The sequence below is a fragment of the Cupriavidus sp. HMR-1 genome (assembly GCF_000319775.1).
Lineage (GTDB): Bacteria > Pseudomonadota > Gammaproteobacteria > Burkholderiales > Burkholderiaceae > Cupriavidus > Cupriavidus metallidurans.
The window spans coordinates 1-45,093 of sequence record NZ_ANKP01000023.1; the positions used below are offsets into that span (position 1 = coordinate 1).

The window sequence follows — 45,093 nt, forward strand, 5'->3', positions numbered from 1 at the left end:
CACCCGCGCCCAAGGCCGCCGCCCCTGCGGCCCCCGCCACTGCCACCGAGAAAAAGACCACCGCCGCCGCCCCGGGCGGAGGCCCTGGCCAGGTCTGGGTCAACTCGTCGACCAAGGTCTACCACTGCCCGTCCGATCGCTACTACGGCAAGACCAAGAGCGGCGCGTACATGTCAGAGGCCGACGCCAAGGCCAAGGGCTACAAGCCCGATCACGGCAAGGCCTGTTCCTGAGCGGGAACTGACGCGGGACCCAGGGCTCCGTGCCCAGACAGTCCAGAGGTATCCCGGGCAACCGCGACGCCTCTGGAGATGTCATGCCCCGATCATTTGATCAATCCAGACAGCAAGCCGATCCGAAAGATCTTGCTCTTGCGCCGCTACAATGCCGGCTGCCCACTTTCCATGAACGATCATGCTCAAGCGCACTGCGTTGGCCATTCTTGGCTTGGCGCTCATCACGTCCACTGCCGTAGCCGCTGATATCCAGGGCGCGGGCTCGACGGCGGCCGCGCCGGTCTATCGCGTCTGGTCGACAGGCTATGCCGCGGCCACCGGCACCCGGCTCAATTACGCGGCGGTTGGATCGGGCGAAGGTATTCGTCGTATCCGGGAAGGGCAGGTCGATTTCGGCGCGTCGGATGTGCCGCTGTCTCCCCAGGAAGCAAGCAAGTCCGGGCTGGTCTGTGTGCCGACCGTCGTTACCGCTGCGGTTCCGGTGATCAACCTGCCTTCCGTCCCGAAGGGCCAGTTGAAGCTGACCGGCGATTTGCTGGCGAAGATTTTCCTGGGCAAGGTCGATAGCTGGGATGCGCCGGAGATCCGTGCCGTGAATCCGGGGCTCGCCCTGCCGAACCTGAAGATCCACCCCGTGGTGCGTGCCGACGGTTCGGGCACCACCTATCACTTCAGCGCCTATCTGAGCGAGGTGAGTGCCGATTGGAAGTCGACGTATGGCACCAAGTCCGCGTTCTCATGGCCGGCCGGCTACACCGGTGCCAAAGGCAGTGGCGAGGTCGTGAAGGCGGTCCAGAGCAACCGTGGCGCTATCGGCTACATCGACTACAACTACGTGCTGGATGAAGGTCTGAATCCGGTGCAACTGCGCAATGCAGATGGCAACTTCGTCAGCGCCACGGTGGGCGGATTCCGCGATGCGGTGGTGCACAGCAACTGGAACCGGAAGGGCGATTTCACGGCCAGCCTGGTCAATCAGGCGGGCGCCGACGCATGGCCGATCACCATGGGGACGTTCGTCGTCGTGCCGGCCGTCAGCCGCGCCGGTGAGCGCACGCTCGAGGCCATGAAGTTCGTCACCTGGGGCTATCTCCACGGCGACCAGCTCGCCCGCGAAGCGAAGTTCGTGCCGCTGCCCGGACAGGTGCAGGCGAACGCGTATCGGGAACTGGCGCGCGTGACGGATGCCAGCGGCAAGGCCATCGGCCTGCAAAGCATGGCATCGCCCGCAGGCAAGGCTCAGTAATGTCTCGCAATGGGGTACCCGGGCCGGATGGCAGGGCGTCCCCGCTGCTTCAATCGACGATGAACAACGTGGCACCCGTCGCGGTACGGGACTGATGGGCCTCGGCGTCGTCGCCGACCTGATAGCTCATGCCCGGCCGCAGCATGAATTGACGGCCGTCTGCGAGCGTCGTTTCCAGTTCGCCCTGCAGGCAGAACAGGACGTGCCCCTTCTTGCACCAGTGGTCCGCGAGGTATCCCGGCGAGTATTCGACCATGCGCACACGCACCCGGCGGTCGCCGTCGCCGAAGTACTGCGTGCGCCAGTAAGCCGCTCCGGTTTCTCCCTTGTGCTCGGTGCGTTCAATCTGCGACCAGTCGGTCGTGCCAAAGGGAAAGGCGTCCATCTTCATGCTAAGTTTCCAGGGGCGATTGAAGGCCGGGATTCTACACCTGCCAGCTTTCAGGCTTTCCCCGTATCGACTATGACCCGCACGTTTCGCACCATCCACCTCGCGCACATCCACTGCGTGTTCCGCTGCCTGGCCGTCACTGGTCTCCTGGCTTTCGGCAACGCGCATGCCACCGACATCGACTGCGATCCGTCCGTCGTGTCTGCCCGACCGGTGCCGGCGCATCGCATGATCTGCGAGTCCGCGCTGTTCTCGATGGGCTACCAGCGCATCTTTGCTGATCAGCAGCGGCAACTCAAGGCTGGATCCATCACCGAGTCGGAAATCGCGGCGTTCCGCAAGAAGCGGGACGCCTGTGATTCGGCGGCGTGCCTGGATACGGTCTTCCGGGAGTGGAAGGCGTTCGCAGCCCAGGCCACCACCCGTCGCAAGCCATAACGAAAATCCCCCAATATCGAATATCGGCTGGATGGCCGATTTCTTTACCGTACCTTGGTAGGGGACATGGCTCGGGCTCCGGGGCAGTTTGACCTTAATCAAGGTTTCGCAGCCCTCCCGTCGCTACGCTGCCGGCATTTTCATGCAAGGCAGAAGCGTTTTCGGGGAGAGAAATGCCACAACACACGCTGGATCTTGAAATCGATCACCTGATATCGAGATCCATCCTGGAGTGCGGCCCGCGCACCAGTGTCAGCGAAGTTGTCGCGATGATGGCGCAGCGCAGTTGCAGCTCGATCGTCGTGGTGGACCAGGGGCAGGTCGTCGGCATCTGGACCGAGCGGGACGCGCTGGCGCTCGGCGAGATGAGTGATGCGCTGTCGCGCCCCATCGCCGAGTTGATGAGTCATCCCGTACTGGCGCTGGACTGCCGCACCAGGCTCGGCGATGCCGCGCTGTACTTCAAGAGCAAGAGCATCCGCCATTGCCTGGTGGTGGATGACAGTGGGCGTCCGCTCGGCATGTTGTCGCAGACCGACCTCGTCATGAATCAGGGCGCCGAGTATTTTCTGCGCCTTCGCCCGATTCACTCGGTCAAGGTTCCGCCGCCGGTCATCGTCGACCCGGAAGAGAAACTGGCTGCAGTCATGCGTGTCATGCGTTCGGGCGGACTGAGCGCCGTAGTCGTCCGCTTTCCCGACGACGAGTACGGCATCCTGACGGAGCGCGACGTCGTGCGGCTGGCTGCCGCCAACGCGCTCGACGGCATCGTGTCGGATCATGCCAGTCGTCGCCTGCATTCGCTGGCGCATTCCAACAGCTTGTATTCGGCCCGGAAGTTTCTTTCGGACCATCGCTTGCGTCACGTTGGCGTGCTCGACGATCAAGGCGAGCTGACGGGTCTGCTAAGCCTGTCGGACATCCTGTGCGGTATCGAACACGAGTACGTGCATGAGCTACGGACGGCGCTGCACGAGCGCGACGAGGCACTGCGGCGATCCAACTACCATCTGCGGCTGGCCGATCGCGTATTCGAATCGACGCTCGACGGCGTGATGGTGACCGATCTGAACGGCGTGATCGAGCAGGTGAATCCAGCCTTCACGCAACTGACCGGCTACACGCTCGACGAGGCCATCGGCCGGACGCCGCGGATGCTGAGTTCGGGGCGCCAGGGTCCATCCTTTTACCAGGAAATGTGGAGCCAGTTGCGCGCGCAAGGTCACTGGAAGGGCGAGATCTGGAATCGCCGAAAGAACGGCGAGCTGTACCTCGAGCATCTGTCCGTCTCCAGCATCTGCAATCAGGCCGGCGAATGCACGCATTACGCGGCGATCTTCTCGGACATCACGCATCGCCGTATCGCGGAAGAGCGCCTGAACCATCTGGCCATGCACGATCCGCTGACGGACCTGCCGAACCGCACGCTGTTCAGCGAGCGGCTCAAGCAGGCCATCATTCGCGCCCGGCGCGCGTCCAGACGTGTGGCCGTGTTGTTCCTCGATCTCGATCGCTTCAAGATGATCAACGATACGATGGGGCACGGCACTGGAGACGACGCGCTCAGGATCATTGCCATGCGGCTCAAGCATGCCGTGCGCGAGAGCGACACGGTGGCCCGGCTTGGCGGGGACGAGTTCACGATCGTTGTCGAGGAGATCGAGGACATCCGTCATGTCGCGCATATCGCGCAGGTGCTGCTGGAGGTGGTTGGTCAGCCAATCGATGCGGCCGGGCGCAGCGTGTTCGTGACGCCGAGCATCGGAATCAGCATTTATCCGGACGACGGCACGGATCAGCAGCAACTGTTGATGCAGGCCGACCGCGCCATGTACGAAGCCAAGCAGGAAGGCAAGAACACCTTCCGCTTCTTCGCCACGCAGATGACTTCGTCCGCGAAGGAAAGCATGGCGCTCGAGAGCGAACTACGTCGCGCGCTGACGCGCCGCGAGTTTCGCCTCCACTATCAACCGATCTACGACCTGGGCTCGGGAAGGATCGTCAGCGTCGAAGCGCTGCTGCGCTGGCAGCATCCGACGCGCGGGCTGCTGTCACCCGGTGCCTTCATCGATGTGGCCGAGGAATCGGCCCTGGTCGTGCCGATTGGCGCCTGGGTGTTGCGCGAGGCGTGCCGGCAGGGTGCGGCCTGGCTCCGGTCGGGCTTCGAATTCGGCCGCATGTCGGTCAACCTGTCTGCCAGGCAGATCCGCCACGAGCATTTCCTGCATGACGTCTCCGATGTGCTGAGCGACGCCGGCATGCAGCCGGAGCATCTGCAGCTTGAACTGGTGGAGAGCATGGCCATGACCGGAAACGGCGTGACCGAGCTGGTGCTTGGCGAACTGGCGCGCCGCGGTGTCGGTCTGGCCATCGACGACTTCGGAACGGGCTATTCCTCGTTTACCTATCTGCAGACGCTGCCGGTCAATACCGTCAAGGTGGATCGCTCTTTCCTGACCGCTGTGATCGAGCGGGAGCGCGACGGTGCGATTCTTCGCGCGATCGTTGCCATGGCCCGTGCGCTTGGCCTGACCGTGGTGGCCGAGGGCGTGGAGAACATCGCCCAACTGCAGTTTCTGCGCGAGATCGGTTGCGACCGCGCGCAGGGTTTTCTGCTTGCCAGGCCCGGACCGGCCGAGGTCCTGACCGCCCTGGGCAATGCCGCGCATCCGTTGATCGCCTCGGGGGCCTGACTCGCAGCGCCGCCGCGTCGCCCGTCGATCTGCCGGGGACGCGCGGCCGAACGGAAGAACGGACGCACGCACTGGAGGCACCCACTAAGGTGGGGGACCGGTCGTGCAGCACCGGTCCCGTTCGTTGTTTCATGGCATGATTGAGCGATCAAGGTCTCCGACTTATCTGCCATGACAGCGGCCCTACTCGTCATCGATGTCCAGCAAGGCCTGTGCGAAGGCGATGAGGCCCCGCTCGCCCACCGCGACGTCATCGACCGCATCAACGATGTTGCCAGCAAGGCGCGCACCGCGCGCGTGCCCGTCATATTTGTCCAGCATGAATCGGTGGACGACTACCTGCCGTATGGCTCCGCGCGCTGGCAGCTCGCAAATGGGCTGACTGCGCTGGAGAGCGACCTGCGCATCCGCAAGACCACGCCGGATTCTTTCTTCGGGACGACACTCGAGGCGACGCTGAAGGAGCACGGGGTGACGCACCTGGTAATCTGCGGCATGCATACCGAGTACTGCGTCGATACCACCACGCGGCGTGCGCTGGCGCTGGGCTATCCGGTGAGGCTGATCGAAGATGGTCACACCACTGTTTCGAATGCGGCCTTGTCTGCAGGGCAGATCATTCACCATCACAACCTCACGCTGACGGGTATCAGCAGTTTCGGCCCGCGCGTATGTGCGGTGCTTGCGGCGGACATCACGTTCTGATTCGTCAGAGCCATTGTCAGCCGCTCTCACAGAAGCCCTTGCGCCCCCGTGTCGTTCTGCAACCAACTATCCCTGATCAACCCTGCGGTCTCGCTGATCTTCGCTGGCTGCTTCCTGGTGGTCTGGCGGCAGCTCCGCAGCCAGCACCTGCTGGCGTTCGGGGTGTCCTTTGCGCTTTATGCCGTGGCGGTGGCCATTCAGGTCCTGTCTCCGCCGAGCGATTCCGTCTGGACGACGCTCGTCGCCGCGCCGTTCTACATCGGCAGCACGATGCTGATCGCGTGCGGATTGCTGTGGCGCGCTCATGTCGAATCCACCACCGCACTGGCCGCCTGTTCGGGGGTGGCCATCGTCGAGTTCTCGCTGCTCGCGTACTTCCATTTCGCGGTACCTGACCTGACGGCGCGGATATATGTACACAACGTTGGCGCCGCGCTGATCTTCGGCATTGCGCTGGCTCAGCTTGGCGGCTTGCGGCGGGGCAGCGTGGCGGATCGAGCGATCTACTGGGTTTTCGTCGCCTTTACGGTGAACCTCGGCGTGCGGCTGCTGCTGAGCACGAGCGCACCTCCGCACACCGACGAATGCGGCAGGGCATTTTCGAGCTATTGGACGTATTTCCAGGTAGGCCAGACGCTCTTCAATGTCTTCTTCAGCCTGGTGCTGCTGGGCTCCGAGATTCACGCGCTGATCGAACGGATCCAGCACGAGCGGGATACGGATGCGCTGACGCGGCTTCACAACCGGAGAAGCTTCGAGGAACTCGCGCGCGCGACGATTTCGCGGGCCAATGGTGGGGTGCCCGGCCTGATCCTGGTGGACCTTGATTTCTTCAAGCTCATCAACGACAACCACGGTCACGCCAGTGGCGACGCGATACTCGTGGAGTTCGCGCGGATCGTCAGGCGCGTGGTGGGCGCGCGGGGAATCGCCGGCCGGCTTGGGGGCGAGGAGTTCGCGGTGCTATTGCCGCGGACGACCGGGGAGGAAGCGATCCATATCGCCGAAGAGATTCGGGAGACCCTCGAGCGCGCGCGTTTCGAGACGCTGCCGGATAGCCCGCGTGTGACGGCCAGCTTTGGTGTGGCGGTGTGGCAACCGCTGGAATCGCTCGATGCGCTGATGTCTCGTGCCGACGGGCTGCTCTATACCGCAAAGCGCAGCGGTCGCAATCGCGTGCACCACGCGCACGAACAGACGCCGATGCAGGAAGTGGGCAGCGAACGGCTGCCCTGATACCAGTGCGCGGCGGCTGCGCGTTCAGCCGAACTTGCGCAGCGCGTCCAGCGCGAGTCCCGCGCCGATGCTCCGGCATCGGGCGAGTCGCTTATCCGGCGATCGCGATAACACCGGGCGTAAAGCCGTCGACCCGTACTTCCCCTTCGGTCTACGAGTTAACGATCCATTACAACAGAATGAAAACAAATTCAATTCGGACTTAGCAATCCCACCGTACCATCTTGCCTCGTCCAATTGAGTGGCACACCGTTTCCGACGGATGCCCCGACATGTACGCAATCCTGCCTTCTTTCGTTTCGGCGATTTTCCTTGGTTACGGCTTATATGTTCTATCGAGCCAGGGCGTGACGCGCGTGTCGACCTCATTCTTCTTGCTGTGCGCGATGACGTTCGCCTGGCAAGGCTCATGGGCGTTCCTGTTCGGGACCGAGACTCCAGACGGAGCCATGCAGGTGGCGCGGTTCGGCTATCTGTTTATCCTGTTCCTGCCCACGACGTTCTATCACTTTGTCTGCGAGGTGACAGAATCTCGCAAGGAATGGCCCCTTCTGATCGCCGCCTACGGCGTGAGTCTGGTGCTTTCGGTACTGTTGATGAGTAGCGATCTGGTCGTGTCGGGTTACTACACGCTCTACTTCGGCAAGTATCCGAAAGCAGGGTTACTGCATCCCATACACATCATGCAGACCGTGGCGCTGGCCCTGCGCTGCGCATGGCTGCTGCTCAAGGCGCGCGCAAACGCGACCGCCGAGCGCCGACGCCGCTTCGGCCTGTGCCTGCTTGCGTTGGGACTGTTCTCTCTCGCCGCGGTTGACTATGCCGTGAACTTCGGGGCCAGGTTCTATCCGCCGGGCGTGTTCTTCATTGTGCTGAGCCTCGGCGTTATCGCGTTCAGCGTTGTACGTTACGACCTCATGCGGCCGTACTCTCTCGCCGCGACCGTCGCGCATGAAGTGCGCACACCGTTAGCGACTATTCGCATGCAATTGCAGGAAGTCGAGAATGCGTGGCCGCACCTGCACCAGGGCTACATCGCCGCGGTGGAGAACGGCATCCTCGAAGACAGAATGCGCCCTGGGCAAATCGAGCGGACGAAGCAGTTGATCGGCGGGATGTCACGAGAGGTTGACGGCACCAGTGCCGTGATCGACATGACATTGGCATCGCTGACGCTCGAGCGACTCGACCGCAGCACCTTTGCGCCCCACGGGCTCGCCGAGTGCGTGGCTGCGGCTATTGAGCGCTATCCGCTCATGCCAGAGGAGCGTGCGCGTGTGCACATCCGCGGTTTCGCCGACGACTGGAAGTTCGTTGGCTCCGACACGCTTCTGATCTACGTATTGTTTAACCTGCTGAAGAACAGCCTGTATGCGATTCACTCGCATGGCAGCGGCAATATTGAAATCTCTGGCGAGATCGAGGGCAATTACTACCTGATGCGGTTTCACGATACTGGCCCAGGGATTCCAGCGAGTATTCTGCCTCGTCTCTTCGAGCCATTCTTCTCAACCAAGGCACATGGCCGCGGTCACGGGCTGGGATTGTCCTTCTGTCGCCGCGTCATGGAAGCGTTCGGCGGACGCATCGAATGCGCGTCTCAGCTTGGCGCGTACACGACCTTTACCCTGCGTCTGCCGCGCTTCAGGCCGTGCGACTCGGGCCTGGATCAACCACTCCAGACCCGAGTCGCGGGCTGACTTCAGACTGCGACTACGATGCCCACCTAGTTGGCAAATGGCGAAGCAATCAGTTCATATTCCTTGACCCGTTCGATGATCTCGCGCGGAAAGCGGGTGATCCGCTTGTCCTTGCCCGCGAATACGATCTGCTGGTAGCCCAGCGACACAGGACGGCCCTCGACGCTGAAACGAAACAGCAGATAAGCCGAGCACTGGCGAACCTGGAACGTGTTGAGGTGGCAATCGACACGCTGGAACGGAAACGTTTCTTCGACATATTCCTGATGGGCGCGTTTGGTCACGAATGTGCCACCGGCCGCGAGCAGGTTGCCATGGATGCATTCATGGAACCAGCGCTCCCGGCAGATGCCCTGCCATTCGAAATAGCGCGCGAAGTACGTGTTCATGAAGGCATTTGAATCCTTCAGATAGATGTCGATGACATGATGGAACGTCTTTTGCGAACTGCCCTGCATGGCGCCCTGCTCGAACATGGCAGTGCCACGGGTCAGCATTTGGGGAATCACGTCACGCGTAATCATGAATTGCTCCTGAATGGTAGCTGCTAGGCGGCAGCCGGCGCGTGCCCCGCGAACGATATGGGACACGGCACATTCTGGCCCGATGTGCGGTTCACGCTCTACAGGCTTGCGTGCTGCGTTCACGCCGCAACACCTGTCGGCAGACCTTGATCCAACTCCGCCCCGCCTCGGAATAGAGGCGAATGATTTCAGACGTTTCGGAGATCTTTGCGGGGGTTTCGGTGCCAGGAAGCTGTTGGGGAATGCATCCGTGCCGCGTTTGCGCGGGCGCGGTCGGCGAGGTTCGGAACTGCAGTCCCGGGCTACCGTGGATGATTTGCGGCTTGCGCAGAGGACATCCACGCTTTCAGCGAATGACCAAACGGCACCATGGCGTACGAGCGTCCTTTGAGTCGTGCCGTATTGATCGGGTGCTCCGGATGGCCGGATGTCACCGCCGAGAACTATGCCGACGCGTTCCTGTTTGAGCTTCAGGAATCAGCACTCACCAGGCATATTTGATCCCGGCGCGCAGCGTGTACTGGTAGAAGCTCTGCGCCCCCCAGGCGCCCGACACGTTGGACCATGCTGTCCAGCGTTTGCCCAGATCCGCGTTCACACCGAGCTTCACCTCGTAGCGGTTGCTCGGATACATGCTGCCCAGCGGCAGGTCGTTGAACGAGATGCTGCTGGACACACTGGTGTGCCACCAGTTCAGCGTCAGGTATGGCTGAATCTTGCGGTCGTCAGCGCGCAAGAACGTACGATGAAAGCGCGCGCCAAGCCGGGTGATCCAGCCGTGCGAGTTGGCGCCGGTGACGTTGGTACCGTTGGGTTCGGTGATGTCGGATTCGTTGTAGCCGACATAGATCAACTGGCCTTGCGGCTCGATGACCCAGTCATTGCGCAGCGGCACCGCATAGCCGGTCTCGCCAGACGCGGCCCAGCCTTGCGCGTTGTAGCGCACCGATGGCAGGTACTGCCCATCGACGTGGTTGGTGAACCAGCCGTACTGCAGCCAGGTGTCGACGTAGGCCCCGAGTTTCTTCTCGTCGTTCTGATACCACGTGGCGTAGCCACCCACGCTCCAGCCCTCGACGGTGCCCTTGGCGCTGAACGGGTTGTTCTGTGCGTTGGCGTTGGTGTTGGCGTAGCCGTAGCTGCCCATCAGGCCGAGGTGGCCGCGGTCGGCGCCGTTGCCGAAGATCTTCCACTTGGCCAGTTCGGCGCCGCCCTGCATCATGAAGGTGTTGGTGCGGGCGGTGAAAATGCCGTTTGCGCTCTTGCTGCCCAGCCAGTTGCCCACCGCGCGCAGCCATCCCGAACGGGGCTTGTCCTGATCGGGATTGAAACCTTGGCCCTCGACGTACTGAGGCTCGCCCAAGCGGTCATGCAGGCTGTGTACGAACATCTCGCCCACCAGCCGCTGGTTGGCCAGATAGGCTGCGATTTCGGGGCGATAGAGCGGTTCGGGGGGAGAGGGGGGCGTCGGCGGTGCCGGCGGTACCGGGTTTGCCTCGGAGCGCAGGTACCAGGCGTCGGTATTGGTACCGTCGGCGTTGCCACGGAACAGGCGGTACTCGTAGGCACCAGCCACGGCGCGGCCGTCGAGTGAGAATGCGCCAGGCAGTGTGGTCGCGCCATTGACCGTGTCAACGACCAGGATGCCGTCCGCCTGGGTCAACTGCCCTGGTCCGCCGGCGTTGGCAATACGCAGCCGCGTTGTGCCTGTCGCCGAGCCGCCGTCGATCACGAGCCGGTCTGACGGCGATCCATCGGTACCTAGGTACGTATTCAGGCCAATCAAGCCGTTTGCCCCGGTGTAGCTGTTTGCAGTCAACGTCTTGAAGACGCCAGCCGTCGACGCTCCGAACAGGATTTGGCTCGCGTCGTTGGTGAGCGTGGTCACGTTGGAATTTGCGGTCAGATTCCAGACGGTCCCTTGGATCAGTGACACCTTAGACGTGGTGCCGGCCTCGGTCAGTGCTGCACCGTTCAGCACCGCGCCAGACGCGATGATATTGGCGGTGGTGACCGAACTGCTGATGGGTGCCACGGGGCTACTTAGCGTCTGCAGCACGCCGGCCCCAGGGATGGCGGTCGGCGATGTGTTCACGACGAGCGTGGGGTTATCCGGGGCGAGAAGCGAACCTGCGGAAAGGGTCGTCGTACCTAAAACATGCAGCCAGTTCGGAGCGCCGGTAACCGTCGTGCCATTCAGCGCGACCTGCGCGGTTCCGCCACTGACCGCAATGGCATCCGATTGGGCGCTGCTCAAGGTTCCGCCATTCCATGTGGCAGTTGCCGTGAAGCCGGTATCGCTGCTGAGGACAAGGCCCGCAGCGTCCGTACCCATTGCCTGTACAGTGGCGTTGGTAGCGTTTAGCGTACCGTTATTCACGCGGGCGGCAATGGCTGACGGTCCCGTAGTCGTGACTGACGTGCCGTCAATGTCGATGCGCGCCCCCGCGCCGCGCGCATACAAGCCGTATGAGCCATTGCCTTCGGTCTGCACGGAGCCGCCGGTCAGGCTGACACGCACGACGTCTGTGTTTGTCGTGCCCCACGCGGTAACGCCAGGCGCGTTGGTATTCGTCGACGTAACGATGACATTCTTGCCCGTGACGAGCGAGTTGGGGCCATAACTCAGCAGACTATAGCCGCTGGTTCCGGTCGTCTTGAAGCTCGAATCTTGCAAGGTGATGGTAGACCCAGAATTCGCATAGACTGCATACGCAGAGGGTCCTGTTGCCGTTACGGTCAGCCCAGTGCCGGAGATCGTGGAGCCGGTAATCGCAAAGATACCGTAGGCGTTGCTGCCGCTGGTATTGACCGTGACGTTGGCCGCGGAAATGTCCGAGCCAATAGCAAACAAGCCGTAGGCAGTACCGCCAGCGGTGAGAATGCTGCCCCCATTCATCGAGACCGATCCACGGATGCCGTTGAGCACGTTGGAGATGACTCCGTAAGCGCCGTAGGTGCCGGTTGCATCCGAATAGAGTCCGCCACGCGTTTCGATGGTGACGCTATTCAGCGTGATGCGACTGCCGTACGCGTATGCGCCCGACGCACCCAAACCTTCGGTAAGAATCGAAGCATTTGTCAGCGAGATGCTGCTGTTATGGCTTGCCACTGCGCCGTAAGAGCCAACTGGTACGCCGCTCACATTGCCATATCCGCCGGTCGTATGGATACTCAGGCCCCCAGTTGAGGTTGCCGAAGTGTTGGTGTTCTGCGTCCACAACGCGGCGGACGCGCCGCCCGTCGTTGACAGTGATATGCCGCCCGTTCCGAGGTTGACGGTTCCGCCAGTCGCATAGATGGCAAACGCGTTGAACGCGGTGGCGGAGAGGACCACCGGGCCAGGAGAAGGCCCTGCGCTGGGATCCACAACGAGGGTCCCGCCAGTAACGCGCGCAGCCGTGCCACCGGGTGTCACCGATGTACCACCCACGATTGTGGTCGTACCGCTACCGACGTTGACCGTGGAGGTCACGGTCCCGGGGCCAATGGTTTGCGCCAGCGTCTGCGGAACGACGCCATAGAGGATGGATATCGCAGTACCCAGTGGCCAGAGCCGACGTGTGCGCGGTTGCCGCTGACGAATAGCGCATCGGGATAAGTGCAGCGTATTGTCCAGCATAGGAATACCTCCCAGCCCAAGGCGTAACCTTGCGGGTTTGTATCGCAACCGCGCATTGTGCTGGTATCCAGAGAATGGATGCCAGAATTCCTACACTAGTGCATCCGCCAGCTCTTGCGCTAGATGATTAAAGAAACATTAAGATCACCACATTAAATTATTCGTGGCATCTCAAGTCTTGAAGGACTTTATCGACCGGCACCGAGGGATACGCGGGGTCGAGCCAATATGCAGGTCTACCGTGCCGACAAGGTGTGGCGTCGACTCCAGTGCGGGGACGTCCCCGTGGATCGTTGTACCGTGGAGCGCCTGATGTGGCGCTACGGCTAGCGCGGAAAAGTGGTTTGCACCACGGTCGGCGATGCCAAGTAATCCAGCCTGCTGGACGTGGACACGCAAGTATCGAAAGCAATCGATCTCGCCCAATCCCGGCAGGCGTGTACTTCATCGTGTGCGGCGAACACGCGCTCAGCCGAACTTGCGCAGCGCGTCCAGCGCGAGTCCCGAACCGATACCGCCGAACAGGTCGCCTTCCACGCGGCGCGCGCCCGGCAGCAATTGCGCGAGCTGCTCGCGCAGCAGCGGCACGCTGCTGGAGCCCCCTGTGAACAGGATCGTGTCGACGGCCTCGGCCTTGACGCCAGCCGTCTTGAGCATGCCCTGCACCGTCGTGGCGGTCTTGTCGACCAGTTTGGCGATGGACTCGTCGAAGGTCTCGCGAGTGATGGCGAGCGTGGTGTCCGGCGCGATACGGGCCAAGTCGACCACGGTCTGCGCTTCCGCAGACAGCGCGATCTTGGCGGCTTCCACCTGGATTGCCAGCCAGTGGCCCGCGCGCTCGCGGATCAGCCGGATCAGGCGATCGAGCTTCACGGTGTCGGCGGCATCGCGGTAGTTGTCCATCACGATCGACCAGGCCTTGCGTGTGTAAACCAGGTTGATGGTGTGCCAGCTCGCCAGGTCAAAGTACTGGCCCGAAGGCATGGCCTTGCCGTTGCGAAGCTCACTGCCCAGGCCCAGCATCGGCATCACGCTGGCGAGGCTCAGAGCGCGGTCGAAATCGGTCCCCCCGATATGCACACCACCATTGGCGAGGATGTCGTCGCGGCGGTCAATGTGGCGGGCGCGCTCCGGAGACAGGCGAACGAGCGAGAAGTCGGACGTGCCGCCGCCGATGTCGGCCACCAGCACGAGTTCTTCACCGCCGATGCCGGCCTCGTAGTCGAAGGCTGCGGCAATCGGCTCGTACTGGAACGCGATATCGCGGAAGCCCGCGTCGCGGGCGATCTCGGCCAGCGTGTCCTCGGCAAGCTGGTCGGCGGCGGGATCCTCGTCGATGAAATGCACCGGTCGGCCCAGTACGGCCGAGGTGAACTCGCGGCCGGCGGCGCGTTCGGCGCGGCCCTTGAGTTCGCCGATGAAGTGCGCCAGCAGCTTGCGGAAAGGCATGGCCTGGCCCATCACTTCGGTGCTGTCATCCATCATCGACGTGCCCAGCAGGCTCTTGAGCGAACGCATCATGCGCCCCTCGTAGCCGGCCAGATAGTCGGCCAGTGCCGCGCGGCCATAGCTGACCAGCGGGTCTTCCGCATGGAAGAAGATCACGGAGGGCAGGGTCGCCTTGTCGTCCTCGAGCGACAGGAGCGTCGATGCGCCCGGGCGAACCCAGCCCACGGTCGAGTTGGACGTGCCGAAGTCGACACCACATGCGTTTGCGATCATGAAATTCCGGATGAGGGCAGAGGTGCAAGGAGAGGCGGAGCCAGGGGCGTCCGCCGCGCGGGGCGCTATTGTATTGGTTTTCCTTGCGGTGGGTATGAATGCGGGCGCGATGCGATTGCGCGGCCCATTTCATGTGGCGTATGCCGCAATGAGCGGAAAAAAATGACTTGGTTTTGTGAAATCAAGTCATTTTATGAATTCATGAGATGGGGCTACTCTGTCACCTGGGTTGACACCAGACATCCTGAAGCCCGACGGAGACATCGCCCCTCCGTGCCACGACTGCATCGCCCCTGATTGACAGAGCCCGATCGGCAGCCCGGCAAGAATCCGGCGAAGCCAGCCTTGCCGCGGACTGCCATCCGGGGCAAGGTCAAGATCCCTATCATGACCACGAAGAACAACACCGTCTCCCTGCTTACCGCAGCGCTTCTGCTCGCCCCCGCACTGGCATGGAGCGCCCCCGCCCCGGTTCCTGCCGACAGCACCGCAGCCCCCGCCGTCCTTTCCCCCGTCCTTTCCCATGACAGCGCGCTGTTCGGCTCCCGGGCTGCCCTTGATACGGTGACCCGCACCATCGATGTGGTGCCTGGCATGAAGCGTCTGACCGTTGCATCGGGCGAGTCGGTGGCGATTCGCGCGGGTGGACGTACCGTCGGCTGGACGTTCCTGCAATCCATCAACGGCAGCGCCATGAACCTCGCGGTGCTGATGCCCGGCGTGCCGCAGGCGCGGGATGTCTACGTCTTCATCGAACCCAGCGAGATCTATCGCGCGGGTTGAGCCGCGCCCAGATCAACGTCCCATGCGCCGGTCATAGCTCTGCGAGATGCGGTGCACCAGGTCTGGGTCGCGGGAGTCGTTGGCGTTGAATTGCACTCTTACGCTCCCGTCCGGCTGTTGGCGCACCCAGGCCGAGACCGGAACGCCGCCGCGGTCGCCGGAAATCTCGCCGCTGACCTGGTTTTGCACCGCGATCGCCACGCCCTGATCGCGCATGGCATCGGCGGCGGCGAAGAACGAGCGGTCGTAGCTGGCGGGCACCGTGCCGGGAGGGTAGCCGTAGTAGGTGCAGCCGGCCAGCGCCAGGCCAAGGCAGAGCGTCCAGATCGAAAGCAGGCGTGTCATGGCGTTCCCTCCCAGTTTCCATGGCCGGTGTGAACCTATTCTAGGTGGCCCCGGCGGGAAAATGTGCCGATTTCGACTGGCTTGTTACGCCCCCCGGGGCGTTACTGCGCTGGTGCCTTCGGTGCTGCGCTGAACGTTTTGTTCGCGATCTTCCAGACGCCGTCGATCTGCAGCAGGTTCATGTAGTCGGTGAACGTTACCTCGGGGTACTGCAGCACGACCTTGGCGGTGGCGGCATTGCCGACCACGTCAAAGCTGGCGATAAAGCGCCGGCGCTGCGCTTCGTCTGCGGCGGGCTCGCCCTGGAAGCGGGCCGAGAATTCTTCCACGGTCAGCGAATGCAGGGTGCCGTCACGGAACGAGATGATGCGGGCATCGGCATGAAAGGCCTTGCGGACGTACTCGGCGCGGCCGGTGCGGTGCGCTTCCAGATAGTGCTGGATCGGTTCGAGGGCGGCCAGGTATTCGGCCGGGATTGCTTGGTTCGTCATGCTGTGTCCTCCAGTGCGTATTGCGTATTGCGTAGTGCGTATTCGGAAACGCCTCGCTGTTGGTCCGCGGGCGGTTTTCATTGTATCCGTAAATTGCATACAAAACGGAGTTGGGCAGCCCAAAAGAGAAAGCGGCCGGATGCCCTGAAGGCATCCGGCCGCATCAGTTACTGCGAACCCGATGGGCTGGCTTACTCGTTGACCGCCAGTTCCGATTCCAGCACCTGGATGGCCGTCTTCTTCGGCCCGCGATTGCGCCAGGCCGACCACGTCACGCCAGCCAGCAGCAGCGCCGAGATCACCACGAACGTGCAGCTGATCGGGCGCTCCACGAACACGGCCAGGTCGCCACGCGACAGCAGCAGGGCGCGGCGGAAGTTCTCTTCCACCATCGGTCCGAGCACGAAGCCGAGCAGGATCGGCGCGACCGAGAACTCCAGGTACATCAGCAGGGCGCCGATCAGGCCGAAGGCCAGCACTTCCCAGATCTGGAACAGACTGCTCTGCGTGCTGAATACGCCCACTGCGATGAAGAACATCGCCGAGGGGAACAGGTAGCGGTAAGGTACCTGCAGCAGCTTGACCCACACGCCGATCATCGGCACGTTCAGGATCATCAGAATCACGTTGCCGATCCAGAAGCTGGCGATCAGGCCCCAGAAGATGTCCGGGTGGTCGCTGATGAGCTGCGGACCCGGGGCGATGCCCTGGATCATCAGCGCGCCAAGAATCAGCGCCATCACGGCGTCGCCCGGAATGCCCAGGCTCATCGTCGGGATGAAGTCCACCTGCGTCTTCGAGTGCGAGGACGCTTCCGGCGCTGCCACGCCAGCGATCATGCCGGTACCGAACTTCTCGGGCGTCTTGGAGATCTTGCGTTCGAGTGCGTAGGCCACGAACGTCGTGATCGTCGGGCCCGTGCCCGGCATCGCGCCGAACAGCGTGCCTACGCCAGTGCCGCGCACCATCGGCCAGAAGGCCTCTTTCAGCTCGGCCAGGCTCGGACGCATGTCGCGAATGCGAAGCTTGGCGTTGGAGGTCACCGCGGTCATGCGGTTCACGTTCAGGATGAAGTCAGCCACCCCGAACAGGCCCATTGCGATGGCCACGAGTTCCAGACCATCGCTCAGTTCCGGAATGCCCAGCGCGAAGCGGAACGTGCCGGTGTTGACGTCGGTGCCGACCACGCCGCAGAGCAGGCCGAACAGCGTCATGGCCACGCCCTTCAGCGGAGAGCCGCGCGACATCGTCGAACCGGCAAGCAGACCCAGCAGCATGATCGAGAAGATCTCGGCGGGACCGAACTTGAAGGCGATGGTCGTCAGCAGCGGCGACGCGAAGATCATCACGAGAATGCCCACCGACGCGGCGAAGAACGAGCAGATCATCGTGATGCCCAGCGCCGTGCCCCCTTTGCCAGCCTTGGTCATCGGGTACCCGTCGATACAGGTCACCGCGTGTGGCGGGTGCGAAGGCAGGTTCAGCAGAATGGCGCCGATCGCCCCACCGTACTGCGAGCCGTAGAAGATACCGGCCAGCATCAGGATGGCGGGCACCGGGTGCATGACGTAGGTGAGCGGCAGCAGGATCGAGATTGCCGAAAGCGCGCCCATGCCTGGCAGCACGCCGATCAGGTTACCGACCAGCACGCCGAAGAACGACCACATCAGGTTGCTGCCCTGGAACGCTACCCCAAAGCCGAACCAGAGATCATGTAATGCATTCGAAACCATGGTACTCACGCCCCCCACGTAAACATCGGAAGCTGCAGCTGCAGCGCCCACGAGAACACCACTGCCGCAATAACGCACATGGCAATGGAGAGCAGGAACGCCTGCTTGATGCTGTTGCTGCGATCACCGAGCGCGGAAATGAAGACGATGGCGAACGTGGCCGGAATCATGCCGCCGTACTTGCCGAACAGCAGGAATGCCAGCGTGCCCAGCACGATGCAAACCGTGCCGCGCAGGTCCGGCGCAGCGTGGCTGTGTCCGTGACCGGAAGGCTTGTCTTCCTTGGGCTCGTCGTTGCGGGCGGAAACGGCGATGAGGACGCCGACGAATGCCAGCAGCGCGCCCACTGCTACCGGGAAGAAACCGGGGCCCATGTGGCTGAGCGAGCCGGTGTGATACTGCAGACCGGCCATTACGGCAGCGAGTCCGACCAGTGCCATCAGCGTGCCGCCGTAGTAGTCCTTCTTGAATCCTTTGGCGTGGCTCATCGGGTGGCCCCGCTCTGGTTGCGCCACACGGGCTGTCCTTCGGCTCTGTCCGCTTCCACTGCGCGGACGCCGCTGCATCGACTGGTCATGCTCTCCTCCTACCTTTCAGAATGCCAACGGCCGCGAACCCTGGTGGCAGGAACCGGCGGCTCGTTGGATCTGGGGGAATCTATAAGGAGCGTCTTCCAATCGCCTTTCGTTAGCCTTGCGCGAACCTTTCGGGAAACATCATCTTGTGATGTATAAGAGTCTTTTACGCCGAACTCAGTGAAATCCCTAGGGGGCTTTCCGTATTGTCGGAAAAAGGGAAGTCAGGCAGTGACGGGTTGGGTTGTATCTGCGACAAGTCAATTTGAATTGACTGAAAAACGGCAAAAAAAACGCCCGCGAAATCGGGGGATCGCGGGCGAGATGCTTGCATCGTGGGGTCAATTCACGATGGGGTCATTTAGCCATGCACCAGTACCCGTTGTCTCCCCTTCGGCAGGTGGCTTGCGGGCACAGACGTATTCGGTGTAGATCACTCCGCCGGTTGGGCTTCCGGGAACTTGTAGGGCTGAGGGGGTACGCGTTGGCCGGGCTTCTACTGGAAGTAGCCTTCGGCGTTGTAGACACTGACTGACCAGAAACGATCGGCCGGCACGTTCTTCATCGCAAGGCGACAAGGCGTGTTGCCCGAAGCCTTATCGCGGGCAAGACATTCTTAATGCGATGGATTAATTGAGATTTGGAGCCCGTGATGCGGGATCCAGGGGTTGCGTGATACGGAAAGGTCTACCTGCGTCGATGCGCCCCTGGCCGGAACGCATCGATCTTTCACACTGCCTTCAGTGGTGTTTCTTGCTCTTCTGAGGTTGGGTGGACGTCGTTGTCGCCTGTGTTGGCGGGACGAGGAACGATGCCTGCGACAGTGGTGCCGCCGGTCCGGTCACGGCTTGGCCGGGCGGCGATGGCGAGGTGGTGGTCTGGCCGTTCTCGTAGCCGGTGGAGACGGCTTCGAGATAGCCGGGCGGGAACTTCTGCTCCGGTGTGGCCGTGGGTTGGGCGTAAGCGGCAGCGCCTGCAATCAGCGCGATGGCGCCGACAGCCAGCGGTTGCCCCAAAGTGATGGGCAGGTAGGCTCTGGGATGCATCAGCAGCTCCTTCTTCACGACGTATTGCGACGACCTGCCGCAGCGATTGCTGCAGCAATGCACGGATGGGACGGCGCCTTCCACGGATACCGGCCTGCGCGACGCGGACGTGACGGCTGCTTCGACTGAACACGCTTCGAGCCATCCACAAAAGGATGGCCGGCAGTCAGCGCCAGCATCGACTGTGTGTCAGGGATGGGGGTGGGCGGAACGTACAGGTTCCGCGCGAGGGAGGGAGCTCGGCCTTCCTCACAATCTGCCACGGAGGCCGCGAAGTCAAACCGATTTACACATCAGGCGAGAGACCGCCCGCGGCGGTGTACGCGAAGGCACGGCCGTGCGTTCGATGTTGCCGCGGCAGTGACTGACGCGACAGGATAGCAGCGGCGTTCATGGCGATTGCGCGGGCTAGACTACAGGGCATCGAGCAACTAGGCCAACGCTGATCCTGGAGGCCATCAATGCATAAATCTGCAGACGACGCTGAAGATGCCGTTAGCCGCCCCAAACCGCAGATGGTGCCGGCCGGCTATCGCCAGGGCATTATCACGGCCATTACCGTGCTGCTGGGTTTTTCGCTGGCCTTCTGGCGTTTCTGGGGCTTCGAGAGCCCCGGGAAGTGGAGCGTCCGAGCGTTGTTCGCCGCGTTTTGCCTCGTCTCCGCCGTGGCACTGCAGATTCTGTCGCTGTTCCGCGCGTTGCGCATTGAGGACGACGAGGTGTCCGAGTATCGCAGGACCGTACGCTGGTTTATCGCGTCTGCCATTGCACTGCTGCTTGGACTGACCGCCGCCATGTTCGACGCCGCGCTTGCCGAGGCAGTGGATTGAGGCCGGGTCTGGCAGGCACCTATAGCTTCAGTGTTGAAAGCAGGATGCTGGTCTCAGTATTGGCAATGCCAGGGATCAGGCGGATGGCACTGAGAATGCGGTCGAATGCCTCCAGCGTATCCGCGCGCAGTTCGGCCATCAGGTCCCAGCGGCCATTGGTGGTGTGCAGCGCCACGACGTTCGGGTGACCGCGTAATTCACGCCGCACGTCCTCGCTGTGGTTGCCCTCGATCTCGATGCTCATGATGGCGCGGATACGGAACGCCTCGGCCTCGGGGCGCAACCGGATCGTGTAGCCGACGATCGTCCCCTCGCTCTCCAGTTTTGCCAGACGGTTCTGCACCGTGGCTCGCGCCACGCGCAGCTTCCTGGCAAGCGTCACCACGGGCATACGAGCGTCATCCCGCAGCAAGGCAATGAGTTGTCGGTCGGTATCGTCCATGGGTCTGGCTTATTGCCTCATTGATTGGGCAAAGTGTAATGCGAGAACCAATTTCTGCCCATCGTCCGCATGCAATTTGGCTCGGCCACGGCGGGTGAGCGTACCGGGAGGGACGAGGTCGGCCAGCGCGGGAAAATTTTTACGGGCTTTTTACTGCGGGCCGCAATCCTTTGATCCGATATCTATAAGCACATGCTTACCCTTGAGTCAGGGATATGGATGGACCGAGGAGATCATGATCAAGATACTAGTGCCGGTGAATGGCTCGGAATGCGCGCTCGACGCGGTGCGCCATGCGGCGTTCCTGTATCGAGAGAGCGGCGTGGCCGAGGTGGTGCTGCTGAACGTGCAGCCGCCGCTGGAGCATTCGCGGGCCAGCGCCTTTCACTCGCTTGCGGCATTGCGCGAGCAGGAATCGCAGGATGGTGAGTGCGCGCTGGAGCAGGCGAGCAATATCCTCGACGATTCCGGCGTGCGCTATACCGCGATGATTGGCGTCGGCAGCCCGGCGCAAGCGGTGGCTAGCGCGGCGACGGCTTTGAACTGCGATGGCATCGTGATCGGCGTGAACCTGTGGTCGAGAATCAAGGCATGCTTCGGCGCCGGACTTGCCTCGGGCATCATGCGCAAGACTTCCGTGCCAGTGACGGTGGTGAAGTCGGCTGGAGCAAGCGGCGCGCTCACCAGCCAACCCTTGCCGCCCGTTCTGCCGGCTTCGCATCGTCACGCCAGGCCGACGCTGGTCGTGTATCCGTAGACGCATGACATGCATGTCATCGTTTGAGCGGTAACGGTAACGGGTGTCATGGATCGGACGAGACGGTCGCCAGTGCGGCGCCCTTCTCGCGCGCCATGAAGACCGCCTCCGACTTGTTCTTGGCCGCGAGTCGCCGATAGAGCTGCAACGTATGGCTTTTCACGGTCGGGACGGAGATACGTAGTTGTCTGCTGATGGACTTGACCGAGAGTCCTCGCGACAGCAGCACGAGCACCTCGTACTGGCGCAGGGTCAGCCTGAGCAGCCGCGCTTCGCAAATGTATGCCGGCACCCGCGTGCTGCCGTGCACGCCTACCGGTGTTGGCACGGCAATCGGGGTAGCCGGCGCAATCGGCAGAGTTGGCGCCAGCGCGTGAATGCCGGCCTGCGCGCAGGCGATCAAGGCGCGTAGCGCACATTCGATCTCAACGGCACTCGCGTGCTCGGGCAGCCACGACAATAGCGGCGCGAACGGGTTGGGCGGCATCCATTGGACTTCGCCGCCATGCGCCAGGAATAGCACGCAGCGCACGGCCGATGCGGTTTCCAGTAACTGGTGCATGTCGATATTGGCGCCGCGCGGCAAGGCGCCAAGTACCAGCAACTCGGTACCGTGCAGAGAACACGGGGTCTCTGGCCGTGGCGTGATGACGCTGCTGTCGTCCACGTCTGCAATGCGATTGAGAATCCGCTGGATGCCAAGCCCGACCAGCGGGCGAAATTCGACCACGGTTGCCCTCATGATTGCTCCCCTTTGTTTCTGTAGTTATTTGACTGCGAGCAATCAGACCGCAAGAAGCATTCCATATGCGCGGGCACGCAAAAGCCGCGCCGGCACGCCAAAAGAAACCCCGGGCGTGTTACGTGTCACGTAACACGCCCGGGGCAGGCTTGTGGAACTGGCGGGTTTGGCAGGCAGGGGGCCTGCCGGGCGTCAAGGCGTGATGGCTACCTTGAGCACGCCGTCGCGCTGGTGTCCGAAGAGGTCGTAGGCGGCCTCGATATCGGCGAGCTTGAAGCGGTGCGTGACCAGCGGGCCGAGGTCGATCCGCTGCGTTTCGATCACGTTCATGAGCCGGCGCATCCTTTCCTTGCCCCCCGGGCACAGCGACGTAATGATGCGGTGATCGCCCAGACCGGCCGCGAAGGCGTCCAGGGGAATCTTCAGGTCGCTGGAATAGACGCCAAGACTCGACAGCGTGCCGCCGGGCTTAAGCACGCGCAGGGCCGATTCGAAGGTGGACTGCGTGCCGAGTGCTTCGATCGACGCGTCGACGCCACGGCCGCCCGTAATGCGCAGGATCTCCTGCACTACGTCGGTATTGCGGAAGTTCAGCGTGACATCGGCACCCATCTGACGAGCGATGTTCAGGCGGTCATCGATCCCATCCACGGCGATGATCAGCGACGCGCCACGCAGGCGGGCGCCAGCCGTCGCGCACAGTCCGATCGGACCCTGCGCGAACACGGCAACGATATCGCCGATCTTGATATTGGCGTGCTCCGCGCCGGAGAAGCCCGTGGACATGATGTCGGGACACATCAATACCTGCTCGTCGGTCAGCCCGTCGGGGATGGGCGCGAGGTTTGCCTGCGCGTCCGGCACGAGCACGTATTCGGCCTGGGTGCCGTCGATCGTATTGCCGAAGCGCCAGCCGCCCATGGGCTTGTAGCCGTGCGAGTGGGCTTGTCCGTCCTGCGACGCGCAACCGTCCTGGCACGCGTAGGAGTAGAAACTGGGGCAGATCGCGCCCGCGATGACGCGCTGACCCTCGCGATAACCGGTCACGCCACTGCCGAGTTTCTCGATGATGCCCACCGGCTCGTGACCGATCGTCAGACCCCGCTCTACCGGATACTCGCCTTTGAGAATGTGGATATCGGTGCCACAGATCGTGGTGGTGGTGATGCGGATCAGTGCGTCGGTGGGGCCGACGGCCGGGATCGGCTTTTCCTGTAGCACGATCTTGCCGGGCCCCTGAAAAACCGCAGCTTGCATGCCTGCCATGTCGAGACTCCTTCTGGTTGGCCTGAAAGGCCGCCCGCAGCCTCGCGGGCGGTGATCCAGTCAGTCTAGGCCAGGCAGGTGCGGCAGAGAATTGACACTCGTCAAAGTCGGGGAATGTGCGGTCAGCGGCCTTCGCCGAATCCTTCCTTGACGTCTGGGCACTCGCCACCGATACTTCTCAAACTATTCACTGTTTAGTTATGGGGGCGCGCATGGAAGATAGCTTGTCCAAAGTGGAAGGTGCAGCGGGTGACATGGGTGAGGTGGATAACTTCGCGCCCGTCACGCAGGAAGTCGATGCAAGCGATCTTCCCGTGCGTGGCGTGTTGCCAGCGGGGTTGCAGGGCACGTTGTATCGCATCGGCCCGAACCCACGCTTTCCGCAGCCCGAGGCCCACTGGTTCGGTGGCGACGGCATGGTGCATGTGTTTGCCATCGACGATGGGCGCGTGTCCTACCGCAACCGCTGGGTGCGGACGCCCAAGTGGCGTGACGAGGATCGTGCCGGGCGTCCGCTATTCCGCGCTTTCGCCGGCAAGTTGCCCGATGCGCCGGAGTGGTCGGGCAGCGATGGCGGCGTGGCCAATACCAACATCATCTGGCACGGCGGCGCGCTGCTGGCGCTTGAGGAAGCGCACCTGCCAACCGCTGTGACGCCTCAAGCGATCGACACGCTTGGCTATATGGAATATGGCCCGCTGAAGGGGCCGTTCACCGCGCATCCGAAGACCGACCCCCGCACTGGCGAACTACTGTTCTTCGGCTACAACGCCGACGGCAAGCTCACGCCGGGCGTGCAGGTTGGCGCGATCGATGCACAGGGCCGCCTGACGCATTACGCGCGTCTGCAGGCGCCGTACCCGAGCATGATCCACGACTTCATGGCCACGCCGGGTCATCTGCTGATCCCCGTGCTGCCGCTGACCGGCAGCCTTGCACGCGTGGAGCGCGGCGGCCCTGGCTATGCATGGGAGCCAGAGAAGCCCGCCATGATCGGCATCCTGCCGCGTGGTGGCGGCGCCGACGACGTGCGGTGGTTCGAGGGCCCTGCCTGCTACGTGTTCCATGTGATGAACGCGTGGGAGGAAGGCGAAGGGGGACAACGCATTCTGGCGGACGTCATGGTCTACGACGAACCACCCCTGTTCCCCCACGCCGACGGCTCGCCAGGAGATCCCGCCCGGCAGCAGGCGTACCTGACGCGCTGGACGTTCGATCTTGCGTCGGACATACGCCGGTTCACCGCCGAACGGCTCGACGATACGGCGGGGGAGTTTCCACGCATCGACGACCGCGTTTCGGGTTTCCGCTATCGTCACGGATGGTTCGCCGCGTCGCATCCCGAGTACGGCGAAGGCGCGCTCAACGGCATCATGCACCTGGACATGCAGGACGGCACGCGCGACGCCTACTGGCTGCCGCCGGGCGATATCACGTCCGAGCCGGTGATCGCGCCGCGTGGTGGCGCTCATGATGGCGCTCCCGGCGGCGAAGGCGATGGCTGGCTGTTGGCGGTGGTGTGGCGGGCTGCGGCACAATGCAGCGAATTGCTGGTGTTCGATGCGCGGCATGTCGCGCGCGGTCCGCTGGCAACCGTCGAGCTGCCGCAGCGCGTGCCGTTCGGCTTCCATGGCAACTGGGTAGCGGGATAGCGAGAGGGATGAACGAAGGCGGCACGAAACAGAACGGCGGGCGCAAGGGCGGCACGCGCAAGGTGGCGGGTGGCACGACCAAGCCCGCCGGACAATGGCATCACGGCGACCTGCGTGCCTCGCTGATCGCGTGGGGACTCCACCTGCTCGATACGCAAGGCATCGCGGCGATGAGCATGCGCGAAGCCGCCAAGCTGGCCGGCGTGTCGCCGGGCGCGCCGGCACACCATTTCCAGGACCGCAACGGCCTGCTCGCGGCCATCGCTGCGCAGGCGTTCCGGGAACTGGGCGCCTTCCAGGGCAATCGCGCGCGCCTGATTCCGCGCGATACCCCGGCCAACAAGCTGCGTGCGCTGCTGGTCGGTTACGCCGAATTCGCGCACATGTACCCGGCGCGCTTTCACCTGATGTTCGGCCCGGCGATAGAACGCCGTGACGAATATCCCGAGCTTCAGGAAGCCTCGTCCGGTTCGTTCGATCGGGTGCGAGAAACCGTCGTTGCATGTCTGGGCGGACGTGAACCCGGCGCGCTGACACATGAACAACTGGCGTTCTGTGTCTGGACGGCCGCGCATGGTCTGGCCACCCTGACGGCCACGCACGACCGCTTCCGGGCCATTTCGGCGGCCCCCGGGGCCGTCGAGCAGATGGCGGATACCGTCGCCACCTTCTGTCTGGCTGCGCTTCAGCACACAGGCGACGTCTGAAGACGTCCCCCTCCGTATTAGCCATAGCGTGTGAGCGAGCACTCACGTTCGACCCGTTGCCGCCCTTTGTGTATCTGTTTTGTATCGCCTTTGTACGAAAAACGCTAAAGAGCCACTTTCGAGCGCCGTAAACCTTGGATGTAAAGACATTCATTTGCCTGTCTGGGTGAATCACATCGAAGTTACGCACGGCGAAGGACCTGAAGAAAATGGCTGCACTCGATTTCCTCGGCATTGGCTCCAACATGCAACTGGGTACGCTCCTGGATCAGCTTGCGACGGCGGAACGCCTGCCGCTGAAGGCGCTGGAGACCCAGAATACGGCCTACCAGGCCAAGCTATCCGGATATGGCACGATCAAGAGCATGTTGTCGGCCTTCCAGGCTTCCGCCAACTCGCTTGCCAAGCTCGATACGTTCGGCGCCGTCAAGGCGCAGGTCAGTAACAGCGATGTGATGACCGTCGCCACTGGCACCAATGCGGTTTCCGGCAACTACAACGTAAACGTCAAGAGCCTGGCACAGGCCCAATCCCTGGCGGGCGCTGGCCAGCTCAAGCAGGATTCGGTCATCGGCACTGGCACGCTGACCTTCGAGTTCGGCGTGACGGGCGGATACGACGCCGACCCGGCATCGCCGACATACGGCACATACGTGAACCCGACGTTCACGCCGACCGCGGGCTCCGCCAAGACCGTGACGATCGACAGCAGCAACCAGACGCTGCAAGGTATTCGTGATGCGATCAACAAGGCCAATATGGGTGTCAAGGCCAGCATCATCAACGACGGCAGCGGCACACCTTATCGTCTGGTGCTCAATTCGGAGAAGACCGGCGAGGCGATGAGCATGCGCATCACCGGTTCGTCACCGGAACTGCAGGCGCTTGCTGGATACGATCCGGTGGCCGGCCCGCAAGCCGGCGGCATGAAGGAAGTGGTGCGTGCCACGAATGCACAACTGACCATCAACGATATCGCCATCACCAGCGCCAGCAATGTGGTGACCGATGCCGCGCAGGGCGTCACGATGACGCTCAAGAAGACGGGCACCACGTCGATGACGTTGACGCAGGACCTCGACAGTATCAAGGCTGCGGTGCAGGGGCTGGCCGCTGCCTACAACAACCTCCAGACGGCCGCCAAGCAGCTGACTGCCTTCGACGTGAAGAGCGGTACCAAGGCGGCTCTGACCGGTGACGGCGTGCTGCGCGGTATCCAGTCGACGCTGCGCTCGGTACTCAACACCCCTGAAGCCGGGATGCGCGATGGCGCCGCGACAACGCTGGCCCAGCTTGGCGTGACGTTGCAGAAGGACGGCACGATGTCGGTGGACACCAAGAAGCTGGATGCCGCGTTGGCCGGAAACCTGGCTGACGTGACCGCGCTGTTCGGCGGCGACGGCACGAAGGGTGGGATCGCGCGCCGCTTGTCTGAAGCGGTGGATACCATGACCGGTACCAACGGCCCGCTGACCTCCGCGACCAAGGGTATCGAGCAGAGCGTGAAGGATCTCGGCAAGCGCTATGACTCGATGTCGGAGCACATCGATGCCAATATCAAGCGCGTCCAGAAGCAGTTCCAGGCGCTGGACCTGGCAGTCTCGCAGATGAACCGCACCAAGGACTACCTGACCCAGCAGTTCTCGGCGATGAACAACACGAACAGCAAGTAACCTGTCAGCGAGTCGTCAATCGATGCAAAAACGCCGCCCTCGTGGGCGGCGTTTTTTGTTGCGAGGAAGCGGCAGGGATTCGTCGTCAGCATGTTCCATCGGTGTTCCCTGCTCCCGCGAGGCTGGAGAGAGGAGCGAACCGCCCGCATCTGAAGCGCGTGCGCCGTGCTCCCCCAAAGGCCATTCCTATAGCGCACCCGCCAGCCTGAACTGGCCGACCGCACGGTGCAGTGCATCGGCCTGATCCTCGAGCGAGGCCGCGGCGGCGGTTGCTTCTTCCACCAGCGCCGCATTTTGCTGCGCCATCTGGTCCATCTGTGAGACTGCCTGGTTGACCTGCTCGATCCCGCCAGTCTGTTCTTCAGTGGCTGCGCGCATTTCGCCCATCAGGTCGGTTACGCGCTTCACAGCCTCGACGATTTCTCCCATCGCCTTGCCCGCGTCTTCGACCAGCACCGAGCCATCCTCGACACGCTGCGCCGAGTTGTCGATCAATCCCTTGATCTCCTTGGCCGCCGTGGCGCTACGCTGGGCCAGGCTGCGCACCTCGCCGGCCACCACCGCAAAGCCGCGTCCCTGTTCGCCGGCGCGAGCGGCTTCCACCGCCGCGTTCAGCGCCAGGATATTGGTCTGGAATGCAATGCCCTCGATGACGCCGATGATGTCCACCACTTTGCTGGACGCCGCCTTGATCTCGCCCATCGTGTCCACCACCTGGTGCACGATCGCTCCGCCGCGTACAGCGATCTCCGATGCGCCTTCGGCCAGCCGCGCCGCCTGACGGGCGTTGTCAGCGCTCTGGCGAACCGTGCCGGTCAGCTCTTCCATGCTGGCCGCGGTTTGTTCGAGCGATGCTGCCTGTTCCTCGCTGCGGCGTGACAGGTCGACATTGCCGGCCGCAATCTGCTTGGCGGCGCCTGCGATCGCGTCCGCCGAACCGCGAATCTGGCCGATGGCCCCCGTCAGCCGCCCCTGCATCTGCTGCATGTTGTACAGCACGCTTTCCCGATCGTTCGGCGCCACGTTCACGTGCGAAGCAAGATCGCCTTCGGCGATGCGCGCGGCGATCTCCGAGGTCAGCGATGGCTCGCCGCCAAGCTGCTTCTGCAGACTGGCGGAGACGCGCACCATCACCACGGTCATCAGCGCGCCCACGCCCAGCAGCCAGCCGAGCGCTTTCCAGAGCGACGCGCGGAACTCGGCCTGGATGTCATCCATGTAGAAACCGGCGATGAAGTTCCAGTCCCACGGCTTGAAATTCAGCACATAGCTCAGCTTGGGCTGCGGCGCCTCGGCGCCTGGCTTGGGCCAGGCGTACTCAAGGAAGCCCTTGCCGGCGGTCTTGCCGATCCGTGCGATATCGCGGAACAGATAGACGCCGTTAGGGTCCTTCATCTCCGACATGTTTTTGCCATCGAGTTCGGGCTTGATCGCGTGCATCAGAACGACAGCGTCGGACCTCATCACGGTGAAGTAGCCATCGCCGCCAAAACGCATCACTCGCACGCGGTCGAGTGCCTGCTTCTGGGCTTCCTCGGTGCTCAGCTTGCCTGCGCGCGCCATGGCTTCGTACTCGGCCACGACCGAGTTGGCCGTGTCGGTGACCTGTTGCAGCGTCAACTCTCGATCCTGCTGACGCAGTTCTCGCATTTGCCATGCGTTCCACAGCGTGATGGCCAGCAGGCAGACCCAGCTCAGCACCAGCGGCAGCATGAGCTTCTTTCTCAGGCTCAGGTTATGCAACATCCTTATCCTCCGTTCACATCGGTTGTTGATTGGGGCGCTTTCGGGTCTTTGTATGGTTTGTCTTCGCGCGTCCTCTCTGACCGGCCATAACGGCGGCGTCATCGTCAAACTTGATCGGGAAATACCACTGATAGGTAATAGTGATGCGCGCGCCGCTTTGATTTCTGCCATGCAGCACGTTGCAAGAGGTTTGAGGGTGCCGCGTAACGAACCGTAATCAACGAGCCCGATCCGAAGCCTTCAAGTGGTTGTTCTTTTAAATGAGAACCATTACCATCTCCTTCGTTTTTCCCGCGCGAGTGTGGCGTCTTCGACATGCCGCCGATGCGGCAGCCTCTCCGCCAGATCACGCTTGCCCAGAACATCCCCGATGACCGAATCCACGCCAGCTTCCAGCCAGCAGCGCCGCGCCTTCTGGCTCAAGCATCTTCACCAGTGGCACTGGATCAGTTCCGCGATCTGCCTGATCGGGATGCTGATGTTCGCCGTCACGGGATTCACGCTCAATCACGCGGGGCAGATCGAGGCCTCGCCTTCGGTCGTCACGCGCCACGAGACCGCGCCGCGCGAACTGCTGGACGCGCTGAAGCGCGCCGCGCTCGCGAACGCATCGACGGGAAACCAGAAGGACCAGAAGGACCAGAAGGGACCGGTGCCGCGCGTGCTGGCTGACTGGCTGTCAAAGACGATGGATATCGAGGCGGCAGGACGCGAGGCCGAATGGTCCGCCGACGAGATCTACGTTGGCCTGCCACGCCCCGGCGGCGATGCGTGGCTCAGCGTTGCGCTCGAAGATGGCGAGGTCCAGTACGAAGTGACATCGCGGGGCTGGATTTCCTACTTCAACGACCTGCACAAGGGCCGCAACACGGGCCATGCATGGAGCTGGTTCATCGACATATTCGCCCTGGCCTGCCTGATCTTCAGCGTCACCGGGCTGTTCCTGCTCAAGCTTCATGCCGGGGGCCGCATGGCCACCTGGCCGCTGGTGGGCGCGGGGCTCGTTGTGCCGCTGCTGCTGGCCATCCTGTTCATTCACTGATTTGCAACCGAGAAAGGTAGTTTCGACATGCGCCGACTCCTGACCGTCACCGTAACCGGCCTTGCCGCAGCGCCGCTGGCACCCGCCATGGCCGCCGACATGAACGTCAAGGTGGAAATTCCCCGCCTGAACGTGGCCGAGTACCACCGTCCCTACGTATCCATGTGGATCGAGCGTGCCGACCAGAGTCCGGTGACGACGCTGGCGGTCTGGTACGACGCGAAGAACAAGGAAAGCCAGGGCACGAAGTGGCTCAAGGACATGCGGCAGTGGTGGCGCAAGGCCGGCCGCGACATGCAGCTTCCGGCCGATGGCGTATCGGGTGCCACGCGCGCTCCCGGCGAGCACGCGCTGACGTTCAGCGATGGCAAGGCGCCGCTGGGCAAGCTGCCAGCCGGCGATTACCAGCTCGTGGTGGAAGCCGCGCGCGAAGTGGGCGGACGCGAACTCGTGCGTGTGCCGTTCGCATGGCCGCCCAAGGCCGCGCAAAGCGCGGGCGCAAAGGGCGAGCATGAGCTCGGCAGCGTGACTCTCGACCTGAAGCCGTGAGCCGCGCCAATCACCGCAAACGCATTGAACTGATCTGACCGGAGCCTGACGATGAACAAGCCTGCCCGCTTCTCCACCCGACTTTCCACCCGCGTTGCAGTCCTCGCGCTGGCTGCGCTGGCGCCGCTGGCCGCCCACGCCCATCGCCAGTGGCTGCTGCCGTCCACCACCGTGCTGTCCGGCGGTAGCCAGTGGGTGACCGTGGACGCCGCGGTGTCCAACGACCTGTTCTACTTCGAACACATGCCGATGCGTCTGGACAACCTTGTGGTCACCGGCCCCGATGGCGCGGCGGTGAAGCCCGAGAATGCGTCGACTGGCAAGTACCGCAGCACGTTCGACGTGCCGCTGGCGCAGCCGGGCACGTACCGCATTGCCGTGGTCAACCAGGGCCTGTTCGCGAGCTGGAAGGAGAACGGACAGACCAAGCGCTGGCGCGGTGCTGCCGATGCCCTGGCCGCGAACGTCCCCGCCAATGCGCAGGAACTGCAAGTCACCGAGATGGCCAGCCGCGTGGAATCGTATGTCACCAGCGGCAAGCCGTCGAAGCAGGCATTGACGACCACCGGACGCGGCCTGGAGCTGGCGCCGATCACCCATCCGAACGACCTTGCCGCGGGCGAGACGGCCAGCTTCCGTCTGCTGCTCGACGGCAAGCCGGCTGCCAACCAGACGGTTTCCGTGGTGCCAGGCGGCGTTCGTTATCGCGATCGTCTCAACGAGTTCGACACGACCACCGACGCCGACGGCAAGTTCTCGGTGAAGTGGCCGGCTGCCGGCATGTACTGGATGGAAGCCGAACTGCGCGACCAGAAGGCATCGGTCAAGCCCGCCACGGTTCGTCGCGTTACCTACGCGGTGACGGTGGAAGTGCTGCCGCAGTAAGACGGCCGCTACGATATCGCCGATGAATCGCGTTCTCATCCCCGTCACGCTGGACCCACCACCGCCCGTGCCCGAGCCGCAAGGCTCGATCGCGCAGTGGGCGGGCGAGACGATGGGGACGACCTGGGCTGTCCGCGCCGTGCTGGCGCTCGGGCAGGACGGCGGCGGCCTGGAGGCAGGCATCCGCGCGGTGCTCGACGAGGTTATCGCGCAGATGAGCAACTGGTCCGAGATATCGGACCTGAGCCGTTTCAATCGGGCCGACGCCAGTGCCTGGGTCACGCTGCCCGAGGATTGCTTCACGGTCCTGCAGGCGGCGCTGGACACCGCGCGTGACAGCGGTGGCGCCTACGATCCCAGCGCCGGCCCACTCGTCGATCTCTGGGGCTTCGGCCCGGCTGGCAAGCGGCACACCGCGCCTACGGCCGATGACGTGGCACGGACGCGCCAGCATTGCGGTTGGCAACGGATCGAGATCGACGCATCGGCGCGTCTCGCGCGCCAGCCGGGCGGACTGTCACTCGATTTCTGCGCGATCGCGAAGGGGTTTGCCGTCGATGCGGTATCGCGCTATCTCCTGGCCCAGGGCGTGCCGCATCATCTGGTCGAGATCGGCGGCGAGTTGCGCGGCCAGGGGCTGAAGCCGGATGGGATGCCGTGGTGGATCGAACTGGAGTCCCCTTCGGCATCTGCCACTGCCGAGGGCGGGACTGGACGCACGCTGCGCACGCTGGTGGCGTTGCTCGGCCTGTCGATCGCCACGTCGGGTGACTATCGCCGCTACTTCGAACACGATGGACGGCGGTACGCGCATACGATCGATCCACGCACCGGTTACCCGGCCGCGCATGCGTTGGCGTCCGTTACGGTGCTTCATCGCGAATGCATGATGGCCGACGCGCTGTCCACCGCATTGACTGTGCTCGGGCCAGAAGCCGGTATCACTTTCGCCACGCGCCAGGGCCTGGCTGCCCGCTTCCTGGTGCGCACGCCGCACGGCTTCGATGAGCGGATCACCCCGGCCTTCGCCGCAATGCAAACATGATGCGTCTTCTACCGTGGGCAATGCTTGTCGCTGGCGTGGCGCTGTCCGTGGTCGCGCGCGGTCGTGATGCCATGGCAGCCGGCGTGGTCATCGGATACGTTGGCTTCTGCTGGGGCGTGCTCGACGGATATCGCCGCCGCCGTGCCGCCCGTGCGGCGCTCGCCGATATCGCGAGTGAAGACGCGCGTCCGACGCTCGTCGCCTACGCAAGTCAGACCGGTTTTGCCGAACAACTCGCCGTGCAAACTGCCCACGCGTTGCAAGGCGCGGGTCGGCCGGTGCAACTCGTGTCCTTTGCCGAACTCGATGGTGCGCGTCTGGCCGCGTGCGATCAGGCCCTGTTCCTGGTCAGCACCACGGGCGAGGGCGATGCGCCAGACATGGCGTCGGGGTTCGCGCGCCGCTTGCTGGCCGGCACCACGCCCGATGCGCTGCGCCAGTTGCGCTATGGCGTCCTCGCGCTGGGCGATAGCAGCTACGCGCACTTCTGCGCGTTCGGCCGCGCGCTGTCGGGCTGGCTGGAGAGCCATCATGCACAGCCGTTGTTCGACAGGGTCGAGGTCGACAACGGCGACCCCGGCGCGTTGCGCCACTGGCAGAACCATTTGTCCGCGTTGAGCGGTGGTGCGGAAATCGCGGACTGGGAACGCCCGCGCTATGGCCGCTGGCGGTTGGTGGAGCGCAGACTGCTCAATCCGGGCAGTCAGGGCGAGGCGGCCTTTCATCTGGCGCTCGAACCCGAGGACGCGTCGCAACTGACATGGCGCGCCGGCGATATTGCCGAGATTGGTCCATGCCAACCGCCAGACGTCGTAGACCGGTTGCTGGCTCGCCTGTCGCTCGACGGAACCGCACCGGTCCGTTGCGACAGTCGCCCGATGACCTTGTCCGAGGCGTTGGCCACGCGGCTGCCGCTGCCCGATAGCCAACTGGATATATTGACCGGATTCACACCTCAGCGACTGGTCGACGCATTGCCCGCGCTGCCGCACCGCGAGTACTCGATCGCATCGCTGCCCGCTGACGGCCGGCTGGAATTGCTGGTACGTCAGACCCGTCATGCCGATGGGCGGCTTGGGCTCGCCTCTGGCTGGCTGACAGAATTCGCGCGCGAGGGCGCGTCGATCGCGCTGCGCGTCCGCACCAATCGCAGCTTCCATCCGCCCGAAGACGGCCGGCCGCTGGTCCTGATCGGCAACGGTACCGGCCTTGCGGGCCTGCGTGCCCTGATCAAGGCGCGCGCGGAGGCGGGCCATCACCGCAATTGGCTGCTGTTCGGCGAGCGCTCCGCCGCGCACGATAGCTTCCACGCAGAGGAATTGCAGGCGTGGTTATCGCAGGGCGTGCTGCAGCGGATCGACCATGCATGGTCGCGCGATGGCGCGATGCCGCGCTACGTGCAGGACGCCGTGTTCGCGCAAGCGGCGACGATCGCTGCGTGGGTGGAGCAGGGTGCGTCGATCTACGTTTGCGGCAGCCTGCAGGGCATGGCCGCTGGCGTGCAGGACGCGCTCCTGCGCATCCTCGGTGAGTCCACACTACAGCGACTGACCGAAGCAGGCAGTTATCGCCGCGACGTGTACTGATGTCGTCGGTGTCACATCGCTGACGCCGTGGAAGCCATTGCGGACAGCATGATTTGCGGCGGCGCAGCGTCGCCGGCAGCGTCACATTCCGCTATCCTCGCAGGTCTGCATCCGACGAGGAGATCCGATGTTTCGCCCGACCCGTTCCCTGCGGCGCACCGCAGTCACCGCGGCATGGCTTGCCGCCGCATCCACCGCCCCCGCGCTGGCGGCCGGCCCGGACAAGTTCGCCGTCCCCGGGCTGGAAAAGCCTGCAACGGTATTGATCGACCGCTGGGGCGTGCCGCATATCTACGCCAACACGCTCTATGACGCGTTCTTTGTGCAGGGCTTCGTGGCCGCGCGGGACCGGCTGTTCCAGATCGATCTGTGGCGCAAGCGTGGGCTGGGCGAAATGGCGAAAGACTTCGGTCCGGCCTATGTGGAAGGCGATCGCATGGCGCGCGCCGTGTTGTTCCGTGGCGATATGTACCGCGAATGGCTGGCCTATGGATCGGATGCCAAACGTGTGGCCGAGGCCTTCGTGGCGGGCGTCAATGCGTACATCGCGCAGACCGAGGCCCATCCGGAACTGCTGCCTCCCGAGTTCAAGCTGATCAACTACAAGCCGTCGCGCTGGCGTGCCGAGGATATCGTGCGTATCCGTCATCACGGGCTGACGTTGAACCTCACTGGCGAGATCGACCGGGCGCAGATCTTCTGCTACGCGAAGCCGAACGCGGTGCGGGCGGACTGGGTTCGCCGCGAACTCGATCCGCAGATCGAGCCGAAGGTGCCAGACGGGCTCGACCCGTGCACGGTCCCCGCTGCCGAGTTGCGCAAGGCGTATGAGCTTGCCACGGCCGCGCCGCGCTTCCCGAAGGACGTGTGGCAATCGGGCACGCGTGCCGAGAACATCCCGGTGGACCAGCTCTATGCGACGGTCGATGCGTCGAGCGATACCGCGCGCAGCCTGGGGTCGAACAACTGGGTGATCGCGGGCAGCCGCACCGCCACGGGGCGACCGATCCTGGCCAACGATCCACATCGCGCGCACGGTGCGCCGAGCCTGCGCTATATCTCCCACCTGAACGCGCCAGGCCTGTCGGTAATCGGCGCGGGCGAGCCATTTCTGCCCGGTATCTCCATCGGTCACAACGGCACGATTGCTTTCGGCCTGACGCGGTTCTACATCGACCAGGAAGACCTCTATGCCTATGAGACCGATCCCGCCCAGCCGCACGAGTACAAGTACAAGGGCCGCTGGGAGCCGATGGAGACGGTGACCGAGCAGATCGCGGTGCGCGGCGAGGCGACGCCGCGCAAGGTCACGATCGACTTCACGCGCCACGGCCCGGTGCTCTATGCCGACACGAAGAACAACCGCGCCTGGGCGCTGCGCGCGGCATGGCTTGACCTCGGCATGGCACCGTACTTCGGGTCGATGGACTACATGCGTGCCCAGAACTGGGATCAGTTCCGCGCGGCGATGAACCGCTGGGGCGCTCCTGGCGAGAACCAGGTCTATGCGGACCGCTTCGGCAATATCGGCTGGCTCCCGGGCGGGTTGACCGTCAATCGGCCGAACTGGGATGGCCTGATGCCGGTGCCTGGGGACGGACGCTACGAATGGGCCGGCTATCGCAACATGGACGAACTGCCGTGGGCGTTCAATCCGGCGCCGGGATTCGTGGTCACTGCCAACGAGAACACGATCCCGCCCAACCACCCGGCAGCCAAGCTCGGCGTCGGCTACGAATGGGCCGAAAGCTCGCGCGCGCGCCGGCTCAGGGCGCTGGTGTCGGCCAATCCGCGCAGTTCGGTGGAGGACTCGATGGCATGGCAGAACGACACGGTGTCGCTGCCCGCGCAGCGGATGGTGACGTTGCTCAAGCCACTCACCAGCAGCGATGCGCAGATTCAGCGCGGGCTGGATCTGCTGCGCGGCTGGGATGGCAACGAGCGCGCCGACAGCGCGCCCGCCGCGCTGTTCGAGATCTGGTTCAGCAAGCATCTGCGTACTGCGGTGGTGCGGGCCGCGCTCGCGCCGGAGGCCGCGCGGCTGGTCGGTGCTGGCGATCCGAGCCGCGTGATCGCGGTGCTGGAGCGGCCTGACAGCTGGATGAGCGTCGAGAAGCGCAACGACGTCATGCTGGCCTCCCTGAAGTCGGCCATGGTCGAAGTCGAGAAGAGGCTGGGCCCTGACCCGAAGACCTGGCAATGGGGCAAGCTTCACACGGCGGTGTTCGAGCATCCGCTGCATGCGATCCTCGACGCGACGCAGCGCCAGCAGTTCGACGTGAATGCGGGGCCGATCGGCGGGTCTTCGTTCACGCCGATGAATACGAGCTACCGCAACAGCGACTTCCAGCTCACTGCAGGGGCGTCGTTCCGCATGGTGGTGGATGTCGGCAACTGGGATGCGTCGCGCGTGGTGAACACACCGGGCCAGTCGGGCAACCCGGCCAATCCGCACTATCGCGATCTGGCGCCGCTGTGGGCGAAGGGCGAGTATTTCCCGCTGCTGTACTCGCGCAAGGCGGTGGAGAAGGAAAGCAAGGAAAGGCTGGAACTGGTGCCGCAGTGATGGAGCGTGGCATGGCAGGCCGGGTGGTCTGCCGGGTCGCCTGACTGGGGCCGAGTCCTGCGTTGCAGGGCTCGGCCCTTTCCTCTTTGCGGGGCCTCGCCTGATCAGGCCAGGCCCCCGCCGTTCGCGGTTCAGTGCATTTCGTGCATGTCGCGCTTCAGGTCGGCAAGCTCGAGGTGCATGGCGCTGACTGCATCCATGACCCGATGGTGGACGCCGTCGGTATCGTGGCAAACGCGTTCGGCGCGATCGCCAATTCGTTCGAGATCATCGACGCACTGACGGATGCGGCCCTCGTTGCGGGACGACATGATCTTCTTCGCGGACTTGCATTCCTTGTCGAGCTCGTCCATGCAGCTCATCAAGTCCTTGGGAATCGCCGAATCGGCGTGGATGGTCTTCGATGTCTCGCTGACCGTGCGCTGCAGATGCGAAAAGCGTGTCTGGATTTCACTGGCTTGTAGCATGGTGCCCCCTTCTTGAACATCCTTGCGGATGTGTTCAGGTTGCAGGTAGTGGAGTGTTATCCGCTCCAGTTCCAGTCTAGTCAGGATTGCCAGGCATCCGGAAAAGCCGCACTCGTGACCCGGGTGAAATATCTCGCAGGGTGATCCATCGGCCGTGCATGGCGCATGTGCGCGTGCGCGCGGCGCTACCTCTGGCCGATTGTCGGGATTCCCGCATATGACGCGTCGGCGTTTCGGGGCACGCGCTAAGTCGGGTTGTCAGAACCTGACGAACCTGCTGAGCGAGCGCCCTTGCCACGTGTTGCGAGCCAGCAAAGGATGGATCCCGCGCACACCATCGCGGCGCCTTTCCAGAATGCGAACGACAGCGGTGCGTGCAGCAGCGTGGCGGCCAATGCGGCCGACAACACCGGGATGAAGTACGACGCGCCAGCCAGCACCGTCATATTGCCGTGGAGGATGCCGACGTTCCACGCGGCATAGCCGAAGCCCATGGCGCAGGCGGCCAGCAGCAGGTAGACCGCGCCCGTCATGCTGAGGACCATCGTTTCGCCGTCCGTGAACAGATACTTCCCCCAGAGTGCGAGCGCCGTCAGCATGAAGAACAGCGTGACCGCGTTCTTGCCCTGCGCGTACCGGCTCGTCACCGTGCAGTAGCCCGCCCAGATCATCGCGCCGGCAAAGGCCAGGCCGTAGCTGAGGGGGTTGTCCTGAATATTGGCGGCCATGCTCGGCAGGTCCAGGCCCTGATCGCCACCGAGCACCGATGCAATACCCAGCAGGGCCACCAGAAAGCCTGGCAGGATCAGCCAGTTGGCGCGCTGACGATTGAACAGGATGGCGGCCAGCATCGTGAAGGACGGCCAGAGATAGTTGACCATGCCGACCTCGATGGCCTGCCTGCCGGTATTGGCATAGCCAATGGACAGCGACAGGCACAGCTCGTAGGAAACAAACAGCACGCTTCCCCAGAGCAGATAGATTCGAGGCAGCGCCCGCGTCCGGGGCGGGCCGACCGTCAACCAGAGCAGCGCCGAAGCGACCGTGTAGATCAGTGCCGCCCCACCGGTCGCGCCGAAGCTCTGGCTGACGCCGCGGATCAGGCCGACGATCGCGCTCCAGAATAGGACCGCGACAAGCCCGATCAAGGTTGCCTGTTTGCTGCTTCGCGTGACTGCCATGTTGCGTGGAACGATCGATGTGGACGGGAGAGACGCGATTCTACTGCGTCATGTCCGCCTTTTCGATCGGGCCACGCAACCGGGTTCACGCCCCGAGTGCCATCTCCAGCACCCGTGCCACGTGCAGCGCCTGCCTGTCGGCGCCGTCATGGATCTGATGGCGGCAGCTCGTGCCATCGGCGACCACCAGCGTCCGCGCATCGGCGCCGCGCACGGCCGGCAGCAACGCAAGCTCGCCCATCTTCATCGACACATCGTGGTGCTCGGCCTCGTATCCGAAGTTGCCCGCCATGCCACAGCATGACGATTCGATCAGCGAGGTCTTGAGTTCCGGAATCCAGCCGAGTACCTGTTCCACCGGCCGCACGGCATCGAACGCCTTCTGGTGGCAGTGCCCATGCAGCAGGGCCTCGGTGCGGCCGATTGGCTTCAGCGTGGGAGCGAATCGACCGGCCGCATGTTCGCGCACCAGGAACTCCTCGAACAGGAACGCATTGTTCGCCAGCAGCCGCGCCGCGTCGCCATAGCCGTACTGCAGGAATTCGTCGCGCATGGAGAGCAGGCAGGACGGTTCCAGGCCCACCACGGCCACGCCGCGCGAGACGAACGGCAGCAGCGTATCGAGCGTGCGCCGGGCCTCGGCCCTGGCTTCATCGACCAGGCCGGCTGCCAGGAACGTGCGGCCGCAGCACAAGGGCCGCTCGCCCGGAACCCCCGACAGATGCACGGTGTATCCGGTCGCTTCGAGCACGCGTTGCGCCGCGCGCGCGTTCTCCGGTTCCATGTGATTGTTGAACGTATCGACGAACAGCACGACTTCCTTGCCGCCGACGGGCCGGGCCACGTAGTCATCGCGCAGGAACGCTGATTGCCAGCGGGGCAGCGAGCGTCCGGCCGACAGGCCGAGCAGGCGTTCGGTCAGTTGCGGCAGGCCGGGCACGCGGTCGCGCAGGTTGAACAACCAGCGCAGCCGGCTGGCGGTGCCCGCATAGCGCGGCAGGAAGGCCACGAGCCTGTCACGCGCGCGCAGCCGGCCTGCGCTGGCGTTGGCGGCGCGCACCTCGATCTTCATCTTCGCCATGTCGATGCCGGTCGGGCAGTCGCGCTTGCATCCCTTGCAGGAGACACACAGGTCCATCGTGTCTCTGACCGCGGCGTCGAGCAGTCCCTCGGTGCCAAGCTGACCGGACAGGGCGAGCCGCAACGTGTTGGCGCGGCCACGTGTCAGGTGCTGCTCGTCACGTGTGACGCGGTAACTCGGGCACATGGTGCCGGCGTCGAACTTGCGGCAGTGACCGTTGTTGTTGCACATCTCCACCGCGGCAGCCAGTCCGTTTGCCGGATCGGTGCCGGTGCCCGGTGCGCTCTCGGCCTCGGTGACCGGGTCCCGCGTGACGTTCCATGCCGACCAGTCGAGCACCGGCCGAATCGGCTTGACCGAGTAGCTCGGTGGGAAACGGAACAGCGATGTGTCATCCATCTTTGGCGTGCCCACGATCTTGCCGGGATTGCAGCGGTTCTCGGGGTCGAACAGTGCCTTGACCTCCTCGAACGCGCGCGCCAGCGATGGGCCGAACTGCCAGGCCACCCATTCGCCGCGGCAAATGCCGTCGCCATGCTCGCCCGAGTACGCGCCCTTGTACTCGCGCACCATCGCGGCGGCTTCCTCGGCGATGGCTCGCATCTTGGCCGCGCCGTCGCGCCGCATGTCGAGGATTGGCCGCACGTGCAGCGTGCCGACGCTGGCATGGGCGTACCAGGTGCCGCGCGTGCCATGCTTGTGAAACACTTCTGTCAGCCGAGACGTGTACGCGGCCAGATGCTCGAGCGGCACGGCGCAGTCTTCGATGAACGATACCGGCTTGCCGTCGCCCTTCATGCTCATCATGATGTTGAGGCCGGCCTTGCGCACTTCCCACAGCGCCTTCTGCGGACCAGGGTCCGGCATTTCCACCACCGAGCCAGGCAGGCCAAGATCGGCCATCAGCTCGACCAGTTGGGCCAGTCCCTGCAGCGTGGCCGCGCGATCCTCGCCGGCGAACTCAACCAGCAGAATCGCTTCCGGCTCGCCCACCAGCGCGCGGTCGATCACGGGGCGGAATGCGGGATTGTTGCGGGCCAGATCGATCATGGTGCGATCGACCAGTTCCACGGCCGCCGGCTTCAGCGCCACGATATGGCGCGTGAGATCCATCGACTGATAGAACGTCGGGAAATTCACCACACCCAGGGTCTTGTGCGCCGGTAGTGGCGCGAGTTGCAGCGTGATGTGGCGGAAGTAGGCGAGGGTGCCTTCCGATCCCACGAGCAGATGCGCCAGATTGACGCTGCCGTCGGTGGTATAGGGCCGTTCACTGCGCGGCGCGAAGATATCAAGGTTGTAGCCGCCCACGCGGCGCAGCACGGTTGGATACATCTGCGCGATGGCGTCGCGTTCGCGCGTGGCGATGCGGCGCACGCCGTCGGCAATGGCCCGGTGTGGCGCCGACTCGGCCGGCCAGCTGGCATCGAAGCGCACGTCCTCGCCGCTGGCCAGGATGGCCTGGACGCCGAGCACGTTGTGCACCATGTTGCCGTACTGGATCGAGCGCGAACCGCACGAATTGTTGCCGGTCATGCCGCCGATCGTGCATTGCGCGGCCGTCGATACGTCGACCGGGAACCAGAGGCCGTGGGGCTTGAGCCATGCGTTCAGGTGATCGAGCACGATGCCGGGCTGCACGGTCACCGTGCGCGCCGCCGGATCGAAGTCGATGATCTGGTTCAGGTACTTGCTGTTGTCGATGACCAGCGCCTCGCCCACGGTCTGCCCGCACTGGCTGGTGCCGCCGCCGCGCGGCAGCAGCGGCGCCTTGAAGTCCCGGGCGATGTCCAGCGCAAGCCGCGCATCGGCTTCGTCGCGCGGTACCACCACGCCGATCGGCATGACCTGGTAGATCGACGCATCGGTGGCATAGCGGCCACGGCTGGCGTTATCGAACAATACTTCGCCGCGCAGTTCGGCGGCCAGGCGCCGGTACAGCGGCGATTGCAGGGCGGGTGCCGCCGCGCCGGGCATGAAGCGCAGCGGTTGCACGCCGGGTGGCTTGGGGGTGGTTGGCAAGGCCATGGACTTCTATGTCTCCGGTTGCGTGCGCTGGGAGACGCCGTCATGGCCTTGCGACGATGCGCACCGGGTGCGCGTGTCGCGTCAGGTCAGGCGGCGTCCTGCGCGCGTTCTAGTTCGGCGATCAGCGCGTCGTGCTTGTGCTGCAGGTGCGCGCGCAGGATGTCACGCAGCGCGGCCCCATCGCGCTTCGACAAGGCATCGAGCATCTCGCCGTGCTCGCGCACGGCCATGTCCCATTTGTCCTGATCGAAGTTCGAGCGGAAGCGCAGCGCCTGAATGCGCAGGTTGATGCGTCGATAGGTCTCCTCGAGGATCGGATTGCGCGCCGCCGCATTGATCGCGTCATGGATGCGGCGGTTCAGCGCGTAGTAATTGGGCAGGTCCCGCCGCGCGTGGCAAGCGAGCATTTCGTAGTGGAGCGCGCGGATCTCGTTCAGCTCGGCATCGGTGATGCGCTGGCAGGCCAGCTCGCCGGACATCGCCTCGAGCGCGCCCATCATCTCGAACAGGTGGTTGATCACCTCCTGCGACAGCACCACCACCTCGGCGCCCCGGTTCGGCAGCAGCGTCACCAGCCCGTCACCGGCCAGGACCTTGAAGGCTTCACGCAGCGGCGTGCGCGAAACCTGGAGCAAGTCGCACAGCACGCGCTCGTTGAGCCGCGTGCCCGGTGCGAGGTCGCCCTCCATGATCATCGTGCGCAGGCGCTGAGCTACCGCCACATGCAGGATCTGGCGGTCGACGGCTTGCGAAGGGGTGGTCGGGTTTGTGCTCATCAGGGATCGTGTGGCTTGACAGTATTGTATTCAAAACCTAATCTTGGGCAAGCTCGAACTGCAATTTGGCGCATCAGGTTGCGCCAGAAACAACGCAGTCGGTGCAATGAAATCCAGATAGCCATTGATTTATAAGGATTTATTGCGGAGAGGCAGGCACTTGCGTCCGCCAACATTATCCCGCATGACGGACGCGCAGTGCATCTCTGTTTTTTGAATACAAAATTCAAATATAAGGATACGAGGCGACATGCTCCGATTGAACTCACATCCCAGTGGCCGGCATTTCCTGCAGATCCCCGGACCCACCAATGTGCCCGACCGCGTGCTGCGCGCGATGGATTACCCGACGATTGATCACCGGGGCCCCGAATTCCAGCAACTGGGCAAGAAGGTGCTGGCCGACATCCGCAAGATCTTCCAGACGACCCAGCCCGTGGTGATCTACCCGGCGTCGGGGACTGGGGCGTGGGAGGCCGCGCTGGTCAATACGTTGTCCCCCGGCGACAAGGTGCTGATGTACGAGACCGGCCATTTCGCGTCGCTCTGGAAGAAGATGGCCGACAAGCTCGGCGTGAACCCCGAGTTCATCGTGGGCGACTGGCGTCATGGCGTGGATGCCGCTGCAATCGGCGCGCGCCTGGCCGAAGACCGCAACCACGAGATCAAGGCGGTCTGCGTGGTCCACAACGAAACCTCGACCGGCGTGACGTCCGACATCGCCGCGGTGCGCCGCGCGATCGACGCGGCTGGCCATCCCGCGCTGCTGCTGGTCGATACGATTTCCTCGCTCGGTTCGGTCGACTATCGCCATGACGAATGGGGTGTCGACGTAACGGTGTCGGGCTCGCAGAAGGGGTTGATGTTGCCGCCCGGCATCTCGTTCAACGCCGTCAGCGCGAAGGCGATCGCCGCATCGGCGAAGGCCAGGTTGCCCAGGGCGTTCTGGGGCTGGGATGAAATCATCGAAGCCAACAAGAACGGATTCTGGCCCTATACGCCGGCCACGAACCTGCTCTATGGCCTGTCGGAAGCGTGCGACATGCTGCTCGAAGAGGGCCTGCAGAACGTGTTCGCGCGCCATCACCGCCATGCCGAAGCCACTCGCGCCTGCGTCAACGCATGGGGGCTCGAGATCCTGTGCCAGAACCCGTCCGAGTACAGCCCGGCGCTGACTGCCGTGGTGATGCCGGAAGGCCATAGCGCCGACGCGTTCCGCAAGATCGTGCTCGAGCACTTCAACATGTCGCTCGGGCAGGGCCTGTCGAAGCTGTCCGGCAAGGTCTTCCGCATCGGGCATCTGGGCGATTTCAATGACCTGACGCTGATGGGCACGCTGGCCGGCGTGGAGATGGGCTTCGCACTGGCGGGCGTGCCGCACCATGCAGGCGGTGTACTGGCCGCCATGGACAGCCTGCGCGCCGCGGCATCGCAGCCGTCGCTGCGCGCGGCCTGAGGTTTCAAGCAGCAGCAAGAAGAGAGCGTCCAGCAGAGGCGCTCCCGACTACAAGGCCGATGCACCACAGAGCGCACGGCCGCCACCCAAAGGAGACAGACCATGACGTTGCGTTATGCCGCACGCGCCCTCGCGTGCGCTTCGTTGCTAGGTGTCGCGTGGGCCAGCCCCGCGTTTGCGTGGGAGCCTACCAAACCGGTCGAGGTTGTCGTGCCGTTCAGCGCGGGCGGGGCATCGGATCAGATGGCACGTTCCATCCAGGGCATCATCGCCAAGCACAAGCTGATGAACCAGCCGATGATCGTCGTGAACAAGGCCGGCGCCAGCGGGGCCGAAGGGCTGATGGACACCAAGGCGTCGAAAGGTGACGCGCATAAGCTGCTGGTGACCTCGTCCGCGCTCTACACGGTGCCGATGATCAGCCAGTTGCCCTTCAACTGGCGCGACCTGACGCCGGTGGCCATGGTGGCGATGGACGAGTTCGTGCTCTGGACCAACGCCGAGGCGCCATACAAGACGCCGGCAGACTACATCGCCGAGGCGAAGAAACAGCCGGGCAAGCTCAAGATGGGCGGCACCAGCTCCAAGCGCGAGGACCAGATCATCACCGCGCAGGTCGAGCGCAAGGCCGGCGTGCGCTTCATCTACATCCCATACAAGGGCGGTGGCGAAGCGGCGACGCAGCTCTCGGGCAAGCATATCGACTCCAACGTCAACAACCCTTCCGAATCAATCGGTCAGTGGCGCGCCGGCGAGCATCGCGCGCTGTGCGTGTTTGCGCCGGATCGCATGCAGTACACGAACAAGATCACCGGCACGCAAAGCTGGGGTGACATCCCCACCTGCAAGGAGCAGGGGCTGGACGTGCAATACCAGATGCTGCGTGTGTTCATGCTGCCCGGTGGCGTTACGCCAGATCAGCAGAAGTACTACGTGGATCTGATGCAGAAGGTCGTGGCTACGCCGGAGTGGAAGGAGTATCTGGAGAAGAACGCGCTCAAGAACGATTTCCTCACGGGCCAGAAGTTGACCGAGTTCCTGACGGCCGATGAAACGCGCCACAAGGACATCATCAAGGAAGCGGGTTTCCTGGCGGCGAAGTAAGACCGTAGAGCGAGTGCTGATGGCTT

Annotated in this window: 38 protein-coding genes and 1 pseudogene; 21 read left to right on the forward strand and 18 right to left on the reverse strand. The window is 63.6% G+C overall.

Annotated elements, in window-relative coordinates:
- Window positions 1-233: pseudogene (locus D769_RS01715) on the forward strand (hypothetical protein); the annotation flags it as partial.
- 181 nt (window positions 234-414) lie between these two features.
- A complete protein-coding gene (gene pstS, locus D769_RS01720) occupies window positions 415-1,482 on the forward strand; it encodes a phosphate ABC transporter substrate-binding protein PstS (RefSeq protein ID WP_008641489.1) in 1,068 nt (355 codons plus the stop codon).
- A 49-nt stretch (window positions 1,483-1,531) separates the two neighbouring features.
- Here the strand turns inward: pstS and D769_RS01725 are convergent, their stop codons facing one another.
- A complete protein-coding gene (locus tag D769_RS01725) occupies window positions 1,532-1,873 on the reverse strand; it encodes a DHCW motif cupin fold protein (protein ID WP_008641490.1) in 342 nt (113 codons plus the stop codon).
- A gap of 72 nt (window positions 1,874-1,945) precedes the next feature.
- Between D769_RS01725 and D769_RS01730 the strand changes: the two genes are divergently transcribed.
- From D769_RS01730 to D769_RS01750, 5 genes are all read left to right on the forward strand, one after another.
- Window positions 1,946-2,311, forward strand: a complete 366-nt coding sequence (locus tag D769_RS01730) for a hypothetical protein (RefSeq protein ID WP_008641491.1) — start codon at window positions 1,946-1,948, stop codon at window positions 2,309-2,311.
- Window positions 2,312-2,484: 173 nt separating this feature from the next.
- Complete coding sequence (locus D769_RS01735; RefSeq protein WP_008641492.1) at window positions 2,485-5,004, forward strand: EAL domain-containing protein; 2,520 nt, start codon at window positions 2,485-2,487, stop codon at window positions 5,002-5,004.
- Between the two features lie 171 nt (window positions 5,005-5,175).
- Window positions 5,176-5,709: a cysteine hydrolase family protein gene (locus D769_RS01740; RefSeq protein WP_008641493.1), complete on the forward strand. Its 534-nt coding sequence runs from the start codon at window positions 5,176-5,178 to the stop codon at window positions 5,707-5,709.
- Between the two features lie 48 nt (window positions 5,710-5,757).
- Window positions 5,758-6,945, forward strand: coding sequence for a GGDEF domain-containing protein (locus tag D769_RS01745; protein ID WP_008641494.1), 1,188 nt, complete (start codon window positions 5,758-5,760; stop codon window positions 6,943-6,945).
- A 272-nt stretch (window positions 6,946-7,217) separates the two neighbouring features.
- On the forward strand, window positions 7,218-8,645 hold the full coding sequence (locus D769_RS01750) for a sensor histidine kinase (protein ID WP_008641495.1): 1,428 nt from the start codon (window positions 7,218-7,220) through the stop codon (window positions 8,643-8,645).
- 26 nt (window positions 8,646-8,671) lie between these two features.
- Here the strand turns inward: D769_RS01750 and D769_RS01755 are convergent, their stop codons facing one another.
- The 3 genes from D769_RS01755 to D769_RS01765 form a co-directional block, all read right to left on the reverse strand.
- Window positions 8,672-9,169 (reverse strand): thioesterase family protein, encoded by a 498-nt coding sequence (locus tag D769_RS01755; RefSeq protein WP_008641496.1) that lies wholly within the window; start codon window positions 9,167-9,169, stop codon window positions 8,672-8,674.
- A gap of 484 nt (window positions 9,170-9,653) precedes the next feature.
- On the reverse strand, window positions 9,654-12,314 hold the full coding sequence (locus tag D769_RS01760; protein ID WP_241227830.1) for an autotransporter outer membrane beta-barrel domain-containing protein: 2,661 nt from the start codon (window positions 12,312-12,314) through the stop codon (window positions 9,654-9,656).
- Window positions 12,315-13,259: 945 nt separating this feature from the next.
- Window positions 13,260-14,513, reverse strand: coding sequence for an Hsp70 family protein (locus D769_RS01765; protein WP_008641498.1), 1,254 nt, complete (start codon window positions 14,511-14,513; stop codon window positions 13,260-13,262).
- A 387-nt stretch (window positions 14,514-14,900) separates the two neighbouring features.
- Here D769_RS01765 and D769_RS01770 point away from each other — a divergent pair, with 387 nt between their 5' ends.
- Window positions 14,901-15,296 (forward strand): CzcE family metal-binding protein, encoded by a 396-nt coding sequence (locus D769_RS01770; RefSeq protein WP_241227831.1) that lies wholly within the window; start codon window positions 14,901-14,903, stop codon window positions 15,294-15,296.
- Window positions 15,297-15,308: 12 nt separating this feature from the next.
- Here D769_RS01770 and D769_RS01775 read toward each other — a convergent pair whose 3' ends face one another.
- From D769_RS01775 to D769_RS01795, 5 genes are all read right to left on the reverse strand, one after another.
- Window positions 15,309-15,641 carry a hypothetical protein gene (locus D769_RS01775; RefSeq protein ID WP_008641501.1) on the reverse strand — a complete coding sequence of 111 codons (333 nt, stop codon included), beginning with the start codon at window positions 15,639-15,641 and terminating at the stop codon, window positions 15,309-15,311.
- Between the two features lie 101 nt (window positions 15,642-15,742).
- On the reverse strand, window positions 15,743-16,132 hold the full coding sequence (locus D769_RS01780; RefSeq protein WP_008641502.1) for a nuclear transport factor 2 family protein: 390 nt from the start codon (window positions 16,130-16,132) through the stop codon (window positions 15,743-15,745).
- A gap of 191 nt (window positions 16,133-16,323) precedes the next feature.
- A complete protein-coding gene (locus D769_RS01785; protein WP_008641503.1) occupies window positions 16,324-17,865 on the reverse strand; it encodes a tripartite tricarboxylate transporter permease in 1,542 nt (513 codons plus the stop codon).
- A gap of 5 nt (window positions 17,866-17,870) precedes the next feature.
- On the reverse strand, window positions 17,871-18,353 hold the full coding sequence (locus D769_RS01790; protein WP_008641504.1) for a tripartite tricarboxylate transporter TctB family protein: 483 nt from the start codon (window positions 18,351-18,353) through the stop codon (window positions 17,871-17,873).
- Between the two features lie 827 nt (window positions 18,354-19,180).
- Window positions 19,181-19,486, reverse strand: a complete 306-nt coding sequence (locus tag D769_RS01795; RefSeq protein ID WP_051705389.1) for a hypothetical protein — start codon at window positions 19,484-19,486, stop codon at window positions 19,181-19,183.
- A 461-nt stretch (window positions 19,487-19,947) separates the two neighbouring features.
- Between D769_RS01795 and D769_RS01800 the strand changes: the two genes are divergently transcribed.
- The gene (locus tag D769_RS01800; RefSeq protein WP_035882786.1) at window positions 19,948-20,316 is read left to right on the forward strand and encodes a hypothetical protein; all 369 of its coding nucleotides are present in this window, start codon (window positions 19,948-19,950) and stop codon (window positions 20,314-20,316) included.
- Between the two features lie 19 nt (window positions 20,317-20,335).
- Here the strand turns inward: D769_RS01800 and D769_RS01805 are convergent, their stop codons facing one another.
- On the reverse strand, window positions 20,336-20,758 hold the full coding sequence (locus D769_RS01805; protein ID WP_008641514.1) for an Lrp/AsnC family transcriptional regulator: 423 nt from the start codon (window positions 20,756-20,758) through the stop codon (window positions 20,336-20,338).
- A gap of 235 nt (window positions 20,759-20,993) precedes the next feature.
- Between D769_RS01805 and D769_RS01810 the strand changes: the two genes are divergently transcribed.
- Window positions 20,994-21,515 (forward strand): universal stress protein, encoded by a 522-nt coding sequence (locus D769_RS01810; protein WP_008641516.1) that lies wholly within the window; start codon window positions 20,994-20,996, stop codon window positions 21,513-21,515.
- Window positions 21,516-21,561: 46 nt separating this feature from the next.
- On the opposite strand, the gene D769_RS01815 is transcribed toward D769_RS01810, so the two are convergent.
- Both D769_RS01815 and D769_RS01820 read right to left on the reverse strand, forming a co-directional pair.
- The gene (locus D769_RS01815) at window positions 21,562-22,257 is read right to left on the reverse strand and encodes a LuxR C-terminal-related transcriptional regulator (protein WP_008641518.1); all 696 of its coding nucleotides are present in this window, start codon (window positions 22,255-22,257) and stop codon (window positions 21,562-21,564) included.
- 192 nt (window positions 22,258-22,449) lie between these two features.
- Window positions 22,450-23,523, reverse strand: a complete 1,074-nt coding sequence (locus D769_RS01820; RefSeq protein ID WP_008641520.1) for an NAD(P)-dependent alcohol dehydrogenase — start codon at window positions 23,521-23,523, stop codon at window positions 22,450-22,452.
- A gap of 233 nt (window positions 23,524-23,756) precedes the next feature.
- Between D769_RS01820 and D769_RS01825 the strand changes: the two genes are divergently transcribed.
- The 3 genes from D769_RS01825 (at window position 23,757) to fliD (ending at window position 27,555) form a co-directional block, all read left to right on the forward strand.
- Window positions 23,757-25,175 (forward strand): carotenoid oxygenase family protein, encoded by a 1,419-nt coding sequence (locus D769_RS01825; protein ID WP_241227832.1) that lies wholly within the window; start codon window positions 23,757-23,759, stop codon window positions 25,173-25,175.
- Between the two features lie 8 nt (window positions 25,176-25,183).
- Window positions 25,184-25,882 carry a TetR/AcrR family transcriptional regulator gene (locus D769_RS01830; RefSeq protein WP_008641526.1) on the forward strand — a complete coding sequence of 233 codons (699 nt, stop codon included), beginning with the start codon at window positions 25,184-25,186 and terminating at the stop codon, window positions 25,880-25,882.
- A gap of 209 nt (window positions 25,883-26,091) precedes the next feature.
- A complete protein-coding gene (gene fliD, locus D769_RS01835; RefSeq protein WP_008641527.1) occupies window positions 26,092-27,555 on the forward strand; it encodes a flagellar filament capping protein FliD in 1,464 nt (487 codons plus the stop codon).
- Window positions 27,556-27,741: 186 nt separating this feature from the next.
- Here fliD and D769_RS01840 read toward each other — a convergent pair whose 3' ends face one another.
- Complete coding sequence (locus D769_RS01840) at window positions 27,742-29,301, reverse strand: methyl-accepting chemotaxis protein (protein WP_035882781.1); 1,560 nt, start codon at window positions 29,299-29,301, stop codon at window positions 27,742-27,744.
- Between the two features lie 104 nt (window positions 29,302-29,405).
- Window positions 29,406-29,666 (reverse strand): hypothetical protein, encoded by a 261-nt coding sequence (locus tag D769_RS31710; protein ID WP_152414908.1) that lies wholly within the window; start codon window positions 29,664-29,666, stop codon window positions 29,406-29,408.
- Window positions 29,667-29,671: 5 nt separating this feature from the next.
- Here D769_RS31710 and D769_RS01845 point away from each other — a divergent pair, with 5 nt between their 5' ends.
- From D769_RS01845 to D769_RS01870, 6 genes are all read left to right on the forward strand, one after another.
- Entirely contained in the window at window positions 29,672-30,343 is a 672-nt protein-coding gene (locus tag D769_RS01845) for a PepSY-associated TM helix domain-containing protein (RefSeq protein WP_008641529.1), read from the forward strand.
- Between the two features lie 27 nt (window positions 30,344-30,370).
- On the forward strand, window positions 30,371-30,892 hold the full coding sequence (locus D769_RS01850; RefSeq protein WP_008641531.1) for a DUF2271 domain-containing protein: 522 nt from the start codon (window positions 30,371-30,373) through the stop codon (window positions 30,890-30,892).
- Window positions 30,893-30,943: 51 nt separating this feature from the next.
- Window positions 30,944-31,777: a DUF4198 domain-containing protein gene (locus tag D769_RS01855; RefSeq protein WP_008641532.1), complete on the forward strand. Its 834-nt coding sequence runs from the start codon at window positions 30,944-30,946 to the stop codon at window positions 31,775-31,777.
- A gap of 22 nt (window positions 31,778-31,799) precedes the next feature.
- Window positions 31,800-32,822, forward strand: coding sequence for an FAD:protein FMN transferase (locus D769_RS01860; protein WP_008641533.1), 1,023 nt, complete (start codon window positions 31,800-31,802; stop codon window positions 32,820-32,822).
- Window positions 32,819-34,408: a sulfite reductase flavoprotein subunit alpha gene (locus tag D769_RS01865; RefSeq protein WP_008641534.1), complete on the forward strand. Its 1,590-nt coding sequence runs from the start codon at window positions 32,819-32,821 to the stop codon at window positions 34,406-34,408. The genes D769_RS01860 and D769_RS01865 overlap by 4 nt, the downstream gene beginning before the upstream one ends.
- Before the next feature lie 127 nt (window positions 34,409-34,535).
- Window positions 34,536-36,974, forward strand: coding sequence for a penicillin acylase family protein (locus D769_RS01870; RefSeq protein WP_008641535.1), 2,439 nt, complete (start codon window positions 34,536-34,538; stop codon window positions 36,972-36,974).
- A gap of 131 nt (window positions 36,975-37,105) precedes the next feature.
- On the opposite strand, the gene D769_RS01875 is transcribed toward D769_RS01870, so the two are convergent.
- From D769_RS01875 to D769_RS01890, 4 genes are all read right to left on the reverse strand, one after another.
- Window positions 37,106-37,441, reverse strand: coding sequence for a hypothetical protein (locus D769_RS01875; protein WP_008641537.1), 336 nt, complete (start codon window positions 37,439-37,441; stop codon window positions 37,106-37,108).
- Between the two features lie 245 nt (window positions 37,442-37,686).
- Window positions 37,687-38,622, reverse strand: a complete 936-nt coding sequence (gene yddG / locus D769_RS01880; RefSeq protein WP_040010827.1) for an aromatic amino acid DMT transporter YddG — start codon at window positions 38,620-38,622, stop codon at window positions 37,687-37,689.
- An 85-nt stretch (window positions 38,623-38,707) separates the two neighbouring features.
- Entirely contained in the window at window positions 38,708-41,731 is a 3,024-nt protein-coding gene (locus D769_RS01885; RefSeq protein ID WP_008641539.1) for an FAD-binding and (Fe-S)-binding domain-containing protein, read from the reverse strand.
- Window positions 41,732-41,817: 86 nt separating this feature from the next.
- Window positions 41,818-42,507: a GntR family transcriptional regulator gene (locus D769_RS01890; protein ID WP_008641540.1), complete on the reverse strand. Its 690-nt coding sequence runs from the start codon at window positions 42,505-42,507 to the stop codon at window positions 41,818-41,820.
- Window positions 42,508-42,757: 250 nt separating this feature from the next.
- Between D769_RS01890 and D769_RS01895 the strand changes: the two genes are divergently transcribed.
- The gene (locus D769_RS01895; protein WP_008641541.1) at window positions 42,758-43,963 is read left to right on the forward strand and encodes an aminotransferase class V-fold PLP-dependent enzyme; all 1,206 of its coding nucleotides are present in this window, start codon (window positions 42,758-42,760) and stop codon (window positions 43,961-43,963) included.
- A gap of 102 nt (window positions 43,964-44,065) precedes the next feature.
- Window positions 44,066-45,067: a tripartite tricarboxylate transporter substrate binding protein gene (locus tag D769_RS01900; RefSeq protein WP_008641542.1), complete on the forward strand. Its 1,002-nt coding sequence runs from the start codon at window positions 44,066-44,068 to the stop codon at window positions 45,065-45,067.
- The last annotated feature ends 26 nt before the right edge of the window (window positions 45,068-45,093 follow it).

Excerpts from the sequence above, each read along its gene's own strand:
- pstS (WP_008641489.1), top strand. The coding sequence starts at position 415 with ATGCTCAAGCGCACTGCGTTGGCCATTCTTGGCTTGGCGCTCATCACG.
- D769_RS01725 (WP_008641490.1), bottom strand. The coding sequence starts at position 1,873 with ATGAAGATGGACGCCTTTCCCTTTGGCACGACCGACTGGTCGCAGATT.
- D769_RS01730 (WP_008641491.1), top strand. The coding sequence starts at position 1,946 with ATGACCCGCACGTTTCGCACCATCCACCTCGCGCACATCCACTGCGTG.
- D769_RS01735 (WP_008641492.1), top strand. The coding sequence starts at position 2,485 with ATGCCACAACACACGCTGGATCTTGAAATCGATCACCTGATATCGAGA.
- D769_RS01740 (WP_008641493.1), top strand. The coding sequence starts at position 5,176 with ATGACAGCGGCCCTACTCGTCATCGATGTCCAGCAAGGCCTGTGCGAA.
- D769_RS01750 (WP_008641495.1), top strand. The coding sequence starts at position 7,218 with ATGTACGCAATCCTGCCTTCTTTCGTTTCGGCGATTTTCCTTGGTTAC.
- D769_RS01755 (WP_008641496.1), bottom strand. The coding sequence starts at position 9,169 with ATGATTACGCGTGACGTGATTCCCCAAATGCTGACCCGTGGCACTGCC.
- D769_RS01765 (WP_008641498.1), bottom strand. The coding sequence starts at position 14,513 with ATGATCGCAAACGCATGTGGTGTCGACTTCGGCACGTCCAACTCGACC.
- D769_RS01770 (WP_241227831.1), top strand. The coding sequence starts at position 14,901 with ATGACCACGAAGAACAACACCGTCTCCCTGCTTACCGCAGCGCTTCTG.
- D769_RS01775 (WP_008641501.1), bottom strand. The coding sequence starts at position 15,641 with ATGACACGCCTGCTTTCGATCTGGACGCTCTGCCTTGGCCTGGCGCTG.
- D769_RS01780 (WP_008641502.1), bottom strand. The coding sequence starts at position 16,132 with ATGACGAACCAAGCAATCCCGGCCGAATACCTGGCCGCCCTCGAACCG.
- D769_RS01785 (WP_008641503.1), bottom strand. The coding sequence starts at position 17,865 with ATGGTTTCGAATGCATTACATGATCTCTGGTTCGGCTTTGGGGTAGCG.
- D769_RS01790 (WP_008641504.1), bottom strand. The coding sequence starts at position 18,353 with ATGAGCCACGCCAAAGGATTCAAGAAGGACTACTACGGCGGCACGCTG.
- D769_RS01795 (WP_051705389.1), bottom strand. The coding sequence starts at position 19,486 with ATGCATCCCAGAGCCTACCTGCCCATCACTTTGGGGCAACCGCTGGCT.
- D769_RS01800 (WP_035882786.1), top strand. The coding sequence starts at position 19,948 with ATGCATAAATCTGCAGACGACGCTGAAGATGCCGTTAGCCGCCCCAAA.
- D769_RS01805 (WP_008641514.1), bottom strand. The coding sequence starts at position 20,758 with ATGGACGATACCGACCGACAACTCATTGCCTTGCTGCGGGATGACGCT.
- D769_RS01810 (WP_008641516.1), top strand. The coding sequence starts at position 20,994 with ATGATCAAGATACTAGTGCCGGTGAATGGCTCGGAATGCGCGCTCGAC.
- D769_RS01815 (WP_008641518.1), bottom strand. The coding sequence starts at position 22,257 with ATGAGGGCAACCGTGGTCGAATTTCGCCCGCTGGTCGGGCTTGGCATC.
- D769_RS01820 (WP_008641520.1), bottom strand. The coding sequence starts at position 23,523 with ATGGCAGGCATGCAAGCTGCGGTTTTTCAGGGGCCCGGCAAGATCGTG.
- D769_RS01830 (WP_008641526.1), top strand. The coding sequence starts at position 25,184 with ATGAACGAAGGCGGCACGAAACAGAACGGCGGGCGCAAGGGCGGCACG.
- fliD (WP_008641527.1), top strand. The coding sequence starts at position 26,092 with ATGGCTGCACTCGATTTCCTCGGCATTGGCTCCAACATGCAACTGGGT.
- D769_RS01840 (WP_035882781.1), bottom strand. The coding sequence starts at position 29,301 with ATGTTGCATAACCTGAGCCTGAGAAAGAAGCTCATGCTGCCGCTGGTG.
- D769_RS31710 (WP_152414908.1), bottom strand. The coding sequence starts at position 29,666 with ATGTTCTGGGCAAGCGTGATCTGGCGGAGAGGCTGCCGCATCGGCGGC.
- D769_RS01845 (WP_008641529.1), top strand. The coding sequence starts at position 29,672 with ATGACCGAATCCACGCCAGCTTCCAGCCAGCAGCGCCGCGCCTTCTGG.
- D769_RS01850 (WP_008641531.1), top strand. The coding sequence starts at position 30,371 with ATGCGCCGACTCCTGACCGTCACCGTAACCGGCCTTGCCGCAGCGCCG.
- D769_RS01855 (WP_008641532.1), top strand. The coding sequence starts at position 30,944 with ATGAACAAGCCTGCCCGCTTCTCCACCCGACTTTCCACCCGCGTTGCA.
- D769_RS01860 (WP_008641533.1), top strand. The coding sequence starts at position 31,800 with ATGAATCGCGTTCTCATCCCCGTCACGCTGGACCCACCACCGCCCGTG.
- D769_RS01865 (WP_008641534.1), top strand. The coding sequence starts at position 32,819 with ATGATGCGTCTTCTACCGTGGGCAATGCTTGTCGCTGGCGTGGCGCTG.
- D769_RS01870 (WP_008641535.1), top strand. The coding sequence starts at position 34,536 with ATGTTTCGCCCGACCCGTTCCCTGCGGCGCACCGCAGTCACCGCGGCA.
- D769_RS01875 (WP_008641537.1), bottom strand. The coding sequence starts at position 37,441 with ATGCTACAAGCCAGTGAAATCCAGACACGCTTTTCGCATCTGCAGCGC.
- yddG (WP_040010827.1), bottom strand. The coding sequence starts at position 38,622 with ATGGCAGTCACGCGAAGCAGCAAACAGGCAACCTTGATCGGGCTTGTC.
- D769_RS01885 (WP_008641539.1), bottom strand. The coding sequence starts at position 41,731 with ATGGCCTTGCCAACCACCCCCAAGCCACCCGGCGTGCAACCGCTGCGC.
- D769_RS01890 (WP_008641540.1), bottom strand. The coding sequence starts at position 42,507 with ATGAGCACAAACCCGACCACCCCTTCGCAAGCCGTCGACCGCCAGATC.
- D769_RS01895 (WP_008641541.1), top strand. The coding sequence starts at position 42,758 with ATGCTCCGATTGAACTCACATCCCAGTGGCCGGCATTTCCTGCAGATC.
- D769_RS01900 (WP_008641542.1), top strand. The coding sequence starts at position 44,066 with ATGACGTTGCGTTATGCCGCACGCGCCCTCGCGTGCGCTTCGTTGCTA.